Raw genomic sequence first — 57671 nt, 5'->3', positions numbered from 1 at the left:
GTTCCTTTACAACATGGATATTAGTGAAATTTCTTTCTTTAAGAATTCTTCTTACTAGCTTATTGCCAGTGCCGTTTAATGGTGAATAAACAACACAGATATCCTTATCAATACCCTTATCATTGATAGAGCAGTCCAATATTAAGGACATATATTTTTCTATTACTTCATCTGGAACATATTCGATTATTCCTTCTTTTAAACCTTCCTCAAAATCCTTTCTTGGTATTTCGAAAAAGTCTGGATGATCGCCAATATAAGATAAAATTTTATTAGCTGTTTCGTCCATAATTTGGCTACCTTCTTCATTATAAGCTTTGTAACCATTGTATTCTCTAGGATTGTGAGAAGCTGTTACCATTACACCTGCTACACATCCAAGCTCACGAATAGTAAATGAACATACAGGGGTTGGCTCAATATCCTTATGAATATAAACTTTAATGCCATTAGCAGCAAATACTTCTGCTGCAATTTTAGAAAATTCTAGAGACTTATGTCTAACATCATAAGCTATAGCAACACCACGTTTTTTAGCCTCATCTCCACCTTCTGCAATTGCATCGGCAAAACCTTGAGTAGCTTGAGCAACCATGTACTTATTCATCCTATTAGTACCAGCACCAAGCTTGCCTCTTAAACCAGCTGTTCCAAATTTTAAAGACTGATAAAACCTATCTTTAATCTCGTCTTCATTATCCTTAATAGCTTCTAATTCTTTTCTAGTTTCCTCATCAAACCTGTCGTCCTTGTACCAAATTTCAAAATTTTTCTTATAATCCATAAGTATCTCCTATTTTATATACATTTACTGACAAAGATTCAAGACTTAAGCCGTCAGTCGCCTCTAAGCTTATTTTATTAATACCCTCTTTATCAAAAACCTTTACAATTTTTTTATCCTTGTTAACCTTAATATATTCGTCTAATATATTCCAACTTACAAACATATCATGTCCATTAGCATTTATAAGAACAATATACTTATTGTCTAGTATATATCCAATTAAACTATCTTCTAAACCTTCGATAAATTTAAGTCTGTTTTCTATCTCATCCTTACTAGTATATTTAAAGGCCTCAATATTTTTTCTCAATTCAATCAAATCTTTAGTATAATTGAAAATCTCGATGTTATTCTTTTTATCTTCCCATTTTATAGCATTTACTGAAAGTGGTGAATTATATGAGTTCGAGTCATTCTTTTTGCTATGGTTAAATTCATTTCCTTCATATATAAAGGGTTTGCCAAATGAAAGCATGATTATTCCCATAGCGAGTTTTATATATGAATTAATATTTCTAGTATCATCTAATGAAATAGCCAACTTATCATAAATAATTAAATTATCATGACAATTAAAATAATTGATTGTCTCAGCTGCATCATCTGCAAAGCCATCACCATTTCCATAATCAATTGAACCTCTTATTCCGGTTTCAATAGCATGTTTATTATAGAAAAGACCTTGTATATATCCTTTGCCGTAAGAATTTACATCGCCCTTAATAGCATCCCTAAAATCATCATTAAATACTCCAAAACCATTTGATTTTTGTTTACCTTTCCAGATTTGCTGGTCATAGTTTAGTGGCGAAGATAAAGCCATCCATGGTTCACCGTAAATAATAATATTAGGGTTTACCTTCCTTAATTCTCTGATTGCAATTCTTATTGTTTCAAGATCAATTAATGCCATCAGGTCGAATCTAAAACCATCTATCTTATACTCTTTAACCCAATGAATTAAGGAATCTATTATTAATTTTCTCACAAAAGGTTTTTCGCTTGCAAGTTCATTACCACAACCTGAACCGTTAGAAAAGCTATGGTCTGGATTTGTCCTATGATAGTATTGGGGAGCTAAGGTATTTAAGTTTGAATCAACAGTCTTAAAGGTATGGTTATAAACCACATCCATAATTACACCTATGCCCTTATCATGGAAGGCCTTGACCATTTGCTTAGCTTCTATTATCCTAGATTTAGGATTAGTTGGATCCGTTGAGTATGAACCTTCAGGTGCAAAATATAATTCAGGATCGTAACCCCAATTATAATTATCATCACAGAAAAATTTAGAATTATCCTCATCAACGCTTATAAAATCATACATTGGAAGGATTTGAACGTGTGTAACACCCAGGTCTTTAATATTATCAATTCCCGTTCTTACGCCTTTATATGACGTATTCATCTCTGCTAAACCTAAGAACTTACCCCTATTAAATACCCCACTTGATTTATCTGCTGTATAGTTTTTTACACTCAGCTCATAGATAATTGCTTCATTTTCTTTTATTTCTGGGATTTTGCTTTCCCTAAAGCCTTCTGGATCTGTATCCTCAAGGTTTACGATTGCAGAATACATAGAATTTATAGACGCTGAAAATGCGTATGGGTCTGTAACTTCATACTTATCTTCTACAATATAATTATAAAAATAACCATCGTAATCCCCTGCTAGGCTTATTGAAAATATCCCCATATCATCTTTTGACATCGGATAGGTTTTTCTTCTGACTTCTTTTATGTTATCAGTTATAACAAGGTCTATCTTATCCCTATCTGGTGCAAAAACTCTAAATGTTGTTAAATCTTTAGAATATATTGCTCCTAACTTAATTTTTTTAAGTTCCTTATAGCTAATGTTTTTCTTTTTAACTAAATTCATCCTATTTACTAATTACTTCATCCAATCTAAAATTATTTGCCCATATTATATTTTCTACTTGCCTTTTAGTCCATTTATCAATATCTAAATATTCATTCTCTATTTTACTTCTAGTATTTACTAGATCTTCAAGATCATAAAAAATCTTAAAAGAGTCGTTATACATCAAAAGCTGGTCATAGATAATTTTGAAATTATAAGGAAAATTATCATAAGATTCATTCAACAAATTATCAATTGTGAATTTAACTATTTCACTATTATAATAAAACTCATTTGCATTGTATGAGTTTTCAATATCTAATTTTTGAATTGTATCAAAATCTGCTCCAAAAGTGTAAAATGAATTACTTACATCAAGATTATCAATTATCCCACCCTTAGTAGATATAATATTTGACATATTAAAGATAGCATTTAGAATATGGAAATTCTGGTTGTCAAGAGTAGGCAAGGTTAAATTTGAGTAAATATCAACTGCAGGCAAGACTCGCTTTATTTTTTCCACATTTAGGTCTTCTACAAAGACAATTTTTATTTTTTCCCTAATAAATTTATCCTTATCTATCATTTTCTTTAGAGCAATGATAAATTTTATAGTCTCCTTCGCCATAAAGTAGCCTTCATTGGCCTTACCTGAAAATATATATGTTGTAGGTGTTAGCTTGAGATTGCTGTTATATTTAAGCATGTAATATTTATATGCAATAGCTAGGCAATTTAAAATCTGTCTTTTACTCTCATGCATAATAGATAATTGAACATCGTACATGGAATATGGATTTATAACATCTCCCAGACTATTTTCCACTATCTTCGCTAACCTGCATTTATTATTGTACTTTACTTTATCTAAATCTTTAAAAAAACTTTCGTTATTTTGTATTTTTTTGATTTTTTCAATTTTTTCATAAGCAAAAGAATTTATGCCATAATCTCTCAAAAGATTTGAAAGACCAACATTTGAAGATGATGAGTATAAAATTCTATCCGTTCCATAATTAAAATATGAATGATTAATGTCATTTTCTCTCGCTTCAGCGATAATTTTAGATAGGTAATTATAATCACCTGAAAGATATTTGTTAATATTTCTAAATGATACTTTACCATTTTTTATAATACTTAGTTCAGGAGAAATAATCTGAAGATTTTTTTGTATCTCAATAATCGCATCCTTAATCTCTGGGTTTATTCTTCGAATCATCTCAATATCATAATCTTCAACGCTATCGTCTGTTATTGAAAAAGCAACATGGTCAAAAACCATTCTTGACATATCAATTGCTTTTGACATCTCATATCCATATTCCCTTGTTAGAATTCGTATAAATTCAATTAGAGCTAGGCTTGGATGTATATCGTGACTGAAAATTTTAATATTATTTTCTATCCCCTTTATATTGCCATGCCTCTTGTTATGCCTCCTAAAGATATCTCTAATAGCTGAAACTGCATAAAAATATTCTTGTTTTAACCTTAGAAATTTACCTTCATATGTTGAATCATCAATATATAAAAATTTATTTATCGAAGAAATATTAATGTAATTATCATAGGCCTTAAGAAAATCTCCCCTGGTAAAATCTTCTATATTTATAGCATCTACGACTTCAGACTTAAAAAGTCTTAAGGTATTTACGAAATCTGCATTATCACTTAAAATCGGCATATCATATGCTATTGTTTTACTCTTTCTTCCATCTATTTCTAAAAGATAAGAAAAAGATTTTTTATGTTCCCAATTAGATCCTTGTTCTAACCAAAAATCAGAATATTCTACCTGCCTGCCATCAACAATCTTCTGCTTTAAATTTCCATTTTCATATCTTAAAGCATAAGCGACAGCACGTTTCTTTTGATTTGCTAATTCATTTATCAAGGCAGATGAACCAATACCAATATCACCTACTCCTAAATCAGCTTCTTTTTCGCAAGCAAGAATTTCATCAAAATCAAATCCTAATTCGTCAAGAGCTTCAATTATTTGATCTTTTATTTTAAGTCTATGTATATTCCTATCTATAAACTTTCCAGGTAAGTATTCAAAGGACAAAATATAATAGTCCTTATCATTTTCTAGATCTTTTGACTTGACCCAAGTCTTACCAATAACTTCCATTAAATACCTACATAAACAGTCATAAACTTCATTTACTCGAGCATTTTTCGTATTTTTCGCATAAAAAGAATACAAAAAACTTTGTATTCTTTTTACGATATATTCTTTATCTTTATTCATATTTTTTACGCCTTAATTTTTTCATAGAGGTCTAAGTATTTTTCTGACGACATTTCCCAGTCATTTTTTTGCTTCATTGCATTCATAACCAAATGCTTATGTGTTTCATTCTTATTCTTATAAACATCTATAGCATTTTTAGTTGTGAATAAAAGCTCATGCGCATTAATATTTGCAAAAGAATAACCAGTACCTTCGCCAGTATATTCATTATAAGGGATGACTGTATCTTTTAGACCTCCTGCTTCCCTTACAATTGGTAGAGATCCATAACGCATAGCGATCAATTGGCTAATTCCACAAGGCTCAGATATAGATGGCATTAGGTAAAAATCAGAACCTGCATATATTTCATGAGATTCTTTTTCATTATAGTAAATTCTTGCTGCCACCTTGTCAGGATACTTCCATTCGAAATATTTAAACATTTCTTCATAGGTGTAATCTCCTGTACCCAAGACAACTAATTGGATATCTTCTTGTAGCAATTCTTCCAATATATACCTTACAAGATCCATACCCTTCATCTCATTTAGCCTTGAAACTATACCAAATACTGGCACATCATCTCTCTGTGGGAGGTTATATAGTTTTTGTAATTCTTTTTTATTTATATACTTATCATTTATAGAATTCAAATCATAATTTTTTGCAAGATTTTTATCTGTAGCAGGATTCCAAACATCGTAATCTATTCCATTAACTATCCCATCTAACTTATAATTATATTCCCTTATAACACCATCAAGGCCCTCGCCGTAGAATGGATATTGGATTTCTCTTGCATAATTTTCAGAAACTGTATTTACATGTGTAGCATGGATAATTCCACCCTTCATGAAATTTATTGCGTCATAATATTTTAAGTCATTTTCATTAAAATATCTACCATCTAAACCTGCAAGAGCCATATAATCAGAATTAAATACCCCTTGGTATTTTAGGTTATGAATGGTAAAAAGAGTTCTTATATCTTCGTAATAAGAATCCCCTGTCCTAAAATCATTTACAAATACATTGACCATGGCTGTATGCCAATCGTTCGAATGGATGATATCAGGTTTGAAATTTATTTCCTTTGGCAAAAGTGTGCAAGCCTTTGAGTAGAAAATATATCTTTCCGCATCATCGTCATATCCATAAAGCCCATCTCTATCAAAATATTCAAGATTATCTATGAAATAATAAATAACACCATCCCATTCTAACTGGTATACTCCAGCGTATTGGTGTTTCCAATCAAGGTCAACATAAAATTCAGTAATTTTTTCCATTTTTTCGCGATAAGATGCACCAATACCCTTATGTAAAGGCATAACAACTCTAATATCTACACCTTTTTTCTTTAATTCTTTTGGAAGGGCTCCAGCAACATCTGCAAGCCCCCCTGTTTTTATGAATGGTACTGATTCACTTGTTAGAAAAAGTATATTCATTAATAACTCCTTTGGTCTAGTGATTCATTTTTACTTGTTACATATGGATTCGCCCTATTACCAAACAATCTTACATCATGACCAATTTCTGTCCCCTTATCAGTAATTACAAAGTTAAGTATTGCTCCATCACCAATAACAGAATCTTGGAAAATTATAGAATTTCTGATAATAGCACCCTTACCAATCTTAGCACCTCTAAATATAATAGAATTTTCTACTTCTCCTTCTATGATACCACCATTAGCTATCAAAGAATTTTTCACATTTGCATTCTTAGTATAAGATGTTGATGGTTCATCTTTTGATTTTGTATAAACAAGTCCATCTTCATAAAATAACTTATCAAAGGTTTCCTGATTTAGAAGTCTCATATTTACTTCATAGAAAGAGGTAAAATCTTTTATTATTTCAAATTCCTTATCTTGTCTATAAAAATCAATATTCAAATTACCTGGATAGGCAAAAATTGCAGACAAAAGTGAATTTGAAACATTTTCCTGCATAGCATGTCTTAAAACCTTTAAGAAAGATTCTTTCTTCATAATTAAAGAGCCCAAGAATAGATCAACTGTATCTGTTATACCCATGTTAATTCCTACTCCAGTTGGCTTACCATCATCATCAGAATTGATTATTGATTGGTCTAAGTATTCTCCATCCTTATCTGTAACTTTACTTGAAAGTATTAAACAGTCTATATCCTCATCTTTCATTTTTTCCATTGCATCTCTTATATCTTCCTTTATAATATACATTGGATTTTTGATATAAACATATTCAAACTCATGCTCTTGGAAATAGACAATAGTGTCATAGTAAGTCTCAATCTCACTTTTAGACCCTTTACTAGCAAGACCTACAGGGTTTATCATAAGACCACCATTTCTCCTATTTAATTCCCAACTTTTACCATTACCAATATGGTCAAGAGCAGATCTGAGCTTGCTTCCTGCGTACAATATTACTCTATTGATATCATAATTAGCAAGATTTGATAAGGCAAAATCTATTATCCTATATCTGCCACCAAAAGGCAACATAAAATCCGGTCTAAATTTGCATAAAGGCCCATAATTTGTTTCTTTAAAATTTGGACTATAAACTAAAGCAACAATCCTATCCATCCTATTCCTCCTCTATACCTTCGTTACTAACTAAATAAACTATATCATCATTTTCTTTTCCGATATCTTCTGTCAACACCATATTTTCTGCAACTACTGCATTATAGATTTTAGCTCCAGACTTAACCTTAACTCCATTTAATAAAACAGAATTATATACTTCAGCGCCTTTTTCAATTTCTACTTCAGAGAAAAGAACAGAATGATTAACCTTTCCATCAATTACACAAGCTTCGTTAACAAGAGTATCAGTTAATGTTGCATTTTTACCAAGTCTATGTGGAGGTAAGTTTAAGGACTTGGTATATATTCTCCAATTATCATCATAAATATCTAATTCGTTATCAGGATCAATTAAATCCAAGTTGGCTTGCCAGAAACTTCTAACTGTTCCAACATCCTTCCAGTATCCATCAAACTTATATACATAGAGCGGTGAACCTTGATGTAACATTTTCGGAATTATATCATGTCCAAAATCATTTGTAGATTCTTTATTTTCGTAATCTTCTATTAATTCCTTCCTCAAAACCTTCCAATTGAATACATAAATACCCATTGAAGCAAGATTTGATTTTGGATTTGCAGGTTTTTCTTCAAATTCTACAATCTTGTCATCGTCATCAGTATTCATAATACCAAAACGGCTAGCCTCTTCCCATTCCACTTGCATTACTGCAATTGTACAATCAGCTCCTTTTTGCTTGTGCACATCAAGAAGCTCCCTATAGTCCATCTTATAAATATGGTCACCTGATAAAATGAGAACGTATTCAGGATTAACTTCGTCTAAATAATTAATATTTTCATAAATAGCTGAAGCTGTACCCTCAAACCATCTACCACCTGATTCAGTATAATAAGGAGTAAGAATTCTTAAACCTCCAAAATTCCTATCATAATCCCAAGCTGCACCAATACCAAGGTGTTCGTTAAGAAGTTGAGGTTTATATTGAGTTAAGACTCCTATATCTTTAATTTCACTATTTGTTGAATTACTAAGGGCAAAATCTATAATGCGGTATTTCCCTCCAAATGGAACTACCGGTTTAGCCATCTCCCTTGTCAATGCTTTAAGTCTAGAACCTTGACCTCCTGCCAAAAGCATTGCTGCAGTATTATTTGCGTTTCTCATAAGCCCTCCTGTTTATATAATAATTGTCTTCATATATATACCCATATATAGGATTTATATTCTAGAAAACCTTTTCTTATCTTATATTTTATCACGAATTCCATCATTTTGACAAGGCTTTTATAATTAGTATAATTACCCTATATGGGGATGCCATGGTTTCGACGTGATTGAAGAAGCTTAGGCTGCAGGTCGTATATCAAAACGTAAATTGATAATTAAATATAAACGCAAACAATAATAGCGAAGCAAACTTCGCACTAGCTGCCTAGTAATAGGACAAGCAATAAATATTAGGTCCGTCGCAGACTTAATATTTGTTTTATAATCTAGCGACAACTGGTATATCAAAGCTTTGCGATATATCTAGTACTATGAAGCTAGCATAAAAATTTTTTGTAGATTTTTGATTTTTTATGCAAATTTAAAAGATCTAATAAGCTTGTAGATGCCTTCGGTGATGCTTTCACGGACAAGGGTTCGAGTCCCTTCATCTCCACCAATTTAAATATAGGATTAAAAGGTGTAAATTTAGACCTTTTAAAAATCACGAATGATAAGAAGCGTAGCGATATTTATAAGAATCGTAACAAAATTCGTAACAAATTAAAATGGAGGCGACTTGCCTCCATTTTAATTTGTTGCTATTTAATTATCGGACCAAAAATTTCACTTGATATTATAATATAAATCGTCTGTTGGTCTTTTGCCTGAAAATATGTTGCTATCAAGATTTTCAAGCTTGTCCATGTATATTTCAAAAACTCCCGACATAGTATCAGAATCTATGTAGGTATTTTCCATCGATTTATATATTTTAATTGCTTCCTCATTTGTTATATCATAATTATTTATGATGCTTTGTGATAAAACAGTATTGGAATCTATTGATTGCTGAGCTTTTTTATAATCTGATAGAAATTTATCAACACTTTTTTTGTTGTCCATAAGAAAATTTTTATTAACTATTATAACTTCTGATAAGAAATCTCCATTCGAATCAACCTTAGAATTAGGTAGCATTGAGATGGCTTTATTTGCATCAAAAGAATAGTAATTTTTCTTTGCTAAAGCTTTGGAATAGTATGGTTCAGAAAGAATTGCCAAGATATTATTAGCAGAATCTAAATTTTTAACCAATTCTTTTTGGCTATAATAAAATTCTGTATTTATTCTCATCAAAGTCTTAACAAATCCCAACTTTGTATCAATTAACCTGTTCATTGAATCGTTTAATTCTGGCACCATAATTGTTTTTCCTGCCATATCCTTTGGACCATTAATTTGTTTATCACTGATAATATGTAGATTATTCACACCTGTTATTGCAGCAAGCTTAATGTTGCCATCAGTCTTATTATATAAATCTACTACCTGATATGCAGGTACAATAGCTATATCAAAATCCAGCGACTCAATTTGTGTAAGATTGTTAATTTTAGTAGTTTCATAAGTATTTTCGCTATCTTTGCTTAATTCATCCAATACAATATCGGAAGCAAAAGTTGCAGATTTGATATCTATCTTATTAAGTATTGGCTTTTTATTAACTTCAATAACTTCTTTTTCAATTTTATCGATTTTGTCTGATTTCTTATTTTTAAATAATAAGCATCCACTTAATAATAAAATCGGGATAATTATCAATAACAATTTTTTTATCTTATTCACTTACGTCTCTCCTGTCTTCCAGAGCTCTTTCTAGAGTGAGTTGATCAAAATATTCTAGATGAGAACCAACTGGAATGCCTTGAGCGATTTTTGAAATTTTAATATTTCTTCCCTTTAGAAGGTTGGTAATAAAAAGTATTGTTGTCTCGCCTTCTATAGTTGATGATATAGCCAGGATAATTTCCTTTATATCTTCAGTATCTAACCTTTTTATTAGTTTATCTATATTTAACTTATCAGGACTAATGTCATCTGATGGCGAGATAAGTCCACCCAAGACATGGTATTTCCCTCTATAGGCACCTGACTTCTCGATTGCTATAAGATTTCTCACATCTTCGACAATGCAAAGATATTCATCATCTCTAGTAAAATCTTTACAAATGTTGCAAGTATCTTCTTCAGTTAGATTTCCACAAATTTTGCAGTGGTGAATTCTTTTTTTTACTTCAATTAAAGATTTTGAAAAGTCTTCTACACTTTTAGCATCTTCGTCAACTATACTCATAGCAAGTCTTTCAGCGCTCTTCCTGCCTATAGTTGGTAATTTTTGAAATTGTTCTATTAAATTATTTAGTGATTCAGGTAATATTGCCATTACATTAAACCAGGAATATTAATTCCACCAGTTAATCTACCCATATTATCTTCATTAAATTTATCTGCTTGGCTTGCTGCATCATTTATCGCAACCATTATTAAATCTTGAAGCATCTCAACATCATCAGGATCAACAACATCAGGGTTTATTTTTATAGATGTTACAACCTTTTTGCCTGTCACAGTTGCCTCAACAACGCCACCGCCAGCAGAAGATGTAAATTCTTTTTCTTCTAGCTCTTGTTGAGCCTTTTCCATTTCCTCTTGCATCTTCTTAACTTGCTTCATCATATTATTCATATTTGGCATTCCGCCTCTAAAATTTCTAGCCATTTCTTCCTCCTATTTTATACTTAATTCTTCATCAAAGATTTTTTTTAATTTATCTATTGTTTGGCTTTGCTTAGAATCTCTTTCTATATTTTCTGCTTCTTTACTATCTCTAGTTTCAAGAAAAAAACTTATATCTTTATTTAAAATAGCTGATAGCTTTTCACTTATTTCGTCAATTTTAGTTTCTATAAAAATCCTATAAAACTCGTCTTTAATTATAAGCACAAAATCAGAACCATTATACTCATAATTAAAACCTTCATCGTTAAAAATAGTATTTAACATAGTTCCAGAAGTCGAAACCACCATTTCTCTAATATCGTGCATCAAGTGTGGATCAATACTTATGGATTTTGAAGATTCTTTATCTTCACTTATATCATTTCCATCTTTACCTTCACTTATATCATTTCCAATTGAAGTTTTAGTGACAATTTCTCCTACATTTGAAATGTGATTATCAACAACATCATCAGACTTGTTTGGACCAATCTCTTCAAGATCATAAGTTCTATCGTGCTTACTTGTGACAGGATTAAAATTTTCCAACCTCACATTAATAATGCTATTAATAGTATCAACTATATTTGAATGGTCTAATCTTTCAAGTTTTTCAACCCTTGATCTTAGACTATTTGTATCAACAGTATCAATTAACCTTAAAACTAAAACCTCACTTAAAATGTCTGTGTTAGATGAATTATTGATTTTTATGCAATAATCATTTAATACATCTAAACTAGTTAAAATCCTATCTAAGCTTATTTCATCAACCTTTTCTTTTAGGAAATTTAGCCTATCTTGGTTTTCAAAATCCATGTCATCTCCACTGACTTTCAAAACCATTAAGTCCCTATAGAAATTTATAAGAGAATCAACTATATCAAGATTTGACTTACCGTCATTTCTTATATCCAATAAATCATTTAAACTTTGCCTTTGGTCTTTTACAATAATGCTATTCACAAGTTTATTAATCTTCTCGAAGCCAACAGAACCTAGAATAAACTCAACATCCTTAAGCATAAATTCTTTTTTATCAAAAGATAAAACTTGATCTAAAATGCTCAAGGCATCCCTCATAGCGCCCTTAGCCTTTGTAATTATAAGGTCAATAGCTTCATTTTCCATCTTAACATTTTGGTCCTTAAGAATTATATTAATCTGCTCTTTTATTTTTGATGAGTCAATTTTATTAAACTCGAATTTTTGGACCCTAGATAAAATAGTTTTTGGAATTTTATCAATCTCTGTAGTTGCTAAGATAAATACCAAGTGCTTAGGAGGTTCTTCCATGATTTTTAAAAGAGCATTGAAAGCTTCTCTTGTAATCATATGGGCCTCATCTATTATGTAGACCTTATATTTAAGATTTGCAGGTGGATAAATAACATTATCTCTAAGATTTCTAATATCATCTATACGTCTATTACTAGCCGCATCCATCTCCACAACATCAAGGCTTGTTTCTTCTTCTATTGCCCTACAATTTTCACATTCAAGACAAGGAGATCCATCTTTAGGATTTAAGCAATTAATTGCTTTTGCAAAAATCTTTGCCGCAGATGTTTTACCGCAACCCCTTTCTCCAGCAAATAAGTAAGCATGAGAAAAGTTTTTATTTTTTATTTGATTTTTTAATACATTAATGACCTTATCTTGACCAAGGACTTGTTCAAAAACTTTTGGTCGATATTGTCTATATAAAGCTTTAGTCATAGCCTTCCTTTCTACCTAATAATTATACCACAGTTTCGAATTTTTAATGAATTTTTTCTTTTGCAATGCAAATAAACTATGGTATAGTAAGTTATTGTAATATGGAGAGCTGTCCGAGTGGTTGAAGGAGCACGATTGGAAATCGTGTATACAGTTTTTCATGTATCATGGGTTCAAATCCCATGCTCTCCGCCATGCACTAGACGGGGAACTAGCGGTGCCTTGTAACCTGCAATCCGCTATAGCAGGGTTTAAGTCCCAATGGAGGACTTTTAGCAAAATAAAAGATTATGATTACTAGTGTTGATTGATAGATCTTACGCAACATAAGACTGTGAACCATGTCAGGAGGGGAACCTAGCAGCATTAAGCAGACCCTTGTGTGTGCCGTAAGGCCACCTAGCATGAGCTAGAAATCTTAGACCCTATATTTTACTAATCGTTCGATATTGGGTGTGCTTACATATAACTCCAAGTTTATCTTGGAGTTTTTTTATACTCAAAATAAGATTTATGTTATAATAAAATTAGATAAAATATGAGGAGCTTATTTTGATAGGAAAAAAATTTGCCAAACTTTTTAATAGACCAACCGCCAACCTAATGTTGCCTGCTAGTCAAGTAGCTGTTGTAAATGAAAATGACTCCTTGCTTCATGCAAGCCTTGTATTGTCAAGCTCAGGTTATCAAATTATTCCTGTAATTGATGATAATAACTGCATACGTGGTTTAATCTCAATACCACAAATTGTAAAAAATTTTGATAACATATCAATTTTTAATGAAGAAAAACTAGCAGCCCATACAGTTAAGGAAGCTATGAACCAGGTTGTACCAATATTATTTGATAATTATGAATTAGAAGATGTAATTTCACTTCTAATAGACAATAACTTTGTTTGTGTAACAATGAAAAATGGATATTTTTTAGGAATAATACCCAGAAAAGTTGTTCTTGAAAGATTTACCCAAGTGGCTCACAATATTGAAAGAGAATATAAACTCATAGAAAAATAACAAGGAATAAGTCTTCCTTGTTATTTTAAATTTATATTTATTTAATTTTAAAGATCGCAGAACCAAAAGGTTCGATTCTAATCTCTTCGCCTATTATAATTTTACCATTTACATTACCTGTACCCTCATACTTTAAATTATTTGTATTAATTATTTCTTCAAGATTATAAGGGCTATTTATTTCATATCCTATATCTGTGAAATTAACAACTACCAAATATTTCTCATTTTTATAGGTTCTTTCATAGGCGTAAATGCTATAACCATCGACATCTAAAACTTTAATACTAGACTCATCTTCACATAAGGCTTTGGTATTTAAGAAAATTTTCGCCAAGTCCTTATAATATTGATTAAAATTTTTATTTATAATCTCACTAACATCAAAATTATTATAAATCGAAAATGTCCTCATATCAGCAAGCTCGTCACCCATAAAAATAAACTTAGATGACTTTAAAGTCATTAAAAATGTAAATAAAGATTTAAGTTGGGAAATCTTTTTATCATCAGAAAACATCTTCATTGCAAGATTTGCTTCATTAAGGTAACTATCAACATAAGAAAACCCTAATACTTTTTTTGAATTGCCATTTTTTATAAGGTTATTAATATAAGTTTGATAGCATGCCCTTTCTATAGGCTGCCTTTGAAAAACTTCGACAATATTTCTAAGTTCACTATCAAAAATCAAATCAAACCCTAAATCAAATTCCTCATATACTCCATTTATGCCCGCAATTGAATAAGATTTATTTTGCCTTATTAAATCGTTAATTTCTCGTATCAATTCAAGCCAAGAATTATTAACTCCCCTATTTTTATCACCTTGCCAGTAAATCATATTTTCTGCAGAGGAAAAATAAATACCGTCAATTCTTAGTTCTTTTACATAATAATTTACAAGTGATAATAGGTAGGACTTTACAAAATTTTTGCCAGGGTCAAAATTTATAGAACCATAATAATTGTATTTTATATTATCATAGTCATAATTATAAAGATTTGTTCCATCAAACTTGTCTAAACCTAAAAAATCAGGGTCAAATTCGGCTATATCAAGTTCTACAATAATTCCAAGCTTATTCTTATGAAGTATATCTATAAAATATTTAAAATCATCAAGACTTCCATACCTTTCTGAAAAAGCAAAAAGTCCCAAAGAAGAATATCCCATCTGCTTGTAATTTTTATATTCACTTACTGGCATTATTTGCACATGGGTAAAATTATTATCTTTTATGTGATTAACAAGTTTTTCATAAACTTTTTTCTTATCTTCCTTGTCCCTAAACAAAGATCCAAGGTGGACTTGGTAAATATTTTTTGGTTTTTGACTTATTTTCTTATACTTAAACTTATAAGCAGAATTGTCTATAACTGTTAATCCCTCTTCCAAACATATTTTTTTAGAATAAGGGTCTAATTTTTTATAAAAATTACCTTCCACATCTTCTATAAGATATTCATAACGGTCACCCTCATTTACTTGGTTAAATGTTATGGAGAAAACACCTGTTTGGTATTTTCTAAGAGAACTCTTTTCCCAATTGTTAAAGTCACCTGCTATATAAACATTTTTGGCTTCTGGTGCAAGTACTCTAAAAATATAATCCTTAGCCTTTCTTTTATGAGAGCCAAAAAATTCAAATCCATCTTGAGATTTTCCATCAAGATAATCTCTTGTATTCATTACTTATCCTTTCTCTATCTCTGTTCATATTCTTCATAGCTACTAATCATTGCTCTTGTAACTTCAATCATCATCCAGTCAACTTTTTTTGACCAATCAGGATCAGTTGCATAAAGCTTGCCAATACCATTTGTAGATATACCATTATAAAACTTGCCATCTTCGTTTAAGTATTCATTCTTCAAATGTTTAGCAACTGTAAATATAGAGGCTCTTTCATTTGTAAAATCTGTTGCTAAATTGTAAGGGTCGTGGTCAACTGCATTGAATCCAAATAAATTTTTCTTTTTTAGAAAAAGCTCACTTGTTCCATTACCTGTTTCATGCTTAGCCATAGCCATAAGTAGGATTGGATTTACTCCCTCTTCCTCACTTGCATCCTTAAAGTCTTTTTGAAGGCCTAGTAAGTTTGTACCAGCAAGCCCCCAGCCTAATTCTTCGCTAGAAAACTGAGTTGGGTTTAGGGGATAAAAATCATTTTTATCTGCAATTTTTTCAGAACCCTTTTTCGTAAATTCGTCTAAATCTTTTTTTAACTTATCAAACCTTATATCTCTCATGTCTTTTAAATTCATGGCTTCTTCTGAAATCTGCTTTAAGCCTAATAAGAGGGTATCCCTTCTGTTTACCTTAGCTTCGTCTGCAAAAGATATATTTGATAATGCAAAAAAAGGTAAAATTAAAAGCATCAAGAATATAAAATTACTAATCAATTTCTTTTTATATACCATAAGTCTCCCTTATATATAAAATATATATTAATAAAATTATATGCTTAATGCTCTATTTATCAAGCTTTCATTTTTCTTGAACCAGGCTTGATAGCTGGAATGTTCTTTAAATCATCTGGTAGTTCGTCAGGATCCCATGCATTTACCTCAATTTTTACTGCTGAGATAAGTGGAAGCCCGTTTATTTCATCTACATGTGACCTATTTACTATAGAAGTGAGGGCTACTACATCACCACCATGAGCTTTTATAACATCAACTGTTTCAAAAGAGGACTTACCAGTTGTGATTACATCCTCTACAATTATTACTTTTTGACCTTCTTTAATTTCAAAACCACGTCTAAGAGTCATTTCGTTATTTTCTCTTTCAGTAAAAATCGCGTCAACTCCAAGAGCCCTAGCCACTTCATAAGCAATAATAATTCCACCCATAGCAGGTCCAACACAAAGATCTACTTTAATACCAGCTTGTTTTACCTTCTCTGCAATTATTTTTGCAACTTCCTCACAATACTTTGGATTTTGGATTAATTTTGCACATTGCACATACTTATCAGAGTGTTTACCACTAGATAAGATAAAATGTCCCTCAAGTAGGGCATTAGATTTTTTTAATAATTCTATTGTTTTTTCCATTTTTTCTCCTATAAAATTCCAACTATATCATTAATATTATCTATACTGTTATCAGAACAATATTTTTCGAGATTATCAATTATTTCAATCATAGTTTCGAGTTTTGAAAAATTTGCTGTACCAACCTGAACTGCATTCGCACCTACCATCATAAACTCTAGGCAGTCTTCAACATTCATAATTCCACCCATAGCAATGACTGGTATATCAACAGCTTGGGCTACTTCATAAGTCATTCTTAGAGCAATTGGCTTAATGGCAGGACCAGAAAGTCCAGCAGTCTTATTATTAAAAACAAATTTCTTTTTCTTAATATCAACAGCCATAGCATTAAAAGTATTGACGAGGGAAACTGCATCGGCACCACATTCTTCTGCAATTTTTGCAAACTCTCCTATATGGGTCACATTTGGCGAAAGTTTTACAATTAATGGATGGTTAGTTTCCGCCCTTACAAGGCTTATTACTTCTCTAGCTTTATAAGGATCTGTTCCGAAAGCCATGCCCCCTTCTTTTAGGTTTGGGCAAGAAATATTAAGTTCAATCATGTCAATATCTGCTTTATCAAGCTTTTTCGCCCCTTGGATATAATCATCATAAGAATGGCCACCCAGGTTTGCTATTACAACAGTGTCATATTTTCTCATGAAAACTAATTCGTTCTCAATAAAATGATCGACACCAGGATTTTGAAGTCCTATTGAGTTCATAATACCAGCAGGTGTTTCGTAAATTCTTATGCCTGGATTTCCGAGATTTTTTCTTATAGTTAGACCCTTAGATGAAATTCCGCCTAATTTATTTAAGTCTATGTAGTCCTTAAATTCTTCACCAAAACCAAACGTGCCACTTGCAGCAATGACTGGATTTTTAAATTCAACGCCTCCTATATTTACTTTTAAGCTCATTTAAATATCCTTTCTGCAGCGAAAACTGGTCCATCTTTACAAACTCTGATAAAATCACCATTTACATCTTCAACAGTACATCCCAAGCAAGCCCCAATTCCACATCCCATATGGGCTTCCATTGAAATCTGAATCTTTGCCCTTGTATTTGTCTCACAAAGAGCCTTTAACATCGGATTTGGTCCACAAGCATAAATTAAATCATAATCATCAGGATTTAATTTATCTAAGATGAATTTTCCTTCTTTTTTTTCAGAACTTGTTACAACTTTATTTACATAAGATGTAAACTCATCAACAAAATAAGGTTCATCTGCAAAACCCGCATAAAAATCAGCTTTTGTATCTAAGTTTTTAGCCAATTCTAAAAGTGGTGCGATACCTATACCACCAGCTACAATAGCAATTTTTTTATCATTTGTTTTTTCAAATCCCTTGCCAAGTGGGCCTAAGATAGAAACCCCATCGCCTTCATGAAGGTCTGCTATTAGTCTTGTACCCTTACCAACAACTTGAACCAAAAAAACTAACTTACCATCTATTTGTTCACAAACACCAAAAGGTCTAGCAAGGATTGGGTCTTGCCTAAAGGAATCTGCTCTTAGCATAAAAAACTGTCCTGGTTTAGCATTTAAATTTATACCAAGGCCAATCTTAAGAATACCTGGAGCTATTTCAATATTTTCCAAAACTTTGCACGGTCTATATGTTTGCATTTTTTGCTATTTCCTTATAAGTTTCTATTGTTTTTTCTCTGGCATATTTGCCAACATTTGTCTTACCATCTTCAAAATTCATCCAATTTTTAAGTATGGCACGAGATGAGTTTACAACGCCTGCATTTAACTTGATCATGAGATTATAAACATTCAAACTATCAGCAGCTTGCGCCCCAAAACCAGGTATTAAGAAAAACATCTTATCATATCTTTTTCTAATTTTTTCTACTTCTTCGCTGTGGGTTGCGCCTACAACCAAGCCGACTGGACCGAAACCAGACTCTCCTATATAATTCTCATTTACTTCCTTGAGCTTATCGCCAATTGTATAAAAAAGTTCTTCACCCTTTGTTTCCAAGACTTCAAAGTCATTGGCACCTGGATTTGAAGTTCTTAAAAGAACAAAAATTCCTTTTTTACCTGACTCTAAGTAATGTAGGTATGGAGAAATTGAATCCATGCCCATGTATGGGTTTAGGGTCATGAAATCAACTTCAAAGTCTCCTTCAAAATGAGCCTTAGCATACATGGTTGCAGATGCAGCTATATCACTTCTTTTAACATCTCCGATAGTTAATAAATCTAAACTCCTAAGGTAGTCCAAAGTATTTTTATAGGCAAGCATGCCTTCAAGTCCATAAGACTCGTAATAGGCAATTTGGAGCTTATAAATAGCACATACATCCTTAGTCGCATCAATAATTTCCTTGTTATAGGCAAAAATTGCATCATGAATTGATTTTCCATCCTTCATAGAATCAGGAATATAATCCATAGAAGTATCAAGACCTACACAAACAAAGCCTAATTTCTCGACTCTATCATATAATTTATCTATTATTTTCATATTTTAACTCTCCTCCCCTATAAACTCTTTCAATTGAACCATAAAGTGTCTTTCCAATCATAAGTGAATTTTTAGACTTAGATAGAATATCTTCTTCCTTATATTCATAAGATTTATCAAGGTCAACTAAGGTAAAATCAGCCATATATCCAGGCTCTAACTTACCTTTTTTAATATTTAAAAGTTCTGATGGCCTTGTAGACATTATCTTAACTAATTGATTTAAAGAAATTATTCCAGACTTTACTAAAACTTCATAGCAGGTAGAAAAGGCTGTCTCAATTCCAATAAAACCTGGCGCCCCATTTTTCTTTTCTTCAGCAGAATGTGGAGCGTGATCAGTTGATATTGCATCAACATAGCCTTCCTTAATCATCTTTAGCAAAAACTGCCTGTCTTCTTCCCTCCTTATAGGAGGATTTACCTTCATTTCATCTCTAGTTTTTTCAGAAAAATATAGGTGGTGAGGAGTTACTTCACAGGTTATTTTAGCACCCAAGTCCTTAAAATACTTGATAGCAGTCATTGCCCCCTTGGTAGAAACATGGGAAAAATGAACTGGCATATCAAGTTTATAAGCATAGTAACAATCACGAAGGGTCATAGCATCTTCTGCTACTTCATAATCAATGGCAGAAACTTTAGCAACTTCTTCATGCAAAGTCATATTTACGCCAAGTTTTTTTGCCTTAACCATAGCCAAATACATTATGGCATCGTCATCAACACCATGTCCATCATCTGAAATAAACTTTACAGATTCTGGCAAGGTATCCAAGTGGTCGAGAGTTTTTCCATCAAAATTTTTTGTTATAGTATAAACTTGATCAATACCTATCAAGTCTATATCTTTGCCCCTTTTCATAATATCTTCATAAATTTCTGGACTTGATACAGTTGGTTTGGTATTTCCCATCAAAAGCACATTAGTAAAACCACCCTTAAGGGCAGCGTGGGAACCAGTTTCCAAGTCTTCCTTGTAGGTAAAACCAGGATCCCTAAAATGAACGTGCATATCAGTAAAAGATGGCATCAAGGCGAGATTATTGCAATCAATAATCTCGTCTGCTTCATTTCTAGAAAATTCTTCTACAATAATTCCATCTTCAACATAAAGATCATTTTTAGAAATTTTTACGTCATCGAAGCCGTAAAAGTTGGTAAAAACTTGCTTCATTTTTATTCTTCCACATCATAAATGTGACCACAGAAGGCACACTTATAGGTCTTTTCTTCCTTATTTATAAGGATAAATTCACTTTGAACTTCCCTTTCAGTTGTTGATACACATTTTGGATTTTGACAAGTTAAAATATCAATTGCTTTTTCAGGTAGCTTTAATTCTAGTTTCTTAACTACCTTTTCATTTTCAATGATATTAACAGTTGCTGTTGGGTCTATAATTGAAACAGCATCTAGGTTTATATCAATATTGTTTGCGATTTTTAATATATCTTTTTTGCCAAATCTTGTTGAAGAAGCATTCAAAATTATTGCCACTTCATCTTTTAAATCTTTTAAATCTAATAGATTATAGATTTGCATTCCTAGTCCTGCTCTAATATGGTCTATTACTATTCCGTCTTTAATACTTGTAATCTCAATCATTATTTGCCTCCAATAACTTTATAATAAGTGCCATTCTAACATACATACCAAATTTTGCCTGTTTGAAATAAACAGCTCTTGGATCATCATCAACTTCTTTTGCAATTTCATTTACTCTAGGAAGCGGATGCAAAACTATCATATCCTTCCTAGCCCTTTCCATTTTTTCCTTATCTAAAAGATATGAATCTTTTAGTCTTGTGTATTGAGCATCAGAGTAAAATCTTTCTCTTTGAATCCTTGTCATATATAGAATATCAATCTTATCGATTACTTCATCAAGGCTTCTTACTTCTTCATACTGAGAATTTTCATCAAAAACTTCTTCTTTTACATATTGTGGAAGCTTTAATTCTTCTGGAGAAATTAATATGTATTTGTTTCCCTCAAAAAGATTTAATATTTTAATCAATGAGTGAACAGTCCTACCGTATTTGAGGTCGCCACAGATACCTATAACGTGGTTGTCAAAACCTTCTTTGTAATTGCTAATTGTAAGCATATCTGTTAGGGTTTGGGTTGGATGTTGGTGGCCACCATCACCTGCATTTATAATTGGGCAATCAGCTGCAAGGCTTGCAAGGTAGGCAGCACCTTCTTGTGGGTGACGCATAGCGATAATATCAGCATACTGGCTAACAGTTTTAACTGTATCTTGTAAGCTCTCTCCCTTTTTAGCAGATGATACACTTGCATCAGAGAATCCTACTACAGATCCTCCTAACCTTAGCATGGCAGATTCAAAAGATAATCTAGTCCTGGTTGAAGGCTCAAAAAAAAGAGTCCCCAATAACTTCCCATCTGCTGAATGAGAAAAATCGGCTGGACTCTTATAAATAGCATTTCCTAGTTCGATAATTTCGAGCAAATCTTTTTTTGTCAAATCGTGCGAATTTAATAAATTTTTTATAGAAATCATACTTTCTCCTTAGATTTTTTTAAATTATACCAGTATATTTCTATCTGTCAAAATTATAATTCATTTATTAAATCTGATATTGACTTTGTTGTAACCATGCTCTTTTCAATGCCTAAATCGTTAATAATTTCATCTATCTTTGATTGATTTGTAAATTCAATTTCCATATAAGGATATGGATAAGTATTTTTATCCCAAGTATCTATATCAAATCTTTGTCCCTTATACCTGTAAGATATTCTTTCCTTTTCTCCCTTATATTTTAATTTTATACCCATCTTATCTAAGATAGAAGTCATCATAGCTACAGAATCAATATGAACTGTAAATTCGTTATTAATCCTAACATCTCTGTCGTTTTTTACTTCTTTAAAAGTTAATTCAATCGGATTTTTCTTGCCATCAATTTGGCTTTCTCTTATTCTTAGGTAGCCTTTTTTAAACTCACCATCTGTAGGTTCAAAAGTATAATTTGTCTGAAACTCCCTAGATAATTTCTCAGCCCCAAGGCTTAGTAATTTTTCTTCCATTTCTTTTGGTACAATATTTAAAACTTTTACTTCAATTTCTCTTTGCATTATCCTATCCTAACCGGGTCAAAATCAACATAGTCGCCTGATACGCAAACCAATTTGACCCCTTCATATATTCCTTCCTTAATTAATCTGTGCCCATTGCCATGAAGATGGCCATAAATAAGCGTGTGGGCTTTAAACTCCTTGGCCAAATCAAAAAATTCATTCAACGATCCGTCAGCGTTTATTGGTGGGTAGTGAAGATTAATAATAAGTTTTTTATCAGACTTTGTGCTTCTAATAGAATTTTCAAGCCTTAGAAGTTCTCTTTTATAAATCTTTTCATCATGGTCAGTAAAATCCCTACTATCTCTACTGATCCAACCCCTAGTTCCGCAAATTAAATAATCTTCAACTTCGAAAGAATTATTTTGTAAAAACTCTATTGTTTCTAGACCAAGTTGGTTGAGTTTATTTAGCGAAGACCACCAAAAATCATGATTACCCTTCATCAAAATCTTTTTACCAGGGAGCTTATCAATTTTGGCTAAATCAATTTCGGCATTTTTTATATCCATCGCCCAAGAAATGTCACCTGGCACCAAGACTGTGTCTTCTTCTTTTATTTTATTTTTCCAATTTGCAAAGATTTTTTCCTGGTAATTTTTCCAGGCTTCGCCAAAAACCTCCATAGATTTTGCTTCTGTATAATCTAAATGAAGGTCTGCCAGAGCATATATCATTGATCCCCCAACTGTATAAAATTCACATATATATTTTCAGCTTCAAAAAACTCTTCTTCTCTCTTATGACATGTAAAATAAATTATTTGCCTAGATAAAGATTCATCGAGAATTAGGTATAAAAATCTTCTTAACCTTTCAATATCATAATTTATAAAGGCATCATCAAAAATCAAAAACGAATCTTTTATACTTTCTTTTGCCACACTAAGCTTCATCGCAAGGTTCACCTGGTCATAACATCCCTTAGATAACTGATCATCAGTGTATGTGAAATTTAATTTATCCTTAATCTTAATATCTAAATTATTATCAAAACTTATATCGAACTTTGATTTACTTGATTCAGCTAAAATATTCTTAATATCATTATTTAACTTATGAATATCTGCCTTATTTTCATCTGAAATTTGTAAAATCATATTCTTAGCAAGATTTATAGCTTCTATTTCTTCATTAATCTTATTAAACTTTTCAGTTTGATAGTTAAACTCATCTCTCAAGGTTGCTTCATCTTGTAAGATATTGTCAATTGATAAAAGATTTTTTTCCCTAACATGGATAATGGCACTTAAATCTTTTATTTCTTTTTCAAGGTTTGAAATATCATTTAATTCTTTTAAATTATCATAAGCGCTAAAGTTAAAATCAATATCATCTACATCTTGATTGGAATCTAAATCCTGCTTTTTTAATATATCAAGGACTTCCACGATTTTTTCTCTTTCAGAAATAAGACTTCCATATTCATTAAATCGATGCCTTAAATTATTATACTCAGATGCAATCTTTCCTTCATCTTTGTAACTTTCGTTAAAAATAAGATAAATAAAAGGAATAGTAAATAGCAAGATGAAAAATTTACTAAATATTATCGCAATCAAAATTAGTACAAGTATTGTAAGGATATAAATTAATTTATAATCTCTATTATCATCTACAAAGTCTATCTTATCTTTTTCTAGAAATTTTATATCATCGTAAGATTCTAATTCTCTATCAATATTAAAAAGTTTATTGGACCAATTTTGGTAAGACTTGAAATTTTCGTCCGATCTTCTTTTATTGTAGGTTTGGTTTAATTTCTTTTTATGCTCACATTCTTGTTCATACCTAGTTAAAAGATTCCTATCCTCATCTAATTTTTGATAAGATTTATAAAAATCTTTTTTTAGCCTATCAATTTCTGATATTCTTTCTTGAAGAATTTCTATTTTTTCTTTTGTCTTATAGTAAGGCTTTGTGTAGGCTCTTTCCGTTCCAAGCTCTTTTAGCCTATTATCAAGTATTTCCAAAGATTTTTTTATAGAAAAATTATAATCTATATCATTTGATGAAAGTTTTTCTAGGATTTTTTTCTTGCTATCGGTGCTTATCTTTTGAATTTGTTCTGATGAGATATAAGCTTTATAAATATCATAATCTACACCTAGAAAATACTTACCTGGAGCGTTTAGGTCTGATTTTTTCAGATCAACTTCTTTATTTTCACTTAAGTTTGTGACCCTGTAATCGCCACTATCAAAGTCCCTATACAAAAGAAACCTATCTCCATCTTTTGTTAGCTTCATTTCCCCAGCATAGACGTAAGACGATTTTGGTCTATAAATTTCTCTTTTATTTGAAAAACTAGTTCTTAATTTCCCCTCATCAAAACCGTAGAACATTCCTTCTATGAAATTTTTTAAAGTAGTTTTTCCAGATTCATTAAGCCCATATATTAGATTAAAAGATGGATTCAACCTTATTGTTTTGTCTTGAAATTTACCAAAAGATTTTATATTTAATTCTTCAATAAAAATCCTAGTCATCCTTGCTCCTGTATATCGCATCCAAGCCTAATTCTAAGGCCCTCGCTTGAATATCATCTAATTTGTGAGGGAATTTTTCCCTATACTTTTCCAGAAGAGAATTCGGATAAAAATCAACCAAATCATAAAGTGAGGCTCTCTCATCAATTTTTATTTGAATATAATCTGCATTGATTTCTTTTCTTAATTTGTTAATATTAACCTGTCTATCTAGATTTATTCGCAAATAATTTTCCTTGTTAGAGTCAAGTCTTGAATTAATAAATGATATAAGGTTACTCTCATTTTCAAAATCATCAAAGCATAAATTCATGTCATAAAATTTCATAATTGAGGAATTAACATGGCTCATTTTTCCCTGATCATATAGAATATATCCATAATCATATACATCTGAAAAATCACTTGGTTCAATAGATCCAGCATAGTAAATATTATTGCCAAAATTACCCCACTTATGAATATGGCCAAGCCCTACATAGTCAAAACCTATTTCTTTCAATTTATCTAAATATAAGTCTAGATACTTATCTTCTGATTTGTTTATGCTAGCATGGACTAATAAAATATTAAAAAAATCACCATCTAAATTTATATCATAAGGAAATTCATCTTTATAGATTCTATCACTATATGATAAGCCATAAATCCTAGTTGAATTTATTTCATAGTAACTAAGTTCCTTATCAAAAAAGATATGAAGGTTGGCTGGTTTCATCTTTAGAATATCATAATTGTCACTTCCAATATAATCGTGGTTGCCTGCTACATAAAAAATATCTTTTCCAAAGTCGTGAAAAAGTTTGAAAAGTTCTTTGTAATCTCTAAGCGTAAACAAAGATCTTTCATATAAGTCGCCAGCTATTAATAGGAAGTCAACATCCTTGTTATTTTTTAAAATACTCTCTAGTGACTTTTTATTATTGGCCCTAATTTTATCCGATAGCTCACTTTTGAATGCAAAGCTGTCACCAAGATGGCAATCAGCCAAGTGGATAAATTTCATATGATATTTACACTTTCTATTAGTTTTTTATTATCTTTGATATTATAAACTGTAAGCGAACCATTATCTATCCAAAAAGACTGCCAATTGGAAAGGTCTTTTAAAATCCAAAACAAACTTGACCTTATTGCGATGCCATGGCTAATGCAAAGTATGTTTTTATCATTATTCGATTTTTCATCTAAAAATGAGCTAAGCCTTTTTACAACATCTCTCCTCGATTCACCATTAGGATAAGGTAAGTCAAAGTAAGCTTCTTTTTCTTGTTCAAAAAAATTTTTATAATCTTCCCTGACTTCGAAAATACTTTTACCTTTGAAATCTCCAAAGTCCATTTCATTTAATCTTTCATCTACCAAGTACTTATCAAAACCCAAAATTTTTGCAGTTTCTTGACTACGTATTAATCCTGAAGTATAAACTTCATCAATTTCGTAATTTTTTAAATGTTCTTTTGTCTTATCTAATATATATAAACCGGATTCTTCAAGTTTTGTTTCCGGGGTTGAGTATTTTTTTTCTATATTTGCCATAGTAAGACCGTGTCTTACAAAAATAATTTTCATATTCCACCTCACTAATAATTATAACAAAATTTATCTTTTTATCTAGTATGACGAAATAAAAGACGGTTTCCCGCCTTTTATTATTCGCCACTTGACATAGCTTCAGCCATATCAATTTTCTTTAATTTTCTATGAACATAAATTAAAATGATTAGAGATAAGATTAGGGTAATTGCTGCTGACACTATAAAACTTAGTGGATGCAATTTATAAGCAAGCATTATATTCCTTGGTGCCACTAAATCAATTATGTACCTAAACATAATATAACCAAGTCCAAAGCCCAATACTATTCCTAAAATTGTTAAGATAAATATTTCCCTGTAAATGTAGGAAGTTACTTCCTTAGGATAGAAACCTAAAACCTTGATAGTAGCTAATTCCCTCTTTCTCTCGCTAACATTTATATCAGTAATATTGTATAATACAACACTGGCAAGTATTGAAGAAATCAAAGTTATTACTACAATTACAAGGTTTAAGTTAGCTAGCAAAGCGTCCATTGATGCATAGGCCTTGCCCGTATTTATTACAGCGAGGACAGAATCCGTATTCTCTAATTTCTCAATTATCTGATCAGGATTTCCTTTAATATAATTTGCATTTACTTTTATAGCTCTCTTGCTGAGGTTTTCATAATAGTCTTTTGAAATATATAAGTAGTCAGCAACATAGTTTTCTGCAATTCCCCCGATTTTGATTTCGAGTAGATCATCATCAAGTTTGATTTTTATTTTATCATTAACTTTGATGCCAAGTTTTTTGCTTGCATTTTCTGTTAGGACTGCGCCTGCTTTTTCTAGGTCTACAGGAGACTTCCTATCCTTTCTAAGGTTCACAAAACCCTTAAACTTCTTACTATCTTTTGGTACAACAACAGATATATCCAGATTTATTTTATCTTTCTCTAGGTTTGCAGAATTATTTTTTATTTCCAAAATCTCATAAGAAGATATTTTTTCTTGGTAATTTCTCCTATCAGTATCGCTGGCCTTTTCATCTAAAATTGCTACTGCCTTATAATTATGAAGTTCATTTTGTTGGATTGATGCTGTGTCTTTTAATGAATCAATCATCGCAAAACCAAAAAATATTAAGGCTGTACATCCTGCAACGCCAAAAATTGTCATAAACATTCTTGACTTGTACCTAAATAAGTTTCTTGCAGTGATTTTTTGCATAAAAGATAGGTTCTTCCAAATAGGTCTTATCCTTTCAAGCAAAATTTTTGTTCCACCTTGTGGTGCAAGAGGCATAAGCAGCCTTGCCGGTGTTTCGTTTACTGTTGATTTTGAAGTGAAGAAAACTGTAAGGCTAACTAGTAATGATGATAAAATAATTGATGCAATTATAACTGTTATCGAATTTACATAGCTTGCGTGAAGTATTTCAAAGCCCGTTGAGTAGGCGTCAAAGATTACTCCGACAATTATAAGTCTGCCTAAAATACCTCCTATTATAGATCCAATTACAGTTGGAATTAACCCATAAATATAAAATCTTTTAGCTATCATCTTGTTAGCATAACCTAAGGATTTAAGAGTGCCGTTTATTAGCCTTTGCTCTTGGATATATCTTTGCATGGTTGTTAGTGTTACTAGCATGGCTACCATGTAGAAAAATACCGGAAATACCTTTGAAAGTGAATCCATATTTAGGGAATTTTTATAATAAGTATCTATTCCTTGGTTATCGAAAATAGTTTCGACATCGTATTCAGGATCTCTGAGTTTTACCAAAGCTTCTTTATTATCAGAAATTTTCTTTTTGCCATCATGGATTTTTTCCTCTGCCTCTAGCTTTTTATCATCAAATTCCTTAAGTCCTTTCTCATAGTCAGCCTTTGATTTAATTAGTTTCTTGTAGGCATCTTCTAATTTCTTTTTGCCATCTTTCTTATTAAAGGCTAACTTATCCCTTCCTTCATAGTACTTAGTCCATCCCTGATTTATTTCTCTTTGGTTTTTGTCAACTTCTGCTTGGCCAGCTTTGATTTTTGTAAGACCCTCTTGTTTTTTCGCTTCAAAATCAGCCTTGCCCTTATTGTATTCTACAAAACTCGCATTTATTTCCGTCTCTTTTGCCTCAATTTCTTTAAGGGCAGAAAGAAGTGGAGCTTTTTGTTCGTCAAGTTTTGATTTCATCTCTTCTTCACTAGGCATAGCGGTTGATAAAGATAAGTCGCCACCAGTTTGATTAACCAAGGCTTCTTTTTGTTCGCTAAAGGTCTTATCAATTTTATCAAGACCATTTTGTATCTCTAACTTTTTCTCTTCTAGTTGACTTTTGCCTGCATTTAATTCCTTTAACTTATCGTCTAGTAATTTCTCAGTTTCTTGTATCTTGCTCTCATATTCTTTCTTTGAAGTCGCTAATTTTTCTTTGGCATCCTCAAGTTTAATTTGTCCATCTTCTAATTTTTGCTTAGACTTACTAAGCTTATTTTCAGCATTCTTGATTCTCTTTTCAAAATTAGCCTTATTAGTTTCATATTTATTAAAACCGTCATCCAGTTTCTTTTTAGCATCCAGTAAATCTCTTTCTGTGCTAGTTAACTTATCTTCTGCCTCATTAATATCACCTTCTGCATCAGAAATTTTTTCATTAGCTTCAGTTTTGATTTTTTTTAAAACTTCTTTCGGTCTAAGGTAGATATCATCTTCTATTTTTTCTTTCTTATCTCTAATAAAACTGATATATTCATCGCTGGTCTTATCCATATCGGTTGAATTTTTATAGGAAATATTAATTTCATTAAACTTATCGCTAGCGAAATTCTCTGGGTTAACAAAGGCGAATCCCTCAATCTCTTTTTTCCCAAGAGGTGATATGTCACGCATATCTTCCATGAATTTTTCGCTAGTTGCAAAAAATCCCACTATCCTAAAAGAAGTATTTCTAATCTTAGAATTTTCCTTTTGGTCATCATTTATATAAGAAAGATTAATGGTATCATCAATTTTATAATATTTTTCAAGGGTCTTATCAAGAATGATTTCCTTGTCATTTTTAATTAAATCACCCTTATCAAGATGGATTTTAGAGAAATTTTTATCATAGGATTTTAACCTTATAATCTTTTCGCCATCCATGAGATCTATAGTTTTAATATAAGAAATGTCTTCAATGTCACTGTCGTTTTCCAAAAGAATTTTATCTTCATAATCCATTGGATAAGTAGATTTCACTATTATATCAGGGTGATGGTATGTATCTAAAGATTGTTTAAGGCTTTTGCGCATAGAAGGTCCTGTAAGGTTTAGGGCGACAATAACCATAGTGGCTAGCCCAACCATGACCCCTATAGAAAATACTTTTCCTTTTGTTTTTTTAATATCCCTAAGGATATTTTTTAAGTAAGTCTTATTCATACTACCACTCGAGTTCTTCCACAGAAACAGGGTTTTCATTTGTATAAGCGTTCAAAATCCTACCGTCTTTTAATTCTATCACCTCATCAGCCATAGGCTTTATAAGCGAGTTATGAGTTATAATTATTACAGTTGAGTTGAATTTTCTAGATGCATCTTGGAGAAGTTTTAAGATATTTTTCCCTGTTTTATAATCTAGGGCACCAGTTGGTTCATCACAAAGGAGTAATTTAGGATTTTTTGCCAAAGCTCTGGCAATGGCTACTCTCTGTTGTTCACCACCTGAAAGTTGGGAAGGAAAATTCCCTTCTCTTTTTGAAAGTCCAACTTGGTCTAAAATTTCATCTGCCTTTAATGATTCGCTTGAAATTTCACTTGCTAGTTCTACATTTTCCAAAGCTGTTAGGTTTGGTATTAAGTTATAGTGTTGGAAAACAAAACCAACATCATCTCTTCGATATTTTGTAAGCTCATTTTCATTAAGCTTGCTAAGATTTTTTCCATCTATAAGTATATCTCCACTACTCGCCTGCTCCATACCACCGATTATATTTAAAAGCGTAGTTTTACCAGCACCTGAAGCGCCAACTATTATTAAAAGTCTACCCTTTTCAAGATTGAAACTTATCCTGTCATTGGCAAGAATTTCAGATTGACCTGACTTATATTTTTTACTAACTTCATTTAATTCTATATAAGACATAGAAACCTCTTCTTTCTTTATCCTTATTCTTATTTTATACCCATTTTAAGGCAAAATAAAAGAGCCAAAGGCCCTTAAATATTTTTAAATTTTTCTCTAACTTCATTTATTTTGCCACAGGTCATTTTACCTTCAGGGCAAGGACCTGACACACAAGATGGACCTGCTGATGCAAAAACATTAGGGTAAATTTCTTTAACTAATTTTACCATCTGATCTGACATATCCCTTATCTCCCACTGGGCCCTATTGCAAGATCTAAGATTGAAAAAGTGAAGGAGAGTCCTCGCATTCATGGTAAAAACTATTTTTGTTTCACAAGCATTTGGAAAAACATACCTAGCATCCTCGATGGCCATCTTAATCGCCTTTCTTTTTGCAGATTTTTCCTCTTCGCCTTTATTAATTAAGACATCATAATGTTTTTTAGTAAGAATTTCTGCAAGTTTGTCATAAGCTTCTTGATCTTTTTGCATTGTCTCTATAAAAATTTTCCTTGCTTCTAGGTCTTCCTTTATGTGAGGTGGAATTACGTATTCAAACCCATCTAATTTTACGTATCTCTGCGATTGCTGAGAGTAGGAAGCAAGCCTATGGCGAACAAGTTGGTGGGTTAGAGTTCTTGATACACCCTCAACTGCGAAAGTAAAGGAAATATGTTCTATTGGGCTTAAGTGACCAAGGCTTGCAAGCATTTTTACGTATTTTGCAATTGATTCTTGGTCTTGTTTTTTGGAAATTTCTTCAACTCCAACAGGAGAATAGCATAATTTCCCTGCTTGTGCAATTGTTTCTTCACCGTCTTTTGTATAATTTAATAAAGTGACTTTTAAACTTGTTTCTGCCATATGCTCCTCCTAATGTTTATTAGCATTATACCTTTATTTTGAAGCTTTTTTTAGTAAATTTTTGTAAGACTTATCAATCAAAATAGCTCCTAAGGGTGCAGTAATAATTATTCCAAGGACTGCTATGGATAAGATTGCCATTCCTGACGAAATTCCATTTGCGAGGGCAACAGATCCAATTGCAGCTTGGACTGTAGCCTTAGGTGTATAGGCAAGGATTGTAAAAGTTTTTTCTTTTTTATCAAGCTTGCTTCCACTGACAGAAATAAATACACCTATAGACCTTATCAAAAGTCCTAAAAATATCAAAAGTATTCCAACACTACCAATAGCTGTCATGTATTTAATGTCAACCTCAGCGCCAACAAGAACAAAGAGTAAAATTTCTGCAAATATCCAAAGCTTTGCAAATTTTTCAGATAACCTTTCAACAACTCCCTCATTAGCCTTTATTTTATAAGATGAAGCCATAGCTATTACAGCAAGAAGTCCTGATATTGGAACAATATTTTTTACAAGTCCCTCTAAACTTACAAGCAAAAATGAAAGTGCCAAGATAATAATAACCTTAGATGAATTTCTTATATAGGCTCCATTTTTGTAATTCCTTTCAAAAAATAAATACAACAAATATCCAATGACAATGCCCAATCCTATTCCTAATACAATCGAAATAGGAACTTTAAATAGTGATTTAAAAGAAAATTCACTGCCCTTTGCCATAGATAAGAATGATGAAAATAAAACCAAAACAAAAACATCGTCACAAGATGCCCCTGCTAAGATCATTTGTGGAATGGACTGGTCTTTTCCATAACCTTCATCAATAAGTTTCACCATCCTAGGCACAACTATAGCTGGAGAAACCGCTGCCATAACAGCTCCCATTAAAAGTCCATCAACCAAATGTAGCCCTAAAAGTTTTGGTACGAAAATCGCATAGGATAAAATCTCAAAACTTGCTGGCAAAAAAGATAGTAAAACAGCAGAGCGTCCTACTTTTTTGAGGTCTCCTATATCAAGACTGAGTCCAGCTTTTAATAAAATAACAATCAAGGCTATGCTTCTTAGGTCAGCAGAAATATCTAAAATATTCTTATCAAGTAAGTTTAATACTTGAGGTCCTAAGATAATTCCGGTTAGAAGCATACCAATTATTCTAGGTAGTCTTAGCCTATCAAAAATTTTCGCAAAGAACATGCCCACAATAACAATAAGTCCAAGTGATAATATCATAAAATCTCCTTTCCAATAAAAAAGCTGATAACCCTACAAAAATGTAGAAGTCATCAGCCAACGCGTTTTAGATTATAATTATCAAGGGAGTACTTCATTCCCTAAAAATATTATATGCAGATTTATCCTAAAATCAAATTTATTTTTTATTAACAGGTTCAAAGGTCTTTCCAAAATCACTTGATTTATATTGTTTTTCATTGCCATTAATATCTTTGCAAACAAGTAAAATAGACCCATCTTCTTTTACAGATCCAGAAATATCTGGGCTAGTATCAGGAATCTCCGATATAAATTTTATTTTATCATCATTAATCTCAACAAAAAACCACCTTGACCTGGCCCCTGCCCTATCAACTTCTAACAGACCATAGCTTGAATTCGGGATTTTTTTAACATCTTCGAGTCCAAAGTTATTTAAGAATTCAGAATTACTTAGGTTTTCTTTTTGCTCTATACCTTCTTGATCATTGTTAGTTTTTACGATTTGCTTATCCTTATGAAAATAAAATTTAAGTTGGTCTCTGGCTTCTTTGTTTGTTACTTTACTTAAATTTGTAAAAGTCTTTTCACTATCTTCAAAGGTCATCTTATCCATTGTTATAAAGTCTTTCCTATAAACAACATAATCAAAATCAACCCAACCTTCATTTAAGAGATAATATTTTTCTCCATCATAAGTAAAAGGAATACTATCCTTAAAAGCAAAGATACTCATAATCAAAACCACATAGCCAGCCAAAAGACCAAGTCCAACCATAAGAAGAGTTGACAATAGTTTTAAATAAAAATTAATATTAAGGTCTGTAAATTTACTAATAAAGAAAATATTATAAGCAAAAAATACAAATATAGATATGCCCAAAAAAATATTGTTAAATAGTGGGATAAATTCAATTTTTGCACATAATATAAAGCACAAATATAACAAAGGAAAAGATCCTATATATAAAACAAAATATAAAAATTGTTTTTTTCTAATCATTTTTAGCATATTATTAATCATTGTCCTATAATTTACTTATCTTTTTTGCCAGAAACCACAAACCTACACTTCGGAAAATTAGAACAACCTAAAAACTTTCCATATTTTCCTTCCCTCTCTACAAGCTTGCTCCCACATTTTGGGCAGACTCCCTCTTCTATTTTCTTTTCATTTTCCTTCTTAATTTTATTTATATCCATTACATGAGAAATATCTGTTTGGTGTGACTTATTAGAATTTATAATGCTTAAAATCTTCTCCAAATCTTCTTCATTATAAATTTCATCGACAGAGAGCTCTTCAATAAGATTACCAACTTGTGAAATCCTGCAGAGCTTGGCATCCTGAACCTCAACATCTTTAAGATTTGCTTCTGGAGAAAATGCAATAATAGAAAAATATTTCATCTTTGGATAGACCTCTTCTAAAAGAGCCTCAAGTGCTTTTATATGACCATAATTTTGTAAAATCGGATTCATAAATTCATATTTTTTGCTACCTAAATATTGTGACCAATTACGCGAAAATTCTTTACCATAAATTTTCCCCTTGTAGGCCTTGGTTTCTACAACAAAAATCCCATATTTAGAAACAACCAGATGATCAATTTGGCTTGTTTTAGTATTTTTAGATGGGTTGTCAATCTTAATATAATTTAAAACCCTATACTTATCCTTATCTAGTTTATTTAAAAATTTCGCAGAAACAATCTCCCCAATTTTTCCCTTAAATTGTGACCTAAATACTGTAACTAATAAGATACAGGCAATTCCAATAATTGTAAAAATATTATTTAACATAATCCCCCCAGTATAAATATATCGAATGCATTTTCAAAAACTTTTATAAGCTGTAAAAATAAATTCTGAAGCTAATAAGTACACTACTCCCCAAAAAATATCTAAGTTAAATTTAAATTGCAAAACAACTAAGATTATATTTACAATTAGAGAATAAATCATAGATTTTAAATTCTTAATTCCAACTTCTAAATCTTTACTATAATCTCTTTTATATCCTGATTTATAGCTAGGTATCATTTTTTGATTAAATATTAAAATTATGTTCTCTGTTGCAAGAATATAGATCAAAATAGTAAAAACCATTTTAAATTCCAAATAATTTTCTCCTACTAATCCTATCTTCATTCCTATGCTTATTATAAAATATAAAATTAAAGCAAAAGCCGCTAGGAACAAAATAGTAAAAATATTTTTACTCAATATATAATTAAGCCTATCTTTTCTACTATCTAAATTTTTAAAATCATCATAAAATGAAGCATCTGTTGTAATGTATCTAAAAATCGCACTTGTAAGTACTCCAAGACCCAAACAAAAAATCCAATAAGGCATACTTAGAAATGCAAAAGCAAATAAAATTACCAATCCAAATATAAACCATACTAGGTCATAGCTTCCATCATCTACAAAAAATTTCTTAACTGTTTTTTTAAAAAAAATAGTATCCTCCTTTTATAATTTAAAAATTTTTGGCAAATCAGTTGTCAAGACATCTACAACATCATCAAGACCAATAATTACAAAATGAATTATTTCATCATCCCTAACATGGTCGACATCTTCTTTTAATCTATCAATCATATCTGATTTTTCACTATAATAAAATGGATAATAATCACTTTCTGAGTCTATATCCCAGCTTGGCTTACAAAATTCTGCTGTATCCTGGTATAAATAAACTGTTTCATCAAATAAAATACCGATTTTATCTAAACCTGATTCACTTTCTAAGCTCACTTTAAGTCCCTTATTATTCCAACTTATGTCGACAATGAAAAGTGGCTCTGGACTTAAATCTTCTATTGTATATTTTTTAAAATTTTCCATGTACGTACCTTTAAACCAAATTTTTCTCTAATATAATTTTTCGAACAAATTTTCATACTAATATATGGTTGAATCATTGTTCGATTAGTTCTAATAACTTTTCATGTACGCTATTAATAGTATTATCTATAGTATAATATTCAAAAGGTATACCGAAAATAACAATTTTATTTCTTATACCAGTGAAACTATCCTTGTAACTAATTACTTTTGAAGCAACTTCATCAGCAGGATAAAATAAAATACCTAACTTATCGGTTGAATTAGGTAAAAATGATAAATAGGCCAATATTTGATGCAAATCTGATCTATGATGTTCCTTTAAAACATTAGATTCTTTATTCAGCATATAAAAATTCGCTTTATACTTTGCATCTGCAATAATATATAAATCGTTAATTTTTACCAAAATATCTGGCTCCAAATATTTTAATCCCCATGATGGAATAAAACCTTCAGAATTTATTTTGTGATTCGAATAAGATTTACCAGAAATATTTTTAACAACGACTGATAGAATATATTGAACATATCTTTCAAATAGTTCTGAAATACTCACTCGCCATGCCGTTGCTATTGATGAATCTTTGTTTAGTAATATATTTGCTTGGTGCTTAGCTTCCTTTATAATCACTAAATCACTCTCTAAAATTTTACAAAATTTTGTTGATTTTGGTTTTATTTGTTCAAGTTTCCTTTCCAGGAAGTCAATTTTAATCTTATAACTATATTTTAAAGATTGATGTAACGACGAATTTATTATAATATTTTTTGCAAGTTCTAAAACATAACGCAATTCTTGCCATTGCTCATGATTACAAGTTAATACACTATCATTACTTTCAAATTTTAATCTATTATAAGGAAGGGATGATCTAATTACATATATTGGCCAATCTGTGTTTCCTTTAGGATAATTATTTATATTTCTTGTTGTGTGAAACTTAACCCAATTAACATCTATAAGTTTGATTAATAAATCAATATATTTTGTCGCCTCATAATATAATGGTGGTCTTAATTGATATTGATTTACTAGTAATTCATTGGAAGTTTCTATTTTTATTGAATAATTTAATAAATTAACAAGCTTAATTATATCTGACATTCCACTGTTTGAATGATAATATGGATTAATTACCATATCCTTATGAGCTATTCCATCATAAGGCATTTTTATTGGATAGACCCCAATATAGTCAGAACTAGAAAATTTTATAGCTAAATCTTGGTCATTTCCCGTAATTTTAATACTTATACCTAAAAATTCAAACATTTTTTTATTCAATTGTTGAAATTTTCTTATTGAGTTTGTTAAATATCTTTTATCAACTCTTGAATCTTTATCAAATAATATTTCATATATATCTTTGTTATTGAAGGTCTTATTTTCATAAAGGCATTTCATTTCTAGGAATATATTACCCATACTATAAAAACATCTCCAAATCCAATTTTTTACGGAAATAATTTACAAAAGCATCCTTAGCTCTAGACATTAATCCGTCTAATAAATATTCCTTTATTAAAGGCATTAATTCATACCTTAATCTATTATTCATATCTTCCTCTACATTATTTTTAGATACAATAAAATAAGATTGTCCTGGTTGCAAGTTTAATTCATAATCTGATGCATATTTTTCAAATATTTCATCAAAATCCCTAAATTCTTTATAACAAAAAAATTTATCATCATCTAAATCATTAATAACATGAGGAGTCATTGTATACCGTGCAAAACGTCTCCTTAAAGCAAAATCCACCACCGATAAACTTCTATCAGCCGTATTCATTGTTGCAATAATAAATAAATTATTAGGAAGTGTTTTTATGCTGAAACCATCATATAATTCTAATGCAAAACTTTCATCAGCCATGTTAGGCTCAAATAAATAAAATGCAGGTCCAAGAACATTTGATAAATTTGCCCTATTAATTTCATCTATTATCAAATAGATGTTTTTATCTTTTTCTGTTAATGCGGATTTTATTGCTTTAATAAGTATTCCTTCTTTTCCTTTGTATCCTAAATCACCATCATTAACATTTGGATAAATTCCATATATAAATTCGCTATAAGACGTTTCCGCATGAAACTGGGTAAAATAAACTAAATCTTCATTACCATCACTACCTTCACTAGCTATTTGTTTAGCAAGTCGCGTCTTACCAGTACCTGGTGCACCTTGTAAAATAATATATTTTCTTTTTTTCAATAATTTTTTAACTTCAGTTTTATCGTCAATAATATTGGTTTTAGCTAATAAGTTACTATTAATCTTCTTTCTTTCGTCTTTATTACTTGCCCATTGTCTAATATGCGCATATATAGACAAATAAATACTAATTATGTTTTCCGATAAAGTCGTATCACCTGGATTAAATATGGTTGATGATAGTATATATTTCCTATAGTCTTTTACTGAATTTTCTAATGAATTAGGTAATTCTTTAGATTCCATAAAATCATTAAAACCATCAGCGCTTTCTATATCGAAAAAATCGTTTTTTATGTATGAGCCTTTAGGTAAATACTTAACCAACGATCTTCTAAGGCCCGGCAATGAAACCAGCTCAAAGTCATTTTTAAATCCCAATGTCCCTACTATAAGACAGATGAGCCATCTATCAGATTCTATAGATTCCTCATTGCTCGGAAAAACTGCAATACTTAGGTCTGAATACGCCCCTTTATATTCTTCATCTTCACTTATACATCCAAAATAGGCACCTTTATCTGGAAAATTTTTACTGTTTGTATTTCCAACATTTTGTCTTAATATATACTTTTCTTTATTTCTTTTTATTCCTCCCATCGCTTTTAATTCACTCTCGAAATAGTTTAAATACCTAATAAAATCATAAAACATATATCTCTCCAATAATTATTTGAAATTCTACTCGATAAATTTAAATTGTTAAATCGAATAGTTTCGTACTATTTAATTAATTAAATTTATTTAAGATATTATTATTATATCACATTACTATAATATATACATATTTATAATATAAATTTTAATCACCTAAATCTACCCATAAAAAAGTGAATCGGTTGAAAAGATTTTTTTCATTTATTCTGTTCTAATTAGATCAATTGTTGGTCTGTCTAAAATTCTTTTTAGAGATAAGTGATATATTAGTAAATTTATTGCATAAACTACTAAGGCAAATCCAAAATACATTTTATAGTCGTAATATTTTAAAAGGATAAATAGGCTTAATTTCGGTGACAATATAGAGATTATTATCATGACTGTAAGACTTATAAATGTAACTAAAATAAAGGATTTGACTTGTTCTAAGAAAAATTCTTTTTCGTATTTTCTTTTTAGTTCATCCGCATCCATACCTGCAGAATATAAACTTCCTATTTCTTTTTTTCTAGATATTAAGGAGATATTTATTGAAGAATACCCATTTGTCACATTTAATATAAATATAATTATCCCTATTGCTAAGGAAATATACAGCAAATACTTTAGAGAAGATGCTTCTTGCTCTGCTATTTCTTTACCAACAAACACATAATATCTTTCATTGATTTTAAGCGATTCTCTAAGTTTATTTTCGATAAATTCTTTAGCGCTTGATAATTCTTTGTCCTCTATTTTCATTTTCAATGTATATGGATAATTTAGATAATTTTTGTCTTTAGCTTCTTCAATTAATTTAAAATAAGTTTCATAATCAGTAAATATATTTACAACAAAAGGAAATGGTTTAATCTCAAACTCTCCTGTATCGTAAATTTGTTTTGAAATCTTGATTTTCTTTTCAAAATCCACCATAGAGATATCTATATTATCTGGATTTTTAAAATATTTAACCATCTGTGCAGTGTCTATTGGTTCTAATGGGTCAGCTTGCACCTTATTATATAAGATAAACTCCCCTTTTTTTCCACCAAGTTTTTCTAAATCTTTTATATCAAGTCCAATAAGCGAGCCTTGTAAATATTCTTGCGATTTTTCTTTTAGATTTTCCTTAATCTTCTCATCTATTTTGTATATTTTTGCTTCATCAGCTAATTCCAAATTATTTTTAACTGCAATATACTTATCTTTATATATAAATGACTTCTTACATGGTATCTCTTTTTCAATATTTCTTAGAACATCTGGAACTTTTTTATCTGAGCTATAGTAAGTAGTGAGAATATTATAAGAACTGTCATAGTCATAATAATCTCTGAAATACTTACTTATGGATATTGTCAATATAAACATAGATATTATTAAAATACCAATTGCTGAAATATACCTTTGGCTTTTGATAGAAGAAAGATTGTTATTTCTTAATTCCTTCCATAAATCATCATTTTTCTTTTTCTTAGATCTCGATAAGTCAATATTTTCCCTTATGCCGTCTATTATATTTATCTTTGAAATCTTCCTAGCAGGTTTTATTATAGATAAACTCACCACTAAAAATGAAACAAATAATATTAGAATTGTTAAAAAAGGGCTAAATCTTACATATTCAAATTTTGATATTTGTAAGTTTTTTTGTGAAAAATCATATAGGCCATAGATTAGTGCAAATCCAAACAAGTGGCCTAATAAAATTGGCATCATTGAAATTAGACTAGCTTCTTTAAATTGGAACTTATATATTTGAAAATTGGTAGATCCTATTGATTTATAAATAGATAATTCTTTGATTTTCCTAAGTCCCCAAACCCAGAAAATGTTTCTTATAAAAAATATAAAAATACCGATCATTAAAACAAGAGTAAATATCATCACTGCCTTAGCCATTATTTTTTCTAGCCAAGTATCATTTACCCAATAATATTTTTCGATAGGTTCAAAGAATTTTATCTCTATTTTTCTGCCAAGTCGTTTTGAGATTTCATCTTCAAATATTTTTTTGTTTAGGTGAGCATCTACAAAATCATCAAATCTTAAAACCACAGGTTGGGCATCCTTTGTTGTATCATAGATTAGTCCATAAGACAAACCAGCATATTTATTATAGATATCTTCATAAATTCCAACCAATTTATAGGATTTCTCCTCTGTTTTATCAAAAGTTTCTTTTTCTAGTCTTGAATTCGCAGGATCTAATTCTTCTTTATCTAGGTATCTTTTACCAAAACTTATAGGGATTTCATCTCCTATTTTTAGTTTGTGCTTTTCCACAAGAGATTTTGATAACATTATCTCTTCAGGATTTTCTGGAAATCTTCCTTCCTCAGTAAATGAAAATTCCCTCATCTTATTAATGTGATTATCCTGTCTGTAAATGACTATTAAATCATCACCAAACTGTGCACTTGTGAAATTAATGTTAAATCGACCAGCTTCTTTGACTCCGTCTATTTCTCTAATTTTTTTAAGATCTTCTTCGCTTAGGTGGTCATCTATATGGGCATCAGCAAAATTTGACGCCCTTGTTTGCATATAATTTGCATCCAAGTTTACCTTGGCAAAATAAAATACAACTGTAAAAAACAAGGAAACAATAAAAACTGAAATAAAAATCGGAAAATTTTTCTTATTCATTTTTCTCATCTCCTATGATTTTCCCATCGACTATGGTCACAATTCGATCTGCCTCTAGAGCGATCTTTTCGTCGTGGGTGATTAGGATTATAGTTTGTTTTAGGGTCTTATTAAAATATTTAAAGATTTCAATTATTTCCTTAGAATTTTTCCTATCTAGGTTTCCAGTTGGTTCATCGGCTAGGATTATTGATGGTTTGTAAATTAAACTTCTAGCTATGGCGACTCTTTGCTGCTGACCTCCAGATAGTTCACTTGGGAAAGAATCAAGTTTATTTTCTATACCAAGTTTTTTTACTATATCTGAAAATTCATCTTGATTTATTTTTCTCTTATCAAGCTTTAAAGGAAGTTCTATGTTGTGCCTTACAGTTAGATTTTGAATTAAATTATAAAATTGATAGATTAATCCTACTTTTCTCCTTCTAAATAGGGCCAACTCTTTTGAAGAATATTGGGATATGTCGTTGCCGTCTATATAAACTTTTCCATCGCTTGGACTATCTACTCCTCCTATTATATGTAAAAGAGTTGATTTACCAGACCCACTAGGGCCTACGATTGCAACAAATTCTCCTCTTTCTATTGTGAGATCAACTCCATCTAAGGCAATGACCTTGGAATTGCCTTCCCCATATTCTTTTCTTAAATTTTCTACTTTTAAAATTTCCATACTTTCCTCCTTAATTTAAGGTAAGTATATAAAAGTAAAGTGATTTTTAGGTGACATTGTAAAATTTTATTTCAAACCTTGCACCATCTTTTGTATTATCAACAGATATTACTCCATTATTCTTTTCAACAATTGTCTTCGCCATGGCTAGACCTATACCAAATCCCTTTGAGTCTGGTGTTTTATAAAAACGTTTAAATATTTTTTTAATAGAATCTTTGTCAATTCCCCCTCCGTTATCTTCAATGATTAAGCTTGTATAGAGGGGATTTTTGTATGATGAAACCTCGATTTTATCACAAGAAGGTCTATTATCTGCATTTTTTAAAATATTAATAAGGGCTTCTGTTAGCCAATAAAAATCACCGAAAATAATATTTTCTTTTAAGTTATTTTCTATTTTTACACTTGTAGATCTTTTTATATCTATGGTGTCTAAAGCGTAGGTCACTAATTCATCAAGATTAATTTCTTCCTTTTTCATAAGATCTTTATTGGCATCAAGGCTTGATAGTTTGAGCAAAATATCTGATAAGGAATTTAGTCTTTGAATTTGCCTTCTTAAGATTCCTATATCATCATTATCTGGGTAATCAATTTCCAAATTTTCGGCAGAAAAAACCATGGAAGTGATTGGTGTTTTTATTTGATGGGCAATATCTTCTAGGTATTCTATTTGCTTTTCGCTATTTTTGCTTGTAGTTTCCTTGGCTTCTACTATTTCTATAAAAAGTTTGTAAGTTTTATCTTCTAAGATTGAAAAATCATCTTGCTTCATTGGGATTTTATAATTTTGATTTTTCATATTCTCTATTAAATCGATAATCTCATTAATTCTCTTTTTCTTTCTTTTTTCTAAAAAATAATAAAGTAAAAAAAGACTTATTATCCAAAATACATATACCATCTAGTCCATCCTATAACCAATTCCCCTGACAGTTGAGATTACTTCCCTGTCAAGCTTTTCTCTAATTCTTTTAATAGTTGATGTCAAGGTGTTATCATTTACAAATTTATCCCTATCTTCCCAAAATATTTCAAGAAGTTGGCTCCTTGTATAAACCCTGTGGGGATTTTTGATAAATAAAAGTAATATTTCGTATTCAAGTGGAGTTAAGTCAATATTTTCCCCTTTAAAATAGACTTTTGACTCGTTTAAATCTATTTTTATATCTTTATAAGAAATACTTTTATCTTGTGATATAGGCAGAGTCCTTAAAACAGCATCAATCCTCGCCCTTAGTATTGCAAGTGAAAATGGCTTGGTTAGGTAATCATCAGCTCCTTGGTCCAAAGCCTCTATTATAAAATCTTCATCATTTTTTACCGTTGTTACTATAACTCTGATGTCCTTTTCTTTTAATCTTTCTATCAGATGCTGGCCCTCTTTATCAGGCAGATTTATATCAAGAAGTGCTACATCAAAATCAACTTTCATCTTGTAAGTAGCTTCATAAAAAGACTTTGCAAGGTCTACCTCATAGCCATTTTTTATTAAATATCTTTTAATTTGCAAGCCAATATCTTCATTATCTTCTATAATTAAAATTCTTTTCATTTACTTCCTCGTTTTAAAATAGTATTTACAATATACCCTTATTAATTTTTAAAGAAAAACACCTATTGTTTATAGGTGTCTTGCTAAAATTTATGGTAGAAGCATGCAGAATCTTCTAAATCCCAGGCTCCTTCTTTTATATAAAAATTATAAGCAGGTGAATTTTTCAAAGTCGTAAAAAATGCACCACTTATAGATTTTTTCTTCAATTTCTTTATGGTTGTCTTATACAAATTCTCCCCTAATCCTAATCTCCTATATTTTTCTGAAATAAAAAATTCATCAATATAATAAGTAGTTTCACTAGCATATCTCCTAGAGTGTCCTAGTATTGCTCCTATTATTTCATCTACATCTGCTATAAGATATCCAGTAAAGTTTGGAAAATCACAAAGAGACGATAAGGATTCTAAGGCTGTTTCTTCTGTCCATTTATCATTCCAAGGTGGAGCATTATAAACTTCTACCATCAACCTTGATAATTTAGTTAAATCTACTTTTAAAATTTCCCTAATTTCCAAATTAATCCCTTCCTTATTTTTCTATATTTTTTTAATTAATTTTTAATCGTCCATGAATTTTTTCAATCTTTCAGCATATTCTTTTGGACTTTCATGCAAAAATTGGCCATGACCTAGGCCTTCAAAGACTTCTACTGTCATTTGTGGTAAATATTTTTTCAAATTCTTTTGACTTTTTTCTGGAATAGGCTCTTCGCTACCCCTCCAAAATAAAACGGGTTTAGGGTATTTTTTTAAATTCTCAGAAAATTTGTAATGGTAAATATAATTACAAACATTTTTAATTGTGGTTTTGCTAATTTTTGCATACATCATTTCGATGATGCTTGAATTATCCTTACCTGCGACCAAATCTAGCAAACATTTTGGAATTTTTTTGCCTTTTTTGATTATATTTGTTCCTATAATAAAGGCGTAAGTACAAGGATAAGCCATCAATCCCAAGTCGACAGTTATGGGTGCATCTAAGAGGACTTTTTCCACCCTAATATTGCCCCTAGAAATTAGGTCTACTGCAAGAGTTCCTCCCATAGAAAACCCGCAAAGTCCATAAAGTTCCCCATTTAACTCATTTAATATGAAAGATTCTATATCTTCAATTGTTTTTTCCATTGAGATCATATCATTTATGCAAGAATCACAATGGCCATCAAGCTCACAAAAAATCACATCATAATCAGTAAGATACGGCAAAAGTGGTTTAAAACATAAGTCTGCAGTTGATGCAAGACCGTGTATAAATAAAATTGACTTATTTGATTTTTCCCCATAGCAAGTAAAATTCATTATATTTCCTCAAGAAATTTCAGATGTTTCCATAATTTTTCAAAACAGAGTCAAAATATATCCATCTATCAAAGCAATTAAAAAGTACATGAAAAAGGCTCGAATAAATGATTCTATATGTTTTTTGGGATTTTGATAAAGGCTTTGATCTGGTATTTTTGATAATCTAATTCTTTTTGTCCTTCTCCACCACAAAAGGTCTATTACTAGAAGGTCGAAAACATTCAAGCCTTCTCCAATAATCAATAAGGCAGTGAAGTTTTGAATAAAACTTGCTTGACGGATTCTAAGACCTAATATTAAAAATAAAATTGAAAAGGTTACAAAGTTTGCCATAATTGTTGAAATTTTACTTTTTTCTCTATATTTTCCTCGGTATTCTTCTATTTCTTTGATTTTCGCTTGCACTTCTTCAGGGTAGGACATATAGTTTTTTAAATTTTTCTCATCAGTACCAGTGCCTAAATAACATATGGCGAAAAATATTAGACACAGAGTCAATAATACAGCTAAAACCATAAAGAACTCCTAAATTTTTTTCTAATTTATTTCCTAACAAAATTGGGACTTCAAGCTTTCAATAATTCAATTATTTCATCTTGAGCAATCCTTCCTTCTTTAAAAAACCTCACCAAAGGATAACAATGGCACATTCCTTCCCCTACCCTTATCTCATAAGAAGCCTTATATTTATCCATAGTTTTTTTAAATTCCTCAGCAAAGGCATAAAGACATTCATCTCCACCATAATAAAAATAAGTTTTTGGAAAATCTGTGAAATCTCCCCTTGTACCATCTAACATATATTCTGGCAAATCTTCATTTCCTTTCAAGATTTCTCTTGCAGTTATAAGATAGGTTGGATCTATCATAACATCTTTATAGTTAAGTTTTTTCAATTTATTCCATATTTCCTTATTTTCATCCAGTTTTACATCTGGAATCCCACCTGGAGATACTGAAATAATTTTCCCTGGCATTGGAAGAGGTCTACCCAAAGCATTATTATGCAAAAATATTCCAAGAGATAGGCAAGCTCCTGAAGAAAATCCGAGAACATTTATATTTTGTGCCTTATAAGTTTCTGTCATTAACCTATAGGTTTCAAAGCAAACTTCATAAGTTTTTCTTACATTTACATCTGCTGAGCATAGTGGATAAAATAAAAACCAAACATCTTTACCCGTTTTTTCCATAATTCTTTCAGATAAAGTAAAGTCTAATTTATTTGGTTGGGTAATCATACCTCCACCAAAAAGATAGAAAATAGCGCCATCGGCAGTTTTTTTATTTTTTTGATAAGTAAGAAGCCTAGATCCCATGACCTCTCTATCAAATAGATAATAATTTTTCTTCCTAGCCATCTTCTTAGCCTTATCTAAGTCAAAAACAACTTTAGCATTTTCGCCTTTTGCATACTCAAGCATCTCTTCCTTGTTTTTTAAAAACATTTTTTTAACTCCAAGAAGACTTACTATGCCTGCTGCTGTTTTATAAATCAAACTCACCTGCCACTCCTTCCTATGAATTCCAACAAACTATAAATTGATACTTATTATCACCTTCATTATACCCTGATTATAGTAGGGTATAATGTTTTCATAAAATTTTTAAATAGAAAATGGCCCTTAAGTTTTTGCATTAAAAGCCATTCTTTCTTTGATTTAATTTGTAAAATACTTATCATAATTTGAAAGTAAAAGTCTTAGTCTTCTAACTTCCTCATCGAGGAGGTCTCTGCCTTCTTCTGTTATAACATAATGCTTGCCTTTTTTTTCTACTTCTACACGTTTTATCAAGTCATTTTCTAAAAATTGTGCCAAAAGGGCATAAAGGGTGCCAGGAGCAAGTTTTATCCTTCCCTTGGTTATCTCTTCAACCCAAGATGTGATTTCTGCCCCGTTTCTCACTTCTCCTAAGGCCAAAAGGGTAAAATACATTGGTTCTGTTAGGGTTTGGAATTGATCTCTTGCCATTATTTTGCCTCGAGAATCTTTTCTATATCTTTTGTGACCTTTTCGTCATAGATATTGCCATCAACTTCCAAAACCATATTACCCTTTAAAATCAAATATGAATTCTCATCAGAAAGGCTATAGACCTTATCATAAGAAAAATCTTTTGAAATATCTTTTACAAATTCTGCCCTGTATGGATGGTTTTTAGCATTTCTAAGAATTCTATTAAATAAATCTTCCGCAAGCCCTTCAGAATTTACTACAGTTATTCTTATATTGAGGTCATTAGAATCTGCCATGTAGTCTTCACAGCTTTCCGCCAAGAAACTTGTAGATTCTTTCCTTACAGAAAAACCAGCTATTTCTTTTGTTTGTAAGTCATCTTTTAATGCAAGCTTAGCAAAAATACCAAGATTAGATATGCTAAATACCACAAACATTATTACTGGAATTAAAGCAAATAGAAATTTTTTCTGTCCTTTTTGTGCATCCATAAGTTTTACTTTTTTGATAAAGTAAGAGATAAGAATAACCATAAATATCATAGGAATCACGGAAATAAGTATTGTTAGCCCATAACCCATTTCTAGCTGATGTATTACTAATGCAATCCAAGATAAAATTATTAACACTATTGATAATACAGGTAGGAATGCTTGTAACTTTCCTATTCCCAATCCAGTAAATTTCAAATCTTTTATGGCTTTAACTTCACTATTTCTTCTCTTAAAACTTACATAATCTCCCAAAGATAAGAGTGATAATATGAGAAATAAACTAACAGCTGGTGCCATAAAAAATGGAAAATTAGAGTAATATATATCGCTTGACCTTAAACGGGCAATACTGGATAGAGCCAGAAAGACAAAAACAAGAAGATTCAAGCTTATTGTAATTAATTCTCCCTTAATACCTTTATTTAAAATCTCAATTTCATAAAAATCATCATTATATAGTGAATTTGATCCTTTCTCATCAACCTGATATAGGTTCATATTAAAACTTCTATCAACCATATGCCAACCATATTCTTCTGCCATCTCATCATAGTCTTTGAGTTCTTCCTTAGAAAACTTAACATACCAAGTCTCATTAGGAGCAATTGTAAATTGGTATTTTATATCAGCTGGCTCACACTTTTTAAACTGGTGAATGAATGGCAATATAATTTTTTCTATCTGCCAGCCTTGTTTCGCCATATCTTCATACCATTGTGCCATAGGACCGAAATTAGCATAAGATAAAAATCTAAACTTAAGCATTTTTGCCTCCTTTAAAATATCGATTCTCGATATTTGTTAATTCAATTATATATCGACAATCGATACTTGTCAATATAAATTTTAAGTTTAATAAAAAACCACCTACACTTATCAATAAAAGATAAGCAGCAGGCGGCTTAAGATAATATAAACATTCAAATTTCAGCGCTAATAAACTTACTATTAATATTTTTTCTCATAATAACTACTCACGAAAAAAGTTATTATAGGAAAAGAAATAATTCCAAGAGCTAAAATAATCGCAGGTAAATATGCCTTTGCAGAAAAACAAATCACAGCAGCAAGGCCCATGATAAGCATTAATATAGGTGTCATTGTTGCATTTACCTTATCCCTTATTTTTTCATTTCTCTCATCATTTACATTTATTCTGTAAAATGGATCTTCCTCCATCCTCCTATTATGACCTAGGCTAACACTAGAAATAGTCACACTAGTTGTAAAAATAAAAGGCAAAATTCTACTCAAAGTTTCATCATCCTTAAAAATAAATAAAGCCACCAAACTTATAAAACCAATTACATATCCTATATACCAAATTTTCTTATTCTTCATTGACATTCTCCTCCTCGTAGATAAAAATATCTTCAATGGCCATTTCAAAATATCTTGCAATCTTAAATGCCAAAATAATTGACGGATTATATCTCCCATTTTCTAGAGATCCCACAGTTTGCCTTGATACTTCAAGAATCTTCGCCAATTCTTCCTGGGTAATCCCCTTCTGTTTGCGAATCTCTTCTAACCTATTTTTCACATTTATCTACCTCCTATGACAAGCTAACTTTACATTTATTATAAGTCCTTTTGTTTTATATGTCAAGTTTACTTTCCGTTTTGTTTTAAAAATGAAACCTAGTTTAATCAACTCCCAAAGTGAACAAACTAGGTTTCTTCTATTCTAATAATAAAAATTTTTCTTTATATTTCATTCCAAATTTCGTATAAACTTTTACCATCAAATATTTTATAATAAAAGGCATCATTGATAGTGTCGAAAGTTTTTTCATCTCCTAAAAATCCTATAACTATATCCTTAGAAACACTTATTATCGCATCTTTCTTATTATAAGAAAATTCAAAGCCTTCTTTAAATTCTTTCCAATCGTAAGGAGTAAAAGTACTGTTCCCAGAAATGATTTTCTCTAAGTCTTCTACTAAATACTCTGTAAAATATTCATCATCTGAAATTACATAGTTGATCAAGTCTGGTTTTAGTACTTTCATCATTGCCAAATCATAAACCATCCTTGACATTTCAATCTTACTTGCTTCTATTTTTATTTTATTACTTGTTTTACTCCCTATAGAAATAGCTTTCGCCCATAAATCAGAAAATTCACCAAAAATATTAAAATACCTAAAGCCATTTTCTAATAAGCTTTTAACGCCCCTCTCTATTTTTAATTTATCCCTTACATGGTGTGAGATAATAAAAGCATTATTTCCAGATATGGGTTCAAAATTCATAACATGGCTATCTTTTATACAAATATTATCGCCAATCCATTCGTAATTATAATACATTTTGCTCTAACTTTCATGAAGGTAGATCTTAATTTTTATCCTTGCCCACTTACCACGCATATCCTTTTCCATTACTTTTGCAAAAAGAACTTTCCCAGCATCCATGAGCCTTGAAAATACTACATTGTCTTGGCGAGGTACATAGCCAATTTTTTCTTTTCCAAGGGTTTCTATTCTGATTGCCTGGGGATCGTGCTCATTTTCAATTTCTCGATAAAAAACCAATTTATCTTCAATCTTTAATGTTGAGTATATTCCTTCAATGCCTTCAACATGGGTTGTTCCTGCCACATAGGTATCGAAAAGATAAATATCCTGCTCAAAAGGCCTTGGTATATCTATCTCTCCACCAGTATTTACAAGATAATCAATTAGATTATTTTGATCTTTTTTTATTAAATCAGTCATTTTTTATCCTCTAATAATTCTTTAATGTATTCTTCCTGAGTTCTTATTGCTTGCTTGTAAGATTTCAACAATTCTTTTAGTTCATTAAGCTTTTCTGCTTTTTTCTCTTCGTCCTCAACATAAATTCGCCAAGAATAGGGAGGGATTGATTTTATTGTTTTAATACTGCTTTTAATTTTCGCAATTAAATCTTCTAGCCTTTCTATTTCCTCTTCCATAGATTTAAGGGATAAAGATTCATCATCCTCTATTTCTCCACTAGTTACAATTGTATATATAATCTGCAAGGTATTTAAATCACCATTTTTATATGATTCTGTTGAGGCAACAAACAATTCTTTTTCTTTGTCTGTGATATTTTGATTTATATCGGGATGGATTTTCTTTACAATTTTCTTATATATTTTTTTTATTAAAGCCGTATCTTCCTCAGATAAGGCTTTTGCTCTTGAATGTTCCAGTGCAGCCTTTAATTGAGAAACAGTGTCTTGGAGTTTCTCTTTGTAGTCATGAAATTCTATATCAAGCTTTTTCTCAATTTCTCCAAGGTCTATTTTTTCTTGTCGGTTTATCCTTGCTTGAATAAGGGATTTTTTTCTACGCAAACGTAAATATTCGTTAAAGGCCTTATTTACCCTATAAGTAAGGCTTCCAAAAGTTAACATATAGGAAGTTTGAATATTTTCACAAACTACATACAAAAGATTGTCCCTTTCAAAAATAAGATTTTCTACGTCTTTTTTGAGGTCTTGAATTTTTTTCTTTTTATTTTTATAATCTTCTATTTCAACAATTTGTCCCATAACATAACCTTTCATATATTATTTACATTAATACACAAAACTGAGTAATAATCAACCCACACACATTATAAATTTCATCCTTTCATAAATTGCATATGGATAAGCACCTTTTTGAACTAGCTTATCCTAATCAAAGATTTTTTCAGCGTCTGTAACTCTATCTGGAGCCATCATAGATTTGTCCTTTATGCTAATTGAAGGCAAAAATTCTAAGACATCATCCCCATACATTATAGTAATTTTAAAAATTGCACTAAGAATATCTCATTTTGATAAACCGAAAAATATGCACGATTCCAATTTCATAAGTATTGATTCACCAAGTGAAAATTCACAAAATAAATTTAACTTTATAGATACATAGACCATAAATATTGTCTATTATTCCCATTGCAATTCATTTTTACAAATACAAAATCTCTTAAGAATATTTTTGGGCAATCATCACCCCAATCGGTGCCAAACCTCCATATACCAATTTGATTTCAACTACCGAAAACCCATGTTTTTCAACAAAATCTTTAAATTGATTTTTATTCCATTCTTGATACATCTTAAATCCCAGAACAGACATCAAAGTCTTAATAATTTTTCTTTTTTTACCCTCTGTCCATAAAAAAGTAGGAGCAAGTAAAGTGCCGTTAGGCTTTAAAACCCTGTATATTTCTTTCATTGCACATTCTGGATTTGGCATAATATGAAGTGCATTAGCAATTAACACACAATCGAATTTTTCATTAGCGTAGGATAAATCAGTTGCATCAGCTGTTTCAAAGATAAGGTTTTCATATTCTCCACGCTTTTTAGCTTCAATAATCATTTGCTCAGAAAAATCTGTACCAATCCAACTCTTAGTCATCTTTGAAAGTGCAAAAGAAAATTGCCCTGAACCACAAGCAAGTTCAAGCACATCCATGTCTTTTTTCAGATAAGGAAGAATGTATTCACAAACTTCATCATATACCCCTTGATCTTTTTTCATAAAAGGTGCATATAGCTTAGCAAATCTATCCCAAAAATTTTTATTACCTTTATCAATCATTTTAAACACTTCCTTTAAATAATTCACTTTACTGATATTTATATTAATCATATTATCCATCATTAATAAGATAAGTTATTTATTATTCGTCTACTCTTTATAATATTATACCAAATATATTGTTGATATTAGTTATTATCTCTTATACTCATTAAATATTACTATAAAGTTCACTCTATTTAGACATAATTCCTTACCGTATATATTTTGAAAATGATTAACATGAGTTTATTAGTCATTAATGTCATTTAAGCATTTGCAAATTTTTTATTCAAACATTTACATTACTTCAAGCCTTGTCTTTTATATATTTTTTAAATTCATTTACTTACAGATATCCTCTTTCCATTTTCACACGAAAAAAAGACGATAGATTTTAAATTTCTACCGTCCTTAAATACCCAAGTATTTTATTATTTATGATTTTCTTTTAAGAAAGCATCAATAGCTTTTCTTGATTCACTTCTTGCTTTTTCATTGCCTTCAGCTGTTCCACCTGTTGCAACTCTAATTTTCCCTAAATCTAAAATACCATTGCCTGCAAATATATGCCCTGCTCCTTTATATGAATAAATCTTTGCCTTAGGGTTTTGTTCTTTTATTTTATTTGCCATGGCAAGGCTATCCCACATCAAATCATCCTCGCCTGCTATCATTAATATATTTGCCTTAATATTTTTGACTGGTATTAGTTTTTCTTGACTTGAGGAGTCTTTTTCTATTGCACTATTATAAGTTTCTTTAAAACTAATAGGACTTTTAATAATAGCTGGAACAATAATATTTTTTAAAAATGAGTTAAATGATGATTTTTTAATATCTATATATGGAAGTTCCTCTCCTTTATAGGCCCATGATGAACCATAATCTTTAAAATCTAGACCAGCAAAATTATAAGATGAAGGTGCCATCAAAATTAGATTATCTATTTCAGGATATTTGCTAGCCAAATTAAGGGCATATTCTGCCCCTTTTGACGCTCCCAAAACACTTATCGGTTTATTGTCTTTTATATTTTTATTTATATAACCTATAACATCTTCAAATTGTTCTAAGGGAATTTTTCTCAGAGTTTGTTCTTGGTTCTTCATGCCAAACATAAATAGTGCAAAGGTCTCATATCCCTCTTCAGCCAATCTTTTAGCAGTCTCAAAATTTGGACTTCCCTCAGAACCTCCAAAACAAATTACAAGACCCTTATGCGATTTTTCCTTAGGTACAAATCTAAAGCCTTGCATTCTACCCTCATCCACATAAGTTACATCAACTCCATCAATATCTGTAGGATATAGACTTATATTAGTAACATCCTTAAAATATTCAGGAAATTTCAAAGCATTGTTATCTTTATACTTATGGTCATTATATATTCTGCTAATAAAAACTAGAGCTAGTAAAATAATAACAATTGAAAAGATTCTAAAAAATTTTTTCTTCATTTTATTCCCCTACTTTAAAATAGCATACAGATTCTACTAGTATTTAAAAGATCTGTTTGTAGTTATTATATCCTTTTTAGAATATTATTTACACTAATCTACATTAACACTTTAATAACATCCATTAGAATCTTAACCTCAATAGAGTTGCCGGCCTGCTTATATATACTATGCCAAAAATATTTTTTTATCATCTTTCTAAGCTATTTATACTTTAGATTCTTTTGAGCTTTTGGGCATAAAAGAACCCCTCCATCCCTAGTAAGGATTTTGGGGTTCTTGTTAAGCTCTAATATTTATTTTAAAATAGGTTATATAATTGACCTAGGGCGACCTTGTCTACTGGATCACATGTGATTTTCTTTCCTTCAATTGTTACTTCGTAAGTTTCTGGGTCTACCTTGATGTTTGGAGTTTCGGAATTTAGTTTCATATCTTTTTTGCCGATGTTTCTACAATTATGAACAGGTAGTACCATTCTTTTTAGGTCTAGTTTTTCTTTTATGCCTGATTCATAGGAGGCTTTTGAGACGAAGGTAAAACAAGAATTACCGATTCCTCCACCAATGGCCGCATACATTCTTCTGTATATTACAGGTTGTGGTGTTGGTATGGATGCGTTTGGATCTCCTGACGGTGCCATTATTATTAGACCATTTTTTAGGATTTGTTTTGGGCGAACTCCAAAGAATTTTGGCTCCCAAAGAACTAAGTCTGCACGTTTACCGACTTCGATTGAACCAATATATTCAGATACTCCGTGGGCTATGGCTGGATTTATAGTGTATTTGGCTACATATCTTTTAGCCCTAAAGTTATCGTTATTATTCGCTTTATCTTCTTTAAGGACTCCACGTTGATCTTTCATCTTTGAGGCTGTTTGCCAAGTTCTCATAACAACTTCGCCAATCCTGCCCATGGCTTGAGAGTCTGAAGACATTATTGAGAATACTCCCATGTCTTGGAGGACATCTTCTGCAGCTATTGTTTCTGGTCTAATCCTTGAGTCAGCAAAGGCTACATCTTCTTCTATGGTTTTGTCAAGATTGTGGCAAACCATAACCATATCCAAGTGCTCATCTGATGTATTTATTGTAAAAGGCATGGTTGGATTTGTTGATGCTGGAAATACATTATTAAATCCTGCTGCAACTATTTGATCTGGTGCATGTCCACCTCCTGCTCCTTCAGTATGGAAGAAATGTATAGCTCTACCACCAATAGCATCTAGGGTATCTTCGATTGTACCGCCTTCGTTAAGGGTGTCGGTATGGATGGCTACTGCAATATCGTACTCATCAGCAACTTCAAGGCTGGCATTTATAACGGCTCTTGTTGCTCCCCAGTCTTCATGAATCTTTAGTCCACAAGCTCCTGCTTTTATTTGTTCATAAAGTGGCTCTTTGCTTGAGCAGTTACCCTTACCTAATAGTCCAACATTTACTGGATATCCTTCGACTGATTTTAGCATAGCTTCTAAGTGGTTAGGGCCTGGAGTACAGGTTGTAGCATTTGTTCCATCTGCAGGACCTGTTCCGCCTCCGATTAGGGTAGTAGTTCCTCCTGCTAGGGCTGTATTTGCTTGATCGGCTGATATAAAATGAACGTGGGTGTCAATTGCTCCAGCGGTTACGATTTTATTTTCACCTGAGATTATTTCAGTGCTTGCTCCTATTACAAGACCAGGGTTGACATTATCGTTCATATCAGGGTTACCTGACTTGCCTATTCCTGTAATAATACCATCCCTAATTCCTATATCTGCCTTGTAAATACCAGTATAGTCTAGGATAATCGCATTTGTAATTACTGTATCGCAAGTTCCTGAGGCATAGCTTGCAGTTGAAGATTGGTTCATACCATCTCTTACAGTCTTACCACCACCAAAGATTGATTCATCTCCATAAATTGCATAATCTTTTTCTATTTCTATTATAATATTTGTATCTGCTAGTCTAACTTTATCGCCTGTAGTTGGCCCATACATAGACCCGTATTTTTCTCTTGAGATTTTAAATGACATCTATTCCTCCCCATCACTATTGATATTAGCATAGCCTTTTTGAATTAGGTTTTTCATGGCTTCATCTTTTTTTATATCATGGGCTACACCATTAGTGAGCCCATTAAAACCGATAACCCTTCCATTTCCGCCAATATCAATTAATCTAACCCTATGGGTTTGACCTGGTTCAAATCTAATAGCATTTCCCGCAGGGATGTCTAGCTTTTTGCCGAAGGCCATGCTACGATCGAATTTCAAAAATCTATTCACTTCAAAAAAATGAAAATGAGAACCGATTTGTACGGCCCTATCTCCAGTATTTGTCACTTTTATTTCAATAGCTTCGAAATCTTCATTTAAAATTAAATCATCATCTTTATAAAAAATTTCACCTGGAATCATTTTTGCCTCCTACACTATTGGTTGATGAACTGTTACAAGCTTGGTTCCATCAGGAAATGTGGCTTCTATTTGTACATCCTTAATCATTTCAGGGACACCTTCCATGACATCATCCCTTGTTAGAATCTTCCTGCCTTCTTGCATCAAATCTGAAACAGTCTTGCCATCACGAGCCATTTCATAAAGCTCGGCACTGATTAGAGCGACTGCTTCAGGATAGTTTAATTTAAGTCCACGTTCTTTACGCTTTCTGGCAACTTCTCCAGCTGTAAATATCATCAAGCGTTCAATATCTTTTGGTACTAAATGCATATCCTTCCCCCTTTTTCAATTAAATAATCTATTATTTCTTTTTCACATTCTATTAAATCCTGGCCCATCTTGCCCAAAATCCTAATTTGAATATCATTTCTAAAGCTGTAACTTGCCCCACCTTTTAGTCCTCTCTTTAAACTATGCTTATCAATTATATTGCGAATCTCGCCTATATTATTTTCATCGGAAAAATTTATAGCAACCATTGACAAAAAGTGGTCATAGCCTTCCATCAAACCCAGTTCATTTATATTTTGTTCTCTTGGCCTTATGAGGTTTTTTTCGGTATAGATAAGCATGCCATCAAGGTTTATATCTAGATTAGTCTTGTAGCTTTTAAATTCAAAGCTTTCTCCCCTGCCAATTCTACCAGCTACAAAGCAGTTAGAAAAAATAAGCCTGGCATCTTTTTCTAAATCGACCTTGATATCCTCCCTAAAATCTGCATCCTTGTAGAGAATCATTGGTAAAAGTTTAAAAATAAAGTCAGATTTTTCTTCCCCACGAATTTCAACCTTACGACTTGCGAAAGAATTCTCATTCATCTTATAAACTTTTTCATATGATTGAGAAGAAAGCAAGACCTTGCTATTCTTTTTTGCATAGAACTTTTCTTCTTGCATATCGCCTTCCAGGATACCTGGGCTTGAGCTCATAATCATAGCCTTGGTAAAGTCGCCATATTTAAATGTATGCATAAGTAGAAATGGTGGCGAATTATAGATATCTTTTAGGATTGTTGTATCATCCTTATTTTCAAACTCTAAATATAATCTGCTGGCTCTTGCGTATGTTTTTTTCATTATTTTAAATCTTCTAATAAGACTTGCTTTCTTATCCAGTCATATACCTCATTAAGACCATCGCCATTTTTGATATTAGTAAAGATAAATGGACGATCCCCTCTTTGGGCTAGGGTATCCTTTCTCATAGCCTCAAGGTCAACGCCAACATAAGGAGCTAAATCTTTTTTGTTTACGATAAGAAGGTCTGATCTTAAAATTCCTGGGCCTCCTTTTCTTGGTATATCCCCACCTGCAGCTACATCTATTACAAAGATGGTGGCATCTGCAAGGTCAGGACTAAAAGTTGCTGATAGATTGTCTCCACCACTTTCGATAAAGATCATTTCTATATCCTTAAAATTTCTGACTAAATCCTCACAAGCTTCAAGGTTCATAGAAACATCATCTCTTATAGCTGTATGAGGACATCCTCCAGTTTCTACTCCTCTTATCCTATCTCTTTCAAGAATCCCCTGATCTTTTAGGTAGTTTGCATCTTCTTCTGTATATATATCATTAGTAACTACTGCTACCTTGTAATCTTTTTTGAATTCTTCTACTAGTTTTTCTATTAAATGTGTCTTGCCGCAACCAACAGGGCCTGCGACACCGATTTTTACGTAATCCATAAGCCTCCCTAAGACATATAAAGTCTTGAATATAATACTTCATGTTGCATTGAAGCAACTTCTACACCTGGATAGGAAGTAAAATAATACTCCTCATCCAATTTATCTATCTTTGTAACTAAATCAATTATCAAGTCATAGATTTCATATAAGATTTTCTGCCCATCAAACTGGCTAATAGGTACGGTCTTAACCGCTGTAATCACTAGATTCTGTGCCATATTAAAGGCAAAACTCAAAAGAGATGCGGTCAAATCAATATCAAGACTTGCTGTAATTAGAGCATAGGCGACTGCGTGATGGATGATTATGTCATTTTTCTTATGATAATCTAAATAGTCATAGTATTTTTGTGGCATAGCTATGTCCATCTTA

At 31.1% G+C, this 57671-nt stretch carries 58 protein-coding genes, 1 tRNA gene, 2 other RNA genes and 1 riboswitch (2 of these 62 cut by a window edge); of the genes, 4 read left to right on the top strand and 57 right to left on the bottom strand.

Annotated features, from left to right (window positions below; genetic code table 11):
• The 6 genes in view from HMPREF1630_RS08580 to HMPREF1630_RS08555 are tightly spaced (at most 5 nt apart) and all read right to left on the bottom strand, a layout consistent with a single transcriptional unit that may run on beyond the window.
• Positions 1-784: the start of a phospho-sugar mutase gene (locus tag HMPREF1630_RS08580; RefSeq protein WP_037328771.1), read on the bottom strand. It extends 911 nt beyond the left edge of the window; the window shows 784 of its 1695 coding nt (coding positions 1-784); the start codon lies at positions 782-784; the stop codon falls past the left edge of the window.
• The gene (gene pulA / locus HMPREF1630_RS08575; RefSeq protein ID WP_052039420.1) at positions 774-2675 is read right to left on the bottom strand and encodes a type I pullulanase; all 1902 of its coding nucleotides are present in this window, start codon (positions 2673-2675) and stop codon (positions 774-776) included. The genes HMPREF1630_RS08580 and pulA overlap by 11 nt, the downstream gene beginning before the upstream one ends.
• A gap of 1 nt (position 2676) precedes the next feature.
• Positions 2677-4917, bottom strand: coding sequence for a glycogen/starch/alpha-glucan phosphorylase (locus HMPREF1630_RS08570; RefSeq protein WP_037328769.1), 2241 nt, complete (start codon positions 4915-4917; stop codon positions 2677-2679).
• Positions 4918-4922: 5 nt separating this feature from the next.
• Positions 4923-6353: a glycogen synthase GlgA gene (glgA, locus tag HMPREF1630_RS08565; protein ID WP_037328767.1), complete on the bottom strand. Its 1431-nt coding sequence runs from the start codon at positions 6351-6353 to the stop codon at positions 4923-4925.
• A complete protein-coding gene (gene glgD, locus HMPREF1630_RS08560; protein ID WP_037328766.1) occupies positions 6353-7480 on the bottom strand; it encodes a glucose-1-phosphate adenylyltransferase subunit GlgD in 1128 nt (375 codons plus the stop codon). The genes glgA and glgD overlap by 1 nt, the downstream gene beginning before the upstream one ends.
• A 1-nt stretch (position 7481) precedes the next feature.
• Positions 7482-8615: a glucose-1-phosphate adenylyltransferase gene (locus HMPREF1630_RS08555; RefSeq protein ID WP_037328764.1), complete on the bottom strand. Its 1134-nt coding sequence runs from the start codon at positions 8613-8615 to the stop codon at positions 7482-7484.
• A 146-nt stretch (positions 8616-8761) separates the two neighbouring features.
• On the opposite strand from HMPREF1630_RS08555, the gene ssrA reads away from it, so the two are divergent.
• Positions 8762-9117, top strand: a transfer-messenger RNA (tmRNA) gene (ssrA, locus tag HMPREF1630_RS09385).
• A gap of 167 nt (positions 9118-9284) precedes the next feature.
• On the opposite strand, the gene HMPREF1630_RS08550 is transcribed toward ssrA, so the two are convergent.
• Genes HMPREF1630_RS08550 through dnaX form a run of 4 tightly spaced genes read right to left on the bottom strand, consistent with a single transcriptional unit; the run spans position 9285 to position 12938 of the window.
• Entirely contained in the window at positions 9285-10286 is a 1002-nt protein-coding gene (locus tag HMPREF1630_RS08550) for an ABC transporter substrate-binding protein (RefSeq protein ID WP_004827369.1), read from the bottom strand.
• The gene (gene recR, locus HMPREF1630_RS08545) at positions 10279-10884 is read right to left on the bottom strand and encodes a recombination mediator RecR (protein ID WP_004827368.1); all 606 of its coding nucleotides are present in this window, start codon (positions 10882-10884) and stop codon (positions 10279-10281) included. Before recR ends, HMPREF1630_RS08550 begins: the two co-directional genes overlap by 8 nt.
• Positions 10884-11219 carry a YbaB/EbfC family nucleoid-associated protein gene (locus HMPREF1630_RS08540; protein ID WP_004827367.1) on the bottom strand — a complete coding sequence of 112 codons (336 nt, stop codon included), beginning with the start codon at positions 11217-11219 and terminating at the stop codon, positions 10884-10886. The genes recR and HMPREF1630_RS08540 overlap by 1 nt, the downstream gene beginning before the upstream one ends.
• Positions 11220-11228: 9 nt before the next feature.
• Positions 11229-12938 (bottom strand): DNA polymerase III subunit gamma/tau, encoded by a 1710-nt coding sequence (dnaX, locus tag HMPREF1630_RS08535; RefSeq protein ID WP_037328763.1) that lies wholly within the window; start codon positions 12936-12938, stop codon positions 11229-11231.
• A gap of 103 nt (positions 12939-13041) precedes the next feature.
• Here dnaX and HMPREF1630_RS08530 point away from each other — a divergent pair.
• From HMPREF1630_RS08530 to cbpB, 3 genes are all read left to right on the top strand, one after another.
• Positions 13042-13133 (top strand) — tRNA-Ser (locus HMPREF1630_RS08530).
• Positions 13133-13399: signal recognition particle sRNA large type (gene ffs, locus HMPREF1630_RS09380), an RNA gene on the top strand. Before HMPREF1630_RS08530 ends, ffs begins: the two co-directional genes overlap by 1 nt.
• Positions 13400-13490: 91 nt before the next feature.
• Positions 13491-13955, top strand: coding sequence for a cyclic-di-AMP-binding protein CbpB (gene cbpB / locus HMPREF1630_RS08525; RefSeq protein WP_004827365.1), 465 nt, complete (start codon positions 13491-13493; stop codon positions 13953-13955).
• Positions 13956-13992: 37 nt separating this feature from the next.
• Here the strand turns inward: cbpB and HMPREF1630_RS08520 are convergent, their stop codons facing one another.
• From HMPREF1630_RS08520 to HMPREF1630_RS08290, 47 genes are all read right to left on the bottom strand, one after another.
• A complete protein-coding gene (locus HMPREF1630_RS08520; protein WP_037328761.1) occupies positions 13993-15648 on the bottom strand; it encodes a GlgB N-terminal domain-containing protein in 1656 nt (551 codons plus the stop codon).
• Between the two features lie 14 nt (positions 15649-15662).
• Positions 15663-16379: a glucosaminidase domain-containing protein gene (locus HMPREF1630_RS08515; RefSeq protein ID WP_037328760.1), complete on the bottom strand. Its 717-nt coding sequence runs from the start codon at positions 16377-16379 to the stop codon at positions 15663-15665.
• 59 nt (positions 16380-16438) lie between these two features.
• Positions 16439-17017 (bottom strand): orotate phosphoribosyltransferase, encoded by a 579-nt coding sequence (gene pyrE / locus HMPREF1630_RS08510; RefSeq protein ID WP_037328758.1) that lies wholly within the window; start codon positions 17015-17017, stop codon positions 16439-16441.
• Between the two features lie 8 nt (positions 17018-17025).
• Positions 17026-17925, bottom strand: a complete 900-nt coding sequence (locus tag HMPREF1630_RS08505) for a dihydroorotate dehydrogenase (RefSeq protein WP_037328757.1) — start codon at positions 17923-17925, stop codon at positions 17026-17028.
• Positions 17922-18641 carry a dihydroorotate dehydrogenase electron transfer subunit gene (locus HMPREF1630_RS08500; protein WP_037328756.1) on the bottom strand — a complete coding sequence of 240 codons (720 nt, stop codon included), beginning with the start codon at positions 18639-18641 and terminating at the stop codon, positions 17922-17924. Before HMPREF1630_RS08500 ends, HMPREF1630_RS08505 begins: the two co-directional genes overlap by 4 nt.
• Complete coding sequence (gene pyrF / locus HMPREF1630_RS08495) at positions 18628-19491, bottom strand: orotidine-5'-phosphate decarboxylase (protein WP_037328754.1); 864 nt, start codon at positions 19489-19491, stop codon at positions 18628-18630. Before pyrF ends, HMPREF1630_RS08500 begins: the two co-directional genes overlap by 14 nt.
• Positions 19475-20668: a dihydroorotase gene (locus HMPREF1630_RS08490; RefSeq protein ID WP_037328753.1), complete on the bottom strand. Its 1194-nt coding sequence runs from the start codon at positions 20666-20668 to the stop codon at positions 19475-19477. The genes pyrF and HMPREF1630_RS08490 overlap by 17 nt, the downstream gene beginning before the upstream one ends.
• A gap of 2 nt (positions 20669-20670) precedes the next feature.
• Complete coding sequence (locus HMPREF1630_RS08485) at positions 20671-21099, bottom strand: aspartate carbamoyltransferase regulatory subunit (RefSeq protein ID WP_004827357.1); 429 nt, start codon at positions 21097-21099, stop codon at positions 20671-20673.
• A complete protein-coding gene (gene pyrB / locus HMPREF1630_RS08480) occupies positions 21092-22018 on the bottom strand; it encodes an aspartate carbamoyltransferase (protein ID WP_037328752.1) in 927 nt (308 codons plus the stop codon). The genes HMPREF1630_RS08485 and pyrB overlap by 8 nt, the downstream gene beginning before the upstream one ends.
• 53 nt (positions 22019-22071) lie before the next feature.
• Complete coding sequence (locus HMPREF1630_RS08475) at positions 22072-22596, bottom strand: class IV adenylate cyclase (protein WP_004827355.1); 525 nt, start codon at positions 22594-22596, stop codon at positions 22072-22074.
• Positions 22596-23276, bottom strand: coding sequence for a metallophosphoesterase (locus HMPREF1630_RS08470; RefSeq protein ID WP_037328751.1), 681 nt, complete (start codon positions 23274-23276; stop codon positions 22596-22598). The genes HMPREF1630_RS08475 and HMPREF1630_RS08470 overlap by 1 nt, the downstream gene beginning before the upstream one ends.
• The gene (locus tag HMPREF1630_RS08465; protein ID WP_037328750.1) at positions 23273-25087 is read right to left on the bottom strand and encodes an ATP-binding protein; all 1815 of its coding nucleotides are present in this window, start codon (positions 25085-25087) and stop codon (positions 23273-23275) included. Before HMPREF1630_RS08465 ends, HMPREF1630_RS08470 begins: the two co-directional genes overlap by 4 nt.
• The gene (locus HMPREF1630_RS08460; protein WP_037328749.1) at positions 25080-26093 is read right to left on the bottom strand and encodes a metallophosphoesterase family protein; all 1014 of its coding nucleotides are present in this window, start codon (positions 26091-26093) and stop codon (positions 25080-25082) included. The genes HMPREF1630_RS08465 and HMPREF1630_RS08460 overlap by 8 nt, the downstream gene beginning before the upstream one ends.
• On the bottom strand, positions 26090-26659 hold the full coding sequence (locus HMPREF1630_RS08455; RefSeq protein ID WP_037328748.1) for a histidine phosphatase family protein: 570 nt from the start codon (positions 26657-26659) through the stop codon (positions 26090-26092). The genes HMPREF1630_RS08460 and HMPREF1630_RS08455 overlap by 4 nt, the downstream gene beginning before the upstream one ends.
• 80 nt (positions 26660-26739) lie before the next feature.
• Entirely contained in the window at positions 26740-30030 is a 3291-nt protein-coding gene (locus HMPREF1630_RS08450) for an FtsX-like permease family protein (RefSeq protein WP_037328747.1), read from the bottom strand.
• 1 nt (position 30031) lies between these two features.
• Positions 30032-30733: an ABC transporter ATP-binding protein gene (locus tag HMPREF1630_RS08445; RefSeq protein ID WP_037328746.1), complete on the bottom strand. Its 702-nt coding sequence runs from the start codon at positions 30731-30733 to the stop codon at positions 30032-30034.
• A 74-nt stretch (positions 30734-30807) separates the two neighbouring features.
• Complete coding sequence (gene thyX / locus HMPREF1630_RS08440; RefSeq protein WP_037328745.1) at positions 30808-31581, bottom strand: FAD-dependent thymidylate synthase; 774 nt, start codon at positions 31579-31581, stop codon at positions 30808-30810.
• A gap of 33 nt (positions 31582-31614) precedes the next feature.
• Complete coding sequence (locus tag HMPREF1630_RS08435) at positions 31615-32817, bottom strand: cation:proton antiporter (RefSeq protein ID WP_037328744.1); 1203 nt, start codon at positions 32815-32817, stop codon at positions 31615-31617.
• Between the two features lie 37 nt (positions 32818-32854).
• Positions 32855-32928: riboswitch (Fluoride riboswitch) on the bottom strand.
• A gap of 28 nt (positions 32929-32956) precedes the next feature.
• On the bottom strand, positions 32957-33682 hold the full coding sequence (locus tag HMPREF1630_RS08430) for a hypothetical protein (protein ID WP_197049882.1): 726 nt from the start codon (positions 33680-33682) through the stop codon (positions 32957-32959).
• Between the two features lie 152 nt (positions 33683-33834).
• The gene (locus HMPREF1630_RS08425; RefSeq protein WP_037328743.1) at positions 33835-34602 is read right to left on the bottom strand and encodes an NERD domain-containing protein; all 768 of its coding nucleotides are present in this window, start codon (positions 34600-34602) and stop codon (positions 33835-33837) included.
• Between the two features lie 33 nt (positions 34603-34635).
• Positions 34636-35157 (bottom strand): hypothetical protein, encoded by a 522-nt coding sequence (locus tag HMPREF1630_RS08420; protein WP_156095829.1) that lies wholly within the window; start codon positions 35155-35157, stop codon positions 34636-34638.
• Positions 35158-35277: 120 nt separating this feature from the next.
• Complete coding sequence (locus tag HMPREF1630_RS08415) at positions 35278-35652, bottom strand: hypothetical protein (protein ID WP_037328739.1); 375 nt, start codon at positions 35650-35652, stop codon at positions 35278-35280.
• 73 nt (positions 35653-35725) lie between these two features.
• Positions 35726-37081 carry a 5-methylcytosine restriction system specificity protein McrC gene (locus tag HMPREF1630_RS08410; RefSeq protein WP_037328737.1) on the bottom strand — a complete coding sequence of 452 codons (1356 nt, stop codon included), beginning with the start codon at positions 37079-37081 and terminating at the stop codon, positions 35726-35728.
• Between the two features lies 1 nt (position 37082).
• Positions 37083-38525, bottom strand: a complete 1443-nt coding sequence (locus HMPREF1630_RS08405; protein WP_052039418.1) for an McrB family protein — start codon at positions 38523-38525, stop codon at positions 37083-37085.
• 204 nt (positions 38526-38729) lie between these two features.
• Positions 38730-41162: an ABC transporter permease gene (locus tag HMPREF1630_RS08400; RefSeq protein WP_037328736.1), complete on the bottom strand. Its 2433-nt coding sequence runs from the start codon at positions 41160-41162 to the stop codon at positions 38730-38732.
• On the bottom strand, positions 41155-41835 hold the full coding sequence (locus tag HMPREF1630_RS08395; protein ID WP_037328734.1) for an ABC transporter ATP-binding protein: 681 nt from the start codon (positions 41833-41835) through the stop codon (positions 41155-41157). Before HMPREF1630_RS08395 ends, HMPREF1630_RS08400 begins: the two co-directional genes overlap by 8 nt.
• A 46-nt stretch (positions 41836-41881) precedes the next feature.
• Complete coding sequence (locus HMPREF1630_RS08390) at positions 41882-42742, bottom strand: sensor histidine kinase (RefSeq protein WP_037328733.1); 861 nt, start codon at positions 42740-42742, stop codon at positions 41882-41884.
• Positions 42743-43393, bottom strand: coding sequence for a response regulator transcription factor (locus tag HMPREF1630_RS08385; protein WP_004827339.1), 651 nt, complete (start codon positions 43391-43393; stop codon positions 42743-42745).
• 83 nt (positions 43394-43476) lie between these two features.
• A complete protein-coding gene (locus tag HMPREF1630_RS08380; protein ID WP_231549535.1) occupies positions 43477-43914 on the bottom strand; it encodes a GNAT family N-acetyltransferase in 438 nt (145 codons plus the stop codon).
• A 42-nt stretch (positions 43915-43956) separates the two neighbouring features.
• A complete protein-coding gene (locus HMPREF1630_RS08375; protein WP_037328731.1) occupies positions 43957-44700 on the bottom strand; it encodes an alpha/beta fold hydrolase in 744 nt (247 codons plus the stop codon).
• Between the two features lie 39 nt (positions 44701-44739).
• Positions 44740-45219: an ABC transporter permease gene (locus tag HMPREF1630_RS08370; RefSeq protein ID WP_037328730.1), complete on the bottom strand. Its 480-nt coding sequence runs from the start codon at positions 45217-45219 to the stop codon at positions 44740-44742.
• 50 nt (positions 45220-45269) lie between these two features.
• A complete protein-coding gene (locus tag HMPREF1630_RS08365; protein ID WP_004827335.1) occupies positions 45270-46208 on the bottom strand; it encodes an alpha/beta hydrolase in 939 nt (312 codons plus the stop codon).
• A gap of 156 nt (positions 46209-46364) precedes the next feature.
• On the bottom strand, positions 46365-46676 hold the full coding sequence (locus HMPREF1630_RS08360) for a PadR family transcriptional regulator (RefSeq protein WP_004827333.1): 312 nt from the start codon (positions 46674-46676) through the stop codon (positions 46365-46367).
• Positions 46676-47920, bottom strand: a complete 1245-nt coding sequence (locus HMPREF1630_RS08355; RefSeq protein ID WP_037328728.1) for a DUF2812 domain-containing protein — start codon at positions 47918-47920, stop codon at positions 46676-46678. Before HMPREF1630_RS08355 ends, HMPREF1630_RS08360 begins: the two co-directional genes overlap by 1 nt.
• Positions 47921-48103: 183 nt before the next feature.
• Positions 48104-48496, bottom strand: a complete 393-nt coding sequence (locus HMPREF1630_RS08350; RefSeq protein WP_037328855.1) for a hypothetical protein — start codon at positions 48494-48496, stop codon at positions 48104-48106.
• Positions 48486-48698, bottom strand: a complete 213-nt coding sequence (locus HMPREF1630_RS08345) for a helix-turn-helix transcriptional regulator (protein WP_037328725.1) — start codon at positions 48696-48698, stop codon at positions 48486-48488. Before HMPREF1630_RS08345 ends, HMPREF1630_RS08350 begins: the two co-directional genes overlap by 11 nt.
• Before the next feature lie 164 nt (positions 48699-48862).
• The gene (locus HMPREF1630_RS08340) at positions 48863-49468 is read right to left on the bottom strand and encodes a hypothetical protein (RefSeq protein ID WP_037328723.1); all 606 of its coding nucleotides are present in this window, start codon (positions 49466-49468) and stop codon (positions 48863-48865) included.
• A gap of 6 nt (positions 49469-49474) precedes the next feature.
• Positions 49475-49876 carry an HIRAN domain-containing protein gene (locus tag HMPREF1630_RS08335; RefSeq protein ID WP_037328720.1) on the bottom strand — a complete coding sequence of 134 codons (402 nt, stop codon included), beginning with the start codon at positions 49874-49876 and terminating at the stop codon, positions 49475-49477.
• The gene (locus tag HMPREF1630_RS08330; RefSeq protein ID WP_037328717.1) at positions 49873-50679 is read right to left on the bottom strand and encodes a molecular chaperone DnaJ; all 807 of its coding nucleotides are present in this window, start codon (positions 50677-50679) and stop codon (positions 49873-49875) included. Before HMPREF1630_RS08330 ends, HMPREF1630_RS08335 begins: the two co-directional genes overlap by 4 nt.
• A gap of 421 nt (positions 50680-51100) precedes the next feature.
• Positions 51101-51721, bottom strand: a complete 621-nt coding sequence (locus tag HMPREF1630_RS08325; protein WP_037328854.1) for a class I SAM-dependent methyltransferase — start codon at positions 51719-51721, stop codon at positions 51101-51103.
• 413 nt (positions 51722-52134) lie between these two features.
• Positions 52135-53160 carry an alpha/beta fold hydrolase gene (locus HMPREF1630_RS08320; protein ID WP_037328714.1) on the bottom strand — a complete coding sequence of 342 codons (1026 nt, stop codon included), beginning with the start codon at positions 53158-53160 and terminating at the stop codon, positions 52135-52137.
• Positions 53161-53461: 301 nt separating this feature from the next.
• Entirely contained in the window at positions 53462-55183 is a 1722-nt protein-coding gene (ureC, locus tag HMPREF1630_RS08315) for an urease subunit alpha (protein WP_037328712.1), read from the bottom strand.
• Positions 55184-55567, bottom strand: coding sequence for an urease subunit beta (gene ureB, locus HMPREF1630_RS08310; protein ID WP_037328709.1), 384 nt, complete (start codon positions 55565-55567; stop codon positions 55184-55186). It lies immediately after the preceding gene.
• Between the two features lie 9 nt (positions 55568-55576).
• Positions 55577-55879, bottom strand: coding sequence for an urease subunit gamma (ureA, locus tag HMPREF1630_RS08305; RefSeq protein ID WP_004816472.1), 303 nt, complete (start codon positions 55877-55879; stop codon positions 55577-55579).
• Positions 55870-56685, bottom strand: a complete 816-nt coding sequence (locus HMPREF1630_RS08300) for an urease accessory protein UreD (RefSeq protein ID WP_037328706.1) — start codon at positions 56683-56685, stop codon at positions 55870-55872. The genes ureA and HMPREF1630_RS08300 overlap by 10 nt, the downstream gene beginning before the upstream one ends.
• The gene (gene ureG, locus HMPREF1630_RS08295) at positions 56685-57296 is read right to left on the bottom strand and encodes an urease accessory protein UreG (protein WP_037328704.1); all 612 of its coding nucleotides are present in this window, start codon (positions 57294-57296) and stop codon (positions 56685-56687) included. Before ureG ends, HMPREF1630_RS08300 begins: the two co-directional genes overlap by 1 nt.
• An 8-nt stretch (positions 57297-57304) precedes the next feature.
• Positions 57305-57671: the 3' portion of an urease accessory protein UreF gene (locus HMPREF1630_RS08290; RefSeq protein WP_037328703.1), read on the bottom strand. It continues 338 nt past the right edge of the window; the window shows 367 of its 705 coding nt (coding positions 339-705); the start codon falls outside the window, past its right edge — the gene reads right to left on this strand; it ends in the stop codon at positions 57305-57307.

Origin of the sequence: Anaerococcus lactolyticus S7-1-13, from assembly GCF_000758765.1 — a bacterium.
Lineage (GTDB): Bacteria > Bacillota > Clostridia > Tissierellales > Peptoniphilaceae > Anaerococcus > Anaerococcus lactolyticus.
The sequence above is the reverse complement of the archived record's forward strand: the minus strand, read 5'-3'. Positions and strand labels throughout refer to the sequence as shown.

Excerpts from the sequence above, each read along its gene's own strand:
- pyrB (WP_037328752.1), bottom strand. The coding sequence starts at position 22,018 with ATGATTTCTATAAAAAATTTATTAAATTCGCACGATTTGACAAAAAAA.
- HMPREF1630_RS08355 (WP_037328728.1), bottom strand. The coding sequence starts at position 47,920 with ATGCTTAAGTTTAGATTTTTATCTTATGCTAATTTCGGTCCTATGGCA.
- ureA (WP_004816472.1), bottom strand. The coding sequence starts at position 55,879 with ATGCATTTAGTACCAAAAGATATTGAACGCTTGATGATATTTACAGCT.
- ureG (WP_037328704.1), bottom strand. The coding sequence starts at position 57,296 with ATGGATTACGTAAAAATCGGTGTCGCAGGCCCTGTTGGTTGCGGCAAG.
- HMPREF1630_RS08435 (WP_037328744.1), bottom strand. The coding sequence starts at position 32,817 with ATGATATTATCACTTGGACTTATTGTTATTGTGGGCATGTTCTTTGCG.
- HMPREF1630_RS08340 (WP_037328723.1), bottom strand. The coding sequence starts at position 49,468 with ATGTATTATAATTACGAATGGATTGGCGATAATATTTGTATAAAAGAT.
- HMPREF1630_RS08520 (WP_037328761.1), bottom strand. The coding sequence starts at position 15,648 with ATGAATACAAGAGATTATCTTGATGGAAAATCTCAAGATGGATTTGAA.
- HMPREF1630_RS08485 (WP_004827357.1), bottom strand. The coding sequence starts at position 21,099 with ATGATTGAGATTACAAGTATTAAAGACGGAATAGTAATAGACCATATT.
- glgD (WP_037328766.1), bottom strand. The coding sequence starts at position 7,480 with ATGGATAGGATTGTTGCTTTAGTTTATAGTCCAAATTTTAAAGAAACA.
- HMPREF1630_RS08320 (WP_037328714.1), bottom strand. The coding sequence starts at position 53,160 with ATGAAGAAAAAATTTTTTAGAATCTTTTCAATTGTTATTATTTTACTA.
- HMPREF1630_RS08390 (WP_037328733.1), bottom strand. The coding sequence starts at position 42,742 with ATGGTATATGTATTTTGGATAATAAGTCTTTTTTTACTTTATTATTTT.
- HMPREF1630_RS08460 (WP_037328749.1), bottom strand. The coding sequence starts at position 26,093 with ATGAAATTTATCCACTTGGCTGATTGCCATCTTGGTGACAGCTTTGCA.
- ureB (WP_037328709.1), bottom strand. The coding sequence starts at position 55,567 with ATGATTCCAGGTGAAATTTTTTATAAAGATGATGATTTAATTTTAAAT.
- HMPREF1630_RS08370 (WP_037328730.1), bottom strand. The coding sequence starts at position 45,219 with ATGGTTTTAGCTGTATTATTGACTCTGTGTCTAATATTTTTCGCCATA.
- HMPREF1630_RS08475 (WP_004827355.1), bottom strand. The coding sequence starts at position 22,596 with ATGCAAAGAGAAATTGAAGTAAAAGTTTTAAATATTGTACCAAAAGAA.
- HMPREF1630_RS08335 (WP_037328720.1), bottom strand. The coding sequence starts at position 49,876 with ATGACTGATTTAATAAAAAAAGATCAAAATAATCTAATTGATTATCTT.
- thyX (WP_037328745.1), bottom strand. The coding sequence starts at position 31,581 with ATGGCAGAAACAAGTTTAAAAGTCACTTTATTAAATTATACAAAAGAC.
- HMPREF1630_RS08540 (WP_004827367.1), bottom strand. The coding sequence starts at position 11,219 with ATGGCTAGAAATTTTAGAGGCGGAATGCCAAATATGAATAATATGATG.
- HMPREF1630_RS08515 (WP_037328760.1), bottom strand. The coding sequence starts at position 16,379 with ATGGTATATAAAAAGAAATTGATTAGTAATTTTATATTCTTGATGCTT.
- HMPREF1630_RS08425 (WP_037328743.1), bottom strand. The coding sequence starts at position 34,602 with ATGTTAAATAATATTTTTACAATTATTGGAATTGCCTGTATCTTATTA.
- HMPREF1630_RS08500 (WP_037328756.1), bottom strand. The coding sequence starts at position 18,641 with ATGCAAACATATAGACCGTGCAAAGTTTTGGAAAATATTGAAATAGCT.
- HMPREF1630_RS08445 (WP_037328746.1), bottom strand. The coding sequence starts at position 30,733 with ATGTCTTATATAGAATTAAATGAAGTTAGTAAAAAATATAAGTCAGGT.
- HMPREF1630_RS08375 (WP_037328731.1), bottom strand. The coding sequence starts at position 44,700 with ATGAATTTTACTTGCTATGGGGAAAAATCAAATAAGTCAATTTTATTT.
- glgA (WP_037328767.1), bottom strand. The coding sequence starts at position 6,353 with ATGAATATACTTTTTCTAACAAGTGAATCAGTACCATTCATAAAAACA.
- HMPREF1630_RS08420 (WP_156095829.1), bottom strand. The coding sequence starts at position 35,157 with ATGCCTTATTGGATTTTTTGTTTGGGTCTTGGAGTACTTACAAGTGCG.
- HMPREF1630_RS08330 (WP_037328717.1), bottom strand. The coding sequence starts at position 50,679 with ATGGGACAAATTGTTGAAATAGAAGATTATAAAAATAAAAAGAAAAAA.
- HMPREF1630_RS08570 (WP_037328769.1), bottom strand. The coding sequence starts at position 4,917 with ATGAATAAAGATAAAGAATATATCGTAAAAAGAATACAAAGTTTTTTG.
- HMPREF1630_RS08360 (WP_004827333.1), bottom strand. The coding sequence starts at position 46,676 with ATGGCAAGAGATCAATTCCAAACCCTAACAGAACCAATGTATTTTACC.
- pyrF (WP_037328754.1), bottom strand. The coding sequence starts at position 19,491 with ATGAAAATAATAGATAAATTATATGATAGAGTCGAGAAATTAGGCTTT.
- HMPREF1630_RS08470 (WP_037328751.1), bottom strand. The coding sequence starts at position 23,276 with ATGATATATGCTCTGGCAGACCTTCATTTAGATTATACAGAAGCAAAA.
- HMPREF1630_RS08385 (WP_004827339.1), bottom strand. The coding sequence starts at position 43,393 with ATGAAAAGAATTTTAATTATAGAAGATAATGAAGATATTGGCTTGCAA.
- HMPREF1630_RS08415 (WP_037328739.1), bottom strand. The coding sequence starts at position 35,652 with ATGGAAAATTTTAAAAAATATACAATAGAAGATTTAAGTCCAGAGCCA.
- HMPREF1630_RS08450 (WP_037328747.1), bottom strand. The coding sequence starts at position 30,030 with ATGAATAAGACTTACTTAAAAAATATCCTTAGGGATATTAAAAAAACA.
- HMPREF1630_RS08300 (WP_037328706.1), bottom strand. The coding sequence starts at position 56,685 with ATGAAAAAAACATACGCAAGAGCCAGCAGATTATATTTAGAGTTTGAA.
- HMPREF1630_RS08410 (WP_037328737.1), bottom strand. The coding sequence starts at position 37,081 with ATGGGTAATATATTCCTAGAAATGAAATGCCTTTATGAAAATAAGACC.
- HMPREF1630_RS08455 (WP_037328748.1), bottom strand. The coding sequence starts at position 26,659 with ATGAAAATTATTTTTGTAAGACACGGTCTTACTATGGCAAATATAGAA.
- recR (WP_004827368.1), bottom strand. The coding sequence starts at position 10,884 with ATGGCAATATTACCTGAATCACTAAATAATTTAATAGAACAATTTCAA.
- HMPREF1630_RS08490 (WP_037328753.1), bottom strand. The coding sequence starts at position 20,668 with ATGAAGCAAGTTTTTACCAACTTTTACGGCTTCGATGACGTAAAAATT.
- HMPREF1630_RS08400 (WP_037328736.1), bottom strand. The coding sequence starts at position 41,162 with ATGAATAAGAAAAATTTTCCGATTTTTATTTCAGTTTTTATTGTTTCC.
- HMPREF1630_RS08465 (WP_037328750.1), bottom strand. The coding sequence starts at position 25,087 with ATGACTAGGATTTTTATTGAAGAATTAAATATAAAATCTTTTGGTAAA.
- HMPREF1630_RS08395 (WP_037328734.1), bottom strand. The coding sequence starts at position 41,835 with ATGGAAATTTTAAAAGTAGAAAATTTAAGAAAAGAATATGGGGAAGGC.
- HMPREF1630_RS08350 (WP_037328855.1), bottom strand. The coding sequence starts at position 48,496 with ATGAAGAATAAGAAAATTTGGTATATAGGATATGTAATTGGTTTTATA.
- pyrE (WP_037328758.1), bottom strand. The coding sequence starts at position 17,017 with ATGGAAAAAACAATAGAATTATTAAAAAAATCTAATGCCCTACTTGAG.
- HMPREF1630_RS08405 (WP_052039418.1), bottom strand. The coding sequence starts at position 38,525 with ATGTTTTATGATTTTATTAGGTATTTAAACTATTTCGAGAGTGAATTA.
- dnaX (WP_037328763.1), bottom strand. The coding sequence starts at position 12,938 with ATGACTAAAGCTTTATATAGACAATATCGACCAAAAGTTTTTGAACAA.
- HMPREF1630_RS08325 (WP_037328854.1), bottom strand. The coding sequence starts at position 51,721 with ATGATTGATAAAGGTAATAAAAATTTTTGGGATAGATTTGCTAAGCTA.
- ureC (WP_037328712.1), bottom strand. The coding sequence starts at position 55,183 with ATGTCATTTAAAATCTCAAGAGAAAAATACGGGTCTATGTATGGGCCA.
- HMPREF1630_RS08505 (WP_037328757.1), bottom strand. The coding sequence starts at position 17,925 with ATGAGCTTAAAAGTAAATATAGGAGGCGTTGAATTTAAAAATCCAGTC.
- HMPREF1630_RS08555 (WP_037328764.1), bottom strand. The coding sequence starts at position 8,615 with ATGAGAAACGCAAATAATACTGCAGCAATGCTTTTGGCAGGAGGTCAA.
- pulA (WP_052039420.1), bottom strand. The coding sequence starts at position 2,675 with ATGAATTTAGTTAAAAAGAAAAACATTAGCTATAAGGAACTTAAAAAA.